Below are 57,374 nucleotides of genomic sequence, written 5' to 3'. Positions count from 1 at the left end.
CCCGGCCGGGGGGATTCCGGGCGTTTCGGGGGCACCTGGCGTGTCGCCGTCCACCCGAAGCACTACCTTTGAATCCCAGACCCGTCCCGTTTGTTCACCTTCGATTCAATCGGGATGTGGCTCAGGTAACAAGTCGGACAAAGCTCGCAATGACCGAACGTGATCATCGGATCGCATGCCTATGCGGTTCTACGCAACGGATTCCGAAGCAGTTCCGACGTTGACGCGATCAATACGCCCAAGGTTCCATTGCGGCCCGGGAGCGACTGGAACCGGACACCGAGCAACCAGCCAGCGGAGGCGATACCGCTCCCACTCCAGCACCGCACAGAGCCGATCGGAAGCCACATGACCGACACGCTTCGCCCGCCACAGACCGCGGCCGCCACGGCGGCCGAGGCGGCCGCGCCCCAACAGCTCAAGCGCTCGATCGGCGTGGTGGGCGGCACCCTGCTCACGCTGTCCTGCGTCACCCCCGCCTCGACGCTCTTCGTGATCGTGCCGGAACTGTTCTCCAGCATCGGCAGCGCCACCGCCCTGGCCATCGCGATCGGCACGGTGCTCTGCGTCGCGGTCGCGTTCTGCTACTCCGAGCTCGGCACCCTGATCCCCAGCGCCGGCGGCGAGTACGCGATGGTCGGCACCCTCGCCGGGCGGCTGATGGGCTGGCTGGTCTTCGTGCTCTCGCTGATCGTGGTGATGATCGTCCCCTCGGTCATCGCCCTCGGCACCGCCGACTACCTCGCCCCCGTCCTGCACCTGGACAAGGCCGTGACCGGCGCCGCCGTGATGCTGGCCGCCACCCTGGCCGGCCTGCTCGACCTGCGCGCCAACGCCTGGATCACCGGCGTCTTCCTGGTCCTGGAGGTCGTCGCGGCCGGCGTGGTCTCGGTGCTCGGCTTCGCCCACGCCAACAGCGACGCCCCCAGCCTGCTGCACGGCGTGGTCGCCGGGGACGGCGGCACCACCACCACGGTGAGCGTGGGCGCCATCGTCGGTGCGCTCGGCATCGCCCTGTTCATCACCCAGGGCTTCTCCACCGCGGTCTACCTGTCCGAGGAGCTGGAGAACCCCCGCCGCACCGTCTCGCGCACCGTGCTGTGGACGCTCGGCATCTCCTCCGCCGTCATCCTGGTCCCGGTCGTCGCCATCACCGTGGGCGCCCCCGACCTCCAGACCCTGGCCGCCGGCGACATCTCCGGCATGGTCACCGCCTGGAGCAACTCCGCGGTCGGAACCTTCATCAGCCTCTGCGTCGCGCTGGCCATCATCAACGCCGGCATCGTCATGGTCATCCAGAACTCCCGGGTGCTGTTCGCCTCCGCCCGTGACAAGGCCTGGCCGGAGCCGGTCAACAAGGCCTTCGGCACCCTCGGCCGGTTCGGCTCGCCGTGGGTCGCCACCCTGGCGGTCGGCCTGCCCGGCGCCGCGCTCTGCTTCGTCAAGGGCGAGCTGCTGAGCAGCATCACCGGCGTCGCCGTCACCGGGATGTACCTGCTGGTCGCGATCGCCGCGCTGCTCTCCCGCCGCGCCCACCACAAGCACGCCGCCGCCTGGCGGATGCCGCTGTGGCCGGCCGTCCCGGTCGTGCTGATCGCCGTCCTGGTCTACGTGATCACCCAGCTGGACACCGAGCCCCTGCTGTGGACCGGCGGCATCACCGCCGCCGGCGCCCTCTACTGGCTGTTCTACCTGCGCCCCCGACAGGACACCCACTGGGTGATCAGCCTCCCCGAGGACCAGCAGGACTGACCCCCCGTCCCCCACCCCCTCCCCCACACAGCGGTGCCCCGGGCCTCCCCCAGCCCGGGGCACCGCTGTGCGCGCGTCCTACTTCCCCGCCTTCCAGACCGGGTCTGCGGCGATCGCCCTCAACTGGTCGAGGGTGAGCAGTTGACGGTCACCCGGGCCCTGGGCGACCAGGACCGACATGCCGTCCGGATGCAGGACGTTCACCCCCGGCGGCTTGCCCTTGCCGTCCGGGGCGCCGCTGGTGAGCACCCGGCTGCCGTCCGGCAGGGTGACCGCGTCCTTGAACGCCCGCTCCCCCGGGTTGTCCACGTACTTCGCCCAGTTCTCCACCCGCAGCACCACCGAGCCGGTGTTCCCGCCCTGGGCCAGCTGGAAGGTGGCCGCCAGCGCACTGCCCGTGCGGCCGGTCACGGTCACCCCCGGGGGCAGCAGCCGGGCCAGGGCGGCCTCCCGCTCCTCCAGGGACAGGCCGGGGTCGACCGCTTCGACGTCGATGCCGTCGTACTGGACCGCCGCGACGACCCGGTCCCAGGACTTGTCGGTGACGATCGCCCTCAGCTGGTCGAGGGTGAGCGGCGGGTTGGGGCGGCTGTCCGGCGCGCCCTTCTCCTGGGGCGCGTTCCACTCGCTCAGGGAGATGCTCCGGCCGTCCGGGCCGGTCAGCGTGGCGCGCCACTCCTTGGTGTCGGCCCGGCTGTCCGGGTACTCGTACCCCTGCTGGAGCAGGAGCCGGGAGCCGTCCGGCAGGGTGGTGACGGTGCAGGAGTCGACCCGAGCGAGCTCGGGGTCCGACGGGCAGCCGGGCACCTGCGCCTGCCGGGGCCGGTGCTTCTGGATGCCGATCTGGATCAGCGACCTGCCCTGGCCGTCGTCGAAGACCAGGTCCGCCCCGGCGAAGGTGCCGTTCATCCGTTCGTCGTCGGTGCCGCGGCCCTTGGCCTCGGTGGTCTCGCCCTTGGGCAGCAGGGCGCGGAAGGCCGCCAGGACCTCGTCGCCGGTGACCACGGCGGTGGTCGGGGCCGGGGTCGGGGCCGAGGACACCGCCGCCGTCGGCGTGGCCGCGGGGCTGCCGCCGCCGGCCGCCGGGGCGGCGGCAGCGTTCACCGTGCCCGGGTCCTTCGCCCCCGGTGAGCTCAGGTACACCGCGCCGGAGCCCACCAGGGCCAGCGCGGCCGCGCCGCCCACCACCGCGGCGGCCGAGCGGCGGCGCCAGCGGCTCCGGCCGCGCCGGTAGCCGCCCGCGACCAGGTCCGCCTGCGCGGTCTGCTCGGCGCGGAAGCCCTCGCCCGTACGGGTGAGGGCATAGAGAAGATCGTCCTCGAACTTGTCCGGTTCGGACATGGGGTGTTCACCGTCTCCTTGCGTCGCGGGTTGCGAGAAGTGCCGTACGGGCGGGGCGGGCGCCGGCCTCAGCGGGTGGCGAGCTCGGCCAGCGAGTCGCCGAGCAGGGTGCGCAGCCGGGCCAGGGCCCGGGTGGTGCGGGTGCGGACGGCACCGGAGGAGACCCGCATGGCCTCGGCGGTCTCCTCGACGCTCCGGTCCTCCCAGTAGCGCAGCACCAGGACGGCGCGGTCCTTGGGCGGCATCCGGCCGAGCGCGTCGAGGAGGGTCAGCCGCAGGGTGCTGTCGGAGTCCCGCCCCTCCGGCTCCGGCAGGGCGTCGCTGGGGCGCTCGCCGCTGGAGCGGCGGCGCTGCTGGGCGAGGAAGGTGCGCACCATGACGGTGTGGGTGTAGGCCGCCGGGTTGTCGATCCGGCCGCGGCCGGTGAAGGCACTGCGCCGCCACAGCACGTACATCCGGCTGAGGGCCTCCTGGACGAGGTCCTCGGCGTAGTGGGTGTCGCCGCTGGTGAGCAGGCAGGCCGACCGGTACAGGTGGCCGGTCCGGCCGGAGACGAGTTCCAGGAACTCCGCGTCCTTGGCCTCCCGGCCCGCCCCGCTCCACCTCATGCGCCCTGCTCCCCCGCGGTCCGCCCGTCCTGACACTTCATCGATGCGGCGGGCGGGCGGCGGTGTTACAGGGTTTCAGCGGATCCTGGGGCGAGCCGGTCCCCGCCGTGCGGGCGCCCGGCGGCACCGGGCGCAGGTCGAGCGCGTGGGCCGGGTGTCGGCCGGGCGTCGGATCCGCGGGTCAGCCGGCGGACTTGCGCCGGTGGTCGCGCAGCACCACGCCGCCGCCGATCAGCAGGGCGACCAGCAGCGCGCCGATGCCGACGACGTACGTCGCGGTGCGGCCGTCGCGGTCGGCCTGGGTCTCGCCGAGGCCCACCGGGCGCGGCACGATCGGCGCGGCGGCGAGCTGCACCGGGGCGTCCGGGGTGGGCACGAGGGGCGCGTCGACGGGCGCCTTGGTGACGGCCTTGACCGGGTCCACCACGCCCCAGCCGATGAAGGTGTCCGGGTCGCGCTGGGTGCGCTGCGCGGTCTGCTCGATCCAGGCCCGCACCTGGGCCGCCTTCCAGCCCGGATGGGCGCCGATCAGCAGCGCGGCCAGCCCGGAGACGTACGGGGCGGCGAAGCTGGTGCCGTTGTCCACGCACTGGCCGCTCCCGGGCACGGTGGACAGCATGTCGACACCGGGCGCGGCGACCTTCACGAAGGCGCCGTACTGGGAGAACGGCGCGCGCTCGTTGTTGCGGTCGGAGGCGCCGACGGCCAGCACGGTCGGGAAGGCGCCCGGATAGGTGTCGCCCTCCTTGCCGTCGTTCCCGGTGGAGGCCACGACGACGGCCTTGTTCTCCTCGGCGTACTCGACGGCGGCCTTCAGCTCCGCGTAGCCGCCGAAGCGGGCGTCGCCCGCGCCGCGCACGTCCTGGGAGATGTTGATGACCCGGGCACCGCCCTTGACCGCCTCCCTGATCGCCACGGCGAGGGTGGAGACGTCGCCGTTGCCGTCGCTGTCGTTCTGCCGGATCGCCAGGATCCTGGCGTCGGGGGCCAGTCCGACGAAGCCGGTCTGCTTGCTGACGCGGGCGGCGATGATGCCGGCCACCTTGGTGCCGTGGCCGACCGGGTCCTCGACGGACCTGCCCTTGACCGGCTCCTTGGTCTCCCGGTTGACCAGCAGGTTGGGGCCCTCGATCACCTTGCCGTCGGCCAGCTGCGGGTTCCGGTCGTCCACCCCGGTGTCGATGACCGCGACCGTCACGCCCGCGCCGGTGGTCCTCCCGTCCTGCCACAACTCGTTCAGCAGCAGGCGCTGCAGCGACCACGGCACGGTCTTCACGTCGGGCGCGTTCTTGGGGCAGTCGCCGGCCGCGGCGAGCCCGGTCCCGTTGTCGGCGTACGCCGGGGCGGCGAGCGGACCGCCCAGCACCGCGAGCGCGGCCAGCGCCGCGGCCGCCTTCCGGTACCCGTGTCGGGACACCCTGCCACCCCTCATGTCGTCCACCCGTGCCGCGCGTCGGGGGCGGGTGCCCGGAATCCGGGTACCCGCCCCCTGCCGTTCCTCAGTCAAGGAACCCGAACGTCAGCCCCAGAGCTTGGCGTTGGCGTCCTCGGTCGTCTTGTAGCTCTGCGCGGCGTTGTCCAGCGAGGTCGCGATCTGCGAGCAGACCTGCTGGAGGTCGGCGGCGCGGGAGTCCCACTGCGCCTGGTGGGCCTGGTAGCCCTGCTGGGCGGCACCCTGCCAGCTGGCGGCGATGCGGGTGACCTGGGACTTGAGGTCGTTCAGCAGGTGGTCGATGCGGCCCGCCGAGGCGCGCACCTCCTCCGCCGCGTGGTGAACGGTCTGGAAATTGACGAGGATGTGGTCGGACACGTTGTCTCCCTAGGCGAGGGTGCGGAGCGCCACGCGGTCAGTGGCGGGCGCCCCGCAGAGCGGTGGATCGGACAGAACGGCGGTCGGCGCAGGTGCGGCGATCAGCGCGAGTGCGGTGATCAGCCCTGGGCCGAGGAGAACATCGCCTTCTGCTCCTCTTCGGTGCTCGCGTAGTGCTTGGTGGTCAGCTCGATCGCGTGCTTGATCGCGGTCAGCGACTCCTTGAGCTTCGCGATGTCCTCGTTGACCTTGTTCTGCAGGTTCGTGTAGGCCGTCGCGGCCTGGCCCTGCCAGCCGCTGGTGATGCCGGAGACCGTGCTGATCAGCTTGGTCCGCTCAGCCTCGATCTTGCCGATGGCCTCTTCGATCTGCTTGGCGAAAGCCAGCATCTCCTGCGCAGTCATCGTGAACTGACCCTGAGCCATGCTCCACCGTCCCCCATGAGACAAACATTTGCGTGCACGGACGGCCCTGCGGGCCGACCGCCACATCACCGGTGTGATGTCCAGCAGCACTGTAGTCGGCACACGCAGCTCGCCCAACACCGATCACCGAGTAGTTACCAGACCATGACACTGGTGCCAATTCGGTTACGGTGCTTGCCCCGTCAGGCGTTCTGCGGCTGGACGGCGCTCTTCGCCGTCAACGGCGGTCCGGCCGGAACCAGGTTCGACCACTCCTTCGGTACCGGCAGCGGCTGGACGCCCTGGTAGCCCAACCGCGCCTGGTTGGCGCCGGGTTCCTCCTGCTGCTGCCCGGGCTCCTGGGACGCCCCGGGGGTCGGCGTCGCACCGGGCTGCGGCGCCGGCGGCTTCGGGGCGCCGCTCTGGCCGGGCTGCGGCGAGGCGGCGGGCTGCCGGCCGCCGTCACCGTTGGACGGGACGGAGTAGCGCAACCCGGTCTCGGTGATCAGGAAGTCGGTTCCGGAGCCGGCCGTCGAGTTGTCCAACGAGCGGTAGAACAGCCCGTGACCGGGGGTCACGTACGCGGCCCCGGCGCCGTTGTTGTACGGCGCGGGGTACGAAGTCCCGGCCCACACGCTGCGCTTGGCCGTGGCACCGTCCTCGGCGACACCGTCGTAGGTGCTGCACACGACCATCCGGGCGTCCTGGCGGTCCTGCCAGTTGTTCACCGGCGCACCGGCCTTCAGCGGCCAGTCCGGCGGGGTGCCCTTCAGCCGGACGTCGCCGCCCCACTGGGCGTTGTCGGCCGGGTTCATCTCGTCGCTGCGCGGCTTCTTGTCCGGGTCGTACTTGTAGAGCATCTGGTACGCCGGGTTCTGCCGGATCAGCTCCGCCTGGAACGGGGTGACCAGGTAGAGCTGGTCCCTGCCGACCACGTAGTGGCGGTCCTGGTAGTGCACCAAGCGGCCGATCCGGCGGTCGGCCGGGTTGCTCAGCTCCACCTTGGAGTTGGCGCCCTGGCTGTCGGCGATCCCCTCGACCTGCGGGAAGGTGATCGGGGTGGCGTTCACCAGGGTCTCCAGCCAGTCCCGCTTGACCCGCTGCGGCACCGCGTTGGGCCCGAACACCGCGGTGATCAGCGCCTTGCGCTCCTTGTCGTCCGACTGCGGGGTGCCGATCTGGTGCTTGCGGCCCTGCGCGTCGACCAGGTACACCGCCGCGCCCGCGGTGGCCGGCTGGCCCGGCGCAGGCGCGGCCGAGACCTGCTGCTCGTCGGCCTGCTGCACCAGCATCAGCTGGTCCGGGCCGAGCATCCGGTCCTTCGCCGCCAGCGCCACCGCGTCCGCGCCGGCCGCCACGAACACCGCCTGGTTGACGGTCTCCTGCTTGTCGTCCGAACCCGGGCGGTCGCACACCGCCCACTTCATCGGCTTGCTCGCGTTGTCCGTGGTCGGCAGCTTGTCCGGCGCGTACGGGATGCCGATCGTCGGCCCGTGGTTGGGGTACCGGTCGAGCACCCCGTCGTCCACCACCACGACCTTGGCGCCCGCGGGCAGCACCAGCCGCGCCGAGGACATGTTGAGCACCTGGTGCAGCCGCTTGGTCTTGTTGTCCTGGTCGAGGAGCACCACGTAGCGGGTGGTCGACTGCTTGCCCTGGATGATGTTCTTGCCGTCGTCCCACTTCACCGGCGCGCTCGGCTTGAAGACCCCCCAGAGCCCGAACCCGGCCACGACCACCGCCCCGGCCAGCACACTCGGCAGCACCGCCTTCACCGGACGCGGCGCGTCCTCGTCGCTGCCGCCGCCGGCGGGCAGCAGGAAGGCGCCCACCGTGCGCTTGCGGGCGAAGGTGTACGCGTTCAGCTCGTCCCGGCGCGATGCCATACCTCGTCGTCCCCCTTGTCAGACGTCGTCGGGCGTTGTCAGACCGACCGCCCCCGTGGTCACCCGCCGGGCACGAACCGGCGCGAACCCTCTACGATGCGGCAGCAGACGGTGAGTACGGTACGGGTACGGTCCGCGACACAGCCAGCCGGGCCGCGACAACGGATCAGAGAGGGCCACCGGGGGATGCCAAGCCAGACCGCTCCAGGACGCCGCCGCAGCGCGGGCGGCGGGAGGTCGCGACGGGCCGGCCGGGCTCAGCGCGGCGCGCCGACGACCGAGACCGGAACCGGGACCGCCCGGCCGCAGCCGACCGGCGGCGGGGGCGGCGGAGCCGTCCAGGTCCGGGTCAACCCCCGACCGGGGCTGCTCGGCGGGCGGCTGAAGCTCCAGCAGCTCGTCCTGGTCGAGGTCGCGGCGGCGCTGGTCGCCGTGGGCTGGACGATCAGCCGCCCGGTCGCGGCCGGCTTCGGCGCGGTCGCGCTGGTGCTGCTCGTGCTCGCGCTCGTCCCGGTGCGCGGCCGCACCGTCCCGGAACTGCTGCGGGTCCGCGCCGCCCTCAAGTCCCGCCGCAAGCAGGCCAGGACGCTGCTGCCGCCGGCCGGCACCGACCCGGCGCTGGCGCCGGCGCTGGAGCTCGAACCGGGGCTGCGCACCTGCACCCACGCCACCGAGGCCGAGTTCGGCGGCCGCCCGGTCCGCCGGGAGACCGGCATGGTCGGCGACGGGACCTTCCTCAGCTCGGTGCTGCTCGTCCAGGCCAAGGACCAGCCGCTGCGCCCGGTGCGCACCGCGCTGCCGCTGCCGCTGGACGTGATCTGCTCGGCGCTCACGGTGGACGACATCACCCTGGAGTCGGTGCAGCTGGTCCAGCACACCCAGCCCGCCCCGGCCCCGCACCTGCCCGAGCAGTCGCTGGCCGCCCGCGCCTACCGCGAGCTGCCGGACGGCACCTCCACCCCCGGGCTGCGGCTGACCTGGATCGCCCTCAAGCTCGACCCGGAGCGCGCGGCGACCGCCGTCCGGGCCCGCGGCGGCGGCGAGGAGGGCGCCCGCAAGGCGCTGCAACGGGTCACCGACCAGCTGGCCGGCCGGCTGAACAGCGCCGGCTTCAACGCGACCGTGCTGGACGAGCGCGAGCTGATCGCCGCGCTGGCCATCTCCACCTGCGCCAACCCGATCGCGGTGGCCGGCCGGCAGGGCACCGGCAGCGGCGGCGGGACCACCCGCCGCACCCAGGAGGGCAACCGGTTCTGGCGGATCGACGACCGCTGGCACACCACGTACGGGATCTCCCGCTGGCCGCAGCTGAGCCGCCCCGGCGGCGCCCCCGGCCGGGTCGCCGCGCCGGACCTGGTCAACCTGATCACCGGGTCCCCGGCCCTCGCCAGCACCTTCAGCCTGACCGCCGGGCACGGCACCGGCGGCTCGGTGACGGTCAGCGGGCACCTGCGGGTGACCGGCCGCAGCGAGAGCGAGGTCGGCCAGGTCGGCCGCCAGGTGGAGACCCGGGCCCAGAGCACCGGGCTCGGTCTCGTCCGGCTCGACCTGGAGCAGGCCCCCGGCATGCTCGCCACCCTGCCGCTCGGAGGGGCTTCCTGATGGCCTACCAGACCTATCCCACCGTCGGCCCGCAGCCGGGCACCGAGCAGCGCCGGGCCCGGCCGCGGATCCTGCCCGGCTTCGGCCTGCGGGGCCCGCGCCGGGAGAAGCACGTGCTGGAGTCGGCCGACCTCGCGGCGCTGGCCTTCCCGGTCGGCGACGACGGCGTGGTGATCGGCGTCGACCCGCAGGGGCTGCCCGCGGTGCTCGGCCTGTTCCGCCCGACCTCGTACGACCTGGTGCTCGTCGGCGGCATGTGGACGGCACAGGTCATCGCGCTGCGGGCGGCCGCGATCGGCGCCCGGGTCGCGGTGGAGACCGCCCGCGGACAGCTGTGGGGCCCGATGGCCCAGGCGGCCGGCGGCGGGCAGCCGTGCGTGACGATCCACCAGGTCGGCCGGCTCGGCCCGCAGGGCGCCTCGGTGGCCTCGCCGGTGCTGGTGGTGCGCGACCTCGGCGCCCGCCCGCCGCGCAGCCGGCTCTCCGCCGCGCCCTGGCAGACCACCCTGACGCTGCTGCCCTACCTGGGCCCGAACGCCTCCCGGGTGCTGAACGCCGCCGACCTGGTCGGCGTGCAGCGGATCTCGCCGCAGGAGGCCGAGCTGACCGGCCGGGTGCTGTCGCTGCCGCCGGAGGACGTGGCCGCGCTGCCCACCCTCGGCGACGACCTCACCCTGTGGGCGACCCGGATGCGGCGCCAGTACGTACGGGCCGTGGCGGGGCAGGCCGAACAGCAGGTGCTCGGCGGGCCGCGCCGGATGGACTGAGCGGCGGCTCGCCGCACCGGGCGGGCCGACGGGGATCCGAAGCCGCCTTCAACGGGGGTTGCCGTAGCGCCTAGTCTTTGATGCGGCAACGGCACCGCTGAACAAGCGGCGGCGAACACGAGGGAGCCAGAGTGAGCAGCGATCGGGACGGCGTCTACGTCGGCGACAACGCGGCGGAGGACGACGACGACTGGTCGGACGCGCCTGACTACACTCCCCCGTCCTGGTACGTGCAGACCGAGCCGGCGGCTCCGGGCGCGGCCGGTGCGGCTCCGGGCGCGGCCGACGCCCAGGCGCCCGCCGCCGCTCCGGCGCAGGCCCAGCAGGCTCCGGCCCAGCAGTCCGCCCCCGGGGGCGCACCGGCGCAGCAGCACGGCCAGGCCCAGGCCCAGGCCCAGGCCCAGGCTTCGGTGCCCGGCCAGGGCGCGGCGCCGGCGGTTGAGGCCGTGCCGGCCGCCGCCCCTGCTCCGACGCCCGCACCTGCGCCCGTGCCCGCCGCGCCGGTCCCGACGGTGCAGGCCGAGGCGCAGCACGTCCCGTTCCCGGCGGCCGCCCCGACTCCGCCGGCCGCCGAGCAGCCGCAGGCCGGTGCCCCGGCCTGGGCGGTGCCGGAGGCCGCGGCGCAGCAGCCCGGACAGCCCCAGGCCGCCCAGCCGCAGCCGTACCCGGCGACCGCCGCGACCGCGCAGCCGGGGCAGCCCGGGCCGACCGCCCAACCGGTCCAGCAGGGGCAGCCGGTCCAGCCGGTCCAGCCGGTCCAGCCGCAGAACTTCGCGCAGCCGCCGGTGCAGCAGGCCCCGCCGCAGCACCCCCAGGACCCGCAGGGCCCGTCGGCGGCCTGGGACCCGCAGGCCGCGTGGGCCGCGCAGCAGGCACAGCTGGCACAGCAGGCCGCCGCCCCGCAGCAGACCGGCCCGGTGCCGCAGCCCGGCCCGGTGGACCCGCGCCAGGGCGGCTGGCCGCAGCCGGCCGCGTACCAGCAGCCGCCCCAGCCGCACCCCGGCCCGCAGGCCCAGCCGACGCAGCCCCAGCCCGGGCAGCCGCAGCCGGGGCCCGGACAGCCCTGGCAGCAGCCGCAGTCCCCGCAGCCCAGCGCGTTCCAGCAGGCCGCCGCCCCGCAGCAGACCGCGCACGGCGCGCCGCTCGGCTACACCGCCGCCGTCGAGCTGTCCTCGGACCGGCTGCTGCGCAGCCAGCCCAAGCAGCAGCGCCAGCAGCCGCGCTTCCAGTTCGGCGGCAAGGCCGCGGCGGCCGAGAAGGCCCGCAAGCTGGAGATCATCCGCACCCCGGTGCTGAGCTGCTACCGGATCGCCGTGATCAGCCTCAAGGGCGGCGTCGGCAAGACCACGACCACCACCGCGCTCGGCGCGACCCTGGCCAGCGAGCGCCAGGACAAGGTGATCGCGATCGACGCCAACCCGGACGCCGGCACCCTGGGCCGCCGGGTCAAGCGCCAGACCGGCGCGACCATCCGCGACCTGGTGACGGCCATCCCGCACCTGCGCAGCTACATGGACATCCGTCAGTTCACCTCGCAGGACCTGAACTCGGGTCTGGAGATCCTGGCGAACGACGTCGACCCGGCGGTCTCGACCACCTTCAACGACTCGGACTACCGCCAGGTGATCGACGTGCTGGGCCGCCAGTACCCGATCATCCTGACCGACTCCGGCACCGGCCTGCTGTACAGCGCGATGCGCGGGGTGCTGGACCTGGCCGACCAGCTGATCATCGTCTCCACCCCCAGCGTGGACGGTGCCTCCAGCGCCTCGACCACCCTCGACTGGCTCTCCGCGCACGGTTACGCGGACCTGGTGCAGCGCAGCATCACGGTGGTCTCCGGGGTGCGCGAGACCAGCAAGATGATCAAGGTCGAGGACATCGTCGCGCACTTCCAGACCCGCTGCCGCGGCGTGATCGTGGTGCCGTTCGACGAGAGCCTGGCGGCCGGCGCCGAGGTCAACCTCGACATGATGCGGCCCAAGGTCCGGGAGGCCTACTTCGAGCTGGCCACCCTGGTCGGCGAGGACATCGTCCGGGCCCAGCAGGCCGCCGCCCAGCAGGCCGGCTGGCAGCAGCAGGCCCAGGCGCAGCCGGGCTACCCCGGCGGCCAGCCGCAGCCGTACGCCGACCCGCAGCAGCAGCCCCAGGCCTACCCGCAGCAGGCCGGCCAGCCCGCCCCCGGGGCGCCGTGGGCCCCGCAGCCCGGCCAGGCCCCGCCGCCCCCGCCCGGCTACGGCTACCCCCAGCAGCCCGCTCCCGGGGCGCCCTGGCCGCAGCAGCCGGGGCCGGGCTACGGCTACCCGCCGCAGGCCCCCCAGCAGTGAGACGACGGAAGGGGCCCACCGACACCAGGTCGGTGGGCCCCTTCCGTCGTCCCGGCGCCCGGAGGCCGCCGGTCAGACGCCGTCGGTCAGCTCGCGGGCCCGCTTGACGTCGTCGGCCATCCGGTCCAGCAGCGCGTCGATGGAGTCGAACTTCTCCATCCCGCGCAGGTAGGCCAGGAAGTCCACGGCCACGTGCAGCCCGTACAGGTCCAGGCCGACCCGGTCGATGGCGTACGCCTCCACGGTGCGGGCGGTGCCGTCGAAGGTCGGGTTGGTGCCGACCGAGATCGCCGCCGGCATCCGCTCGCCGTCCGCGGTCAGCCAGCCCGCGTACACGCCGTCGGCCGGGACCGCGCTGTGCGGCACGGTCTCGACGTTGGCGGTCGGGTAGCCCAGCTCGCGGCCGCGCTGCGCGCCGCGCACCACCACGCCCTCGACCCGGTGCGGGCGGCCCAGCACCTCGTTGGCGCCGGCCATGTCCCCGGTCTCCACCAGCCGGCGGGTCAGGCTGGAGGAGAACGGCTGGCCGTCCCCGGCCGTGCCGCACACCTGGAGGTCGATGACCTCGACCTCGAAGTCGTCCGCCCGGCCCAGCTCGCCGAGCAGCGCGACGTCCCCCGCGGCCCGGTGCCCGAAGCGGAAGTTGGGGCCCTCGATGACGACCCGCGCGTGCAGCGCGTCCACCAGCACCTGCCGCACGAAGGTCTCCGGGGACTCCTTGGAGAACTCCGTGGTGAACGGCAGCACCAGCACCGCGTCCACGCCCAGCTCCGCGATCAGCTCGGCGCGGCGCGGGTGCGGCGCGAGCAGCGGCGGGTGGCTGCCCGGGCGGATGACCTCGCGCGGGTGCGGGTCGAAGGTCACCACCACCGACGGGATGCCGAGTTCGCGGGCCCGCTCGACCGCCCGCCCGATGATCAGCTGATGCCCGCGGTGCACCCCGTCGAACGAGCCGATGGTGACGACGCTGCGTCCCCAGTCACCGGGGATCTCCTCCAGGCCACGCCAGCGCTGCACCTGACCGCTCCTTGTTCCCTACGGCGCGTACCCTCTGTACGCTCAAACGCTCAAAACCCGAACCCCTATAGCGTGCCATGCGCCTGCCCCGGCTCAGGCACCGGAATACGGGTTGAGCCCATCGAGGGCTCCGCAGGCCGCCCGGACACCGTCCGTTCGGCCTCGGCGGCGGCGTACTGCGGGTCCCGTCCGGCCGCCGCCAGAGCCCGCATCCGGGCCAGCCGGGGGCCGTCCGGAGCGGTCGGCGCGGCCCCGGACGGCCACCGGGCGAGCAGCCGGGCGAAGGCCGCCGACCGCCCGGCGCAGCGCACCAGCAGCTCGTCCGCGCCCGGCAGCCCCGGGACGGCCCGGGCCAGCACCGCCCGGGCCCGGGCCGGGTTCTCGGCCGCGCAGTGCTCGGCGAGCCGCTCCACGACGGCGGTCAGCACCACCGGGTCGGCCTCGGCGGCGAGCAGGGCGTCCAGCAGCTCGCAGCGCAGCGCGTCCGCCGCCGGGTCGGCCACCGGGACGGACAGCACCTCGGCGAACGGGCGCCGGACGGCCGCGCTGCGGGCGGCCAGCGCGGCGTCGAGCAGCGCCCGCAGCTCCGTCCGGCCGGCCGGGTGGACGCCGGCGGCGCGTCCCAGCCGGCGGCCGAGGTAGTCGACGGCGACCGGACCGGCCGCCACCGGGTGGGTGCGCAGCAGCCGGGCGGCCAGCTCGGCGCCCCGCCGGACGGCCGCCGGGGCGGTGGCGTCGGCGAGCACCCGCAGCGTCTCGGCGGGGGCCGCGCCGGGGACGGCCGACCGGTCGGCGAGCGCGGCCAGGACGGCCTCCGGGTCGCTCTCCAGGGCCGGGGCGAGCGCCCGCGGGGTGAGGAAGGCGTCGCCGCCCGCCCGGAGCCGGGCGAGCGCGGCCGGCAGGTACTCGGCCCTGGTCGCCGGATCGCCGACCAGCAGCGCCAGCGCGGCCCCGTGCAGGCCGGGCTCGTCCTCGCGGGCGAGCAGGGTCAGCGCGGTGTACCGCAGCAGCTCGGCCCCGGCACCGGAGGCGTACGGGGCGGTCCGCAGCGCGTGCACGGCGGCCGCGACGTGCCGTTCGGGCCGCCGGTCGTGGCTCCAGCGGTCCACCGCCCGGCAGAGCGCGGACGGCTCCTCGGCGGCGAGCACGGTGAGCAGCGCGTCCGCCCCCGGGTGCGCGGCGGCGGCCAGCGCGTCGGCCAACTCGTCCAGGGCGAGCCGCCGGTGGGCGTACAGCAGGTCGTGGGCGAGGCCGGCCACGGTGCGGCCGGGGCGGCCCGGCAGGCCGCGCGGGTCCCCGAACCAGGCGCAGAGCGGCGGGAAGACCGCGACCGGGTCGGCGCGCAGCCGCTCGGCCACCACGGCGAGGAAGCGCTGCCCGGGGCCGTCGGCTGCCACCAGGCGGCGCAGCAGGGCGAGTTCGTCCTCGACGGGCAGGCCCAGGCCGGTCCAGAAGGCCGGGCCGAAGCGGCCGAGCCCGGCCGCCGGGAGCGCCACCGCGCCCGCCGCGCCGGCCCGTTCGGCGATCCGGTCGGCCAACTGGCCGAGCAGCGCCCGGTGTTCGGCCGGGTCCGGGCTGGCGGCGAGGCCCTCGGCGAGCAACCGGGCCGCCCACCAGGAGGGTTCGCTGCCCGGCGGGCGCAGGTCCAGGGCGCGCCAGATCCGGTGCAGCCACGGGTCCAGGGCGCCGGCGCCCCAGGTCTCGGCCACCCGGCGCAGCGCGGCGGCGACCGGGCCGATCCGGTGCCGGGCGACGGCGTGCGCTTCGGCGGCCGGCTCCCCCGTCCGGTGGTCGCCGGGGTCACCCGGCCGGTGGCCGTCCGGGTCCTCCGCCCGGTGGCGGCCGGGCTCCGCCGCCTCGTCGGCGGGCCGGGGCGGGGTGTCCTCGGCCTCCCCGAGCAGCTGCCGCAGCGCCGCGTCCAGGTCCAGGTGCCGGCCCTGCAGCCAGTCCGCGAACTCCCCGTGCGCGAAGCGGAATCCGGGCCCGGCCGGGACGAACAGGCCCTCGGCGAGCACCGCCGCGGCCCAGCCGCCCTCGGCCGGGAACAGCTCCTCGAAGACGGTCCGGTCCAGGCCGCCGCCCGCCGGGCCGCCGAGCATCCGCCGGGCCGCCTCGTGCACCCGCCCGGCGACCACCGCCGCGAGCCGGCGCACCCGCCGGTGCCGGGGCCCGTCCGGCCGCGGCGCACCCCGGCGGTGGGCACCGGGGCGGCGCGGCCGGGCGTCCTCCAGCCGCTGGGCCACCCGCAGGCAGCGCAGGTCCAGGAAGGCCTCGAACAGGTCGCCCCGGCGCACCGGCCCGTCGTGCAGCCCCTGGGCCCACAGCTCCCCGGCCAGCCGGACGGCCAGCGGGTGCCGGGCGTCCTCGGCGGCGGCCGGGCGGCCCGGCGGCAGCCCGTACCGGCGGCGCACCCGCTCGGCCGCCTCGGGGGGCAGCGGGCCGAGCCGGTGCCCGGCCAGGCTCGGCCCGCCCGGGCCGCGGCCGTCCATCCGCACGGTGGGCGCGCTGCTCAGGTCGCCGTCCGGGTGCGGCTCCGCCGTCCGGCGGGGGCCGGCGGCGCCGCTGCCCCAGGTCTCGGCCGCGAGCCGCTCCCACAGCTCCTCCCCGCAGGCGGTCACCAGCCGGGCGCCGCAGCCGGTCAGCCACTGGCCGGCGCCGCGCAGCCAGCGCGCGTCCACCGGCAGCGGGGCCTCCTCGGGGCCGTCCAGGACCACCAGCAGCGGACGGCCGGCCGCCGCGCACAGCGCCGCCACCGGTTCGGCCGCGGGCGCCGGGGTGCCGAGGCCGGCCGCCGCGGCGGCCAGTGCCCGCTCCACCGGCTCGGCGAGCGAGCGGTCCCCGGCGCGCAGGTCGGCGCCGCGCAGCCAGAGGGTGGGCAGCGGCCGGGCGCCGCCGTGCCGGTGGGCGGCCAGCGCGGCCAGTTCGGTGGTGCGCCCGCTGCCGGGGGCGCCGACCAGCACGGTGACGGTCGCGGCCGGCTCGTCCCCGGTCAGGCCGTCCGGTCGGTCCACCCGGTCGGCGGCCAGCCGGGCCACCCGGCCCGGTCCGGCGCCGGCGGCCGTCACCTGGGCGGCGGCCAGCCGCAGCACCCCGGCCAGGTTGAGCGCCGGGCCGTAGCAGGGCACCGCGGCCGCGTTGCGCGCCAGCAGCCCGGCCAGCGCCTCGGCGGCCTCCGTCCCGCCCACGGGGCCCGCCCCGGCCGCCACGGTCCCCACCGCCACGGCCGGCAGCGCCCCGCCGTGCCAGGGCCCGCGGACGGCGGGCGCGGCCAGCGCGACCACCGCCCCGCTGCGGGCGTCCAGCACCGGAGAGCCGGCCGGCACCGCGACCCCGCCGACCACCGGCACGTCCAGCAGCAGCACCCCGCCCAGCCGGTGCCCGCCGTACGCCGCGCCGGTGACCCCGAGCAGCCCGCAGCGCAGCACGACCACCCGCTCGTCCTCCGCGGCCAGCGCGGGCAGCAGCACCTCCTGCCCGGCCGCGACGGCGGCCAGCGGCAGCGGGGGCACCGGCAGCCCGCCCGCCGGCCCGGTGCGCAGCAGCGCGAGCCCGTGCCCCGGCAGCGGCAGCACGGCGTCCGGGCCGAGCACCCTGGTCCGCCCGCCGGGGGCGTGCAGGACGATCCGGTCCAGTCCGGCGACGCCCTCGTGCGCCGTCAGCACGCTCCCCTGCGGGTCGGCGACGAACCCCAGGCCGTGCAGCCGCCCGTCGAGGTCGCGGATCCGCAGCAGGCACCGCCCCGGATCGCCCTCCGGAAACCCCGGCATCTCGTGCCCCTTCGGCCGTCGCTCGCTCGCCGCCGGGAGCCTGCCCGCCGGGGCGGCGACCCGACCGCACCCGCGCCGCCCACCACCGGCGTTCACTCCGCGCGCTCCCCCGCGCGGGTGAAGCGGCCCCGGGAACGGCGGAGCCCCCGTCGGGATGACTCCCGACAGGGGCTCCGAACAGCGGCGGGGCCGTCAGCCGACGAAGACCGCGACCGGCTTCGCCTGCCCGCCCTTCTCCTCGACCAGCGCGAGGAAGCGCCCGTCCGGCCCGAACACCGCGATCGGCCCGTCCACGCCCATCCCGGGCGCCTTCAGCCGGGAGCCGTGCGACAGCTTCTCCGCCGAGGCCTCGTCCAGGTCCCAGCGCGGGAAGGCGGCCGCCGCGGCCTGCCCGATCGGCAGCACCTGCAACCCCTCCGGGGACTCTCCGGTGACCGCGGCCTCCAGCTGCTCCAGGGTGTGCGCCGACTCCACCCCGTACGGCCCGACCTTGGTGCGCCGCAGCGCGGTCAGGTGCCCGCCGACGCCCAGCCCGGCGCCCAGGTCCCGGGCGAGCGCCCGGATGTAGGTGCCGGAGGAGCACTCGACGGTGACGTCCAGGTCGATCACCGGCGTGCCGTCCTCGGCGACCGCCGCGCGCTGCCCGTGCACGGTGAAGGAGTGGATCGTGGTCGGCCGGGCGGCGAGCTCGAACTCCTCGCCCTCGCGCACCCGCGCGTACGAGCGCTTGCCGTCGATCTTGATCGCGCTGACCTTGGACGGCACCTGCATGATCTCGCCGGTGAGCGCCGCGATCCCGGCGTCGATCGCCTCCCGGGTGACGGCGTCGGCCGGGGCCGAGGAGGTGACCTCGCCCTCGCGGTCGTCGGTGACGGTGGTCTGGCCGAGCCGGATGGTCGCCTCGTAGGTCTTGGCGGTGAGCATCAGGTGGCCGAGCAGCCGGGTGGCCCGCTCGACGCCGATCACCAGGACGCCGGTGGCCATCGGGTCCAGGGTGCCGGCGTGCCCGACCTTCCGGGTCCCGGCCAGCCACCGCAGCTTGGCGACGACCCCGTGCGAGGTGATGCCCTCGGGCTTGTCGACGATCACCAGGCCGTCCGGGCCGGTGCCTTTGCGCTTCATCGGGTTCTTTCTCTCAACAACATCAGCAGAGACGATCAACGTACCGGTCGCAGGGCGCGCCGGAATCGCTCGACCACCGCGGCCACGTCCTCGCGGACGCTGAATCCGGCCGCGAAGACGTGGCCCCCGCCGCCCAGTTCGGCACAGGCCGCGGCGACGTCCACCGCGCCCTTGGACCGCGAGGAGCCGCGCAGCGTGCCGTCCGGGTCCTGCTTGAGCACCAGCGCCACCTCGGCCTCGGCCGGGCGGCGCAGGACGTCGATCAGCCCCTCGATCTCCTCGACCGTGACGCTGAACAGCGCGAGGTCCTGGTACGGCACCCAGGTCCACACCAGGCCCAGCCCGTCCGCCGCCTCCGGCTCGTAGACGGCCCGGTCGAGCGCGCCCGCGAGCACCTTGAGGTAGCCGAAGGAGGAGGTGTCCCACAGCTGCCGGGAGATCAGGTCGTGCCGGATGCCGGTGGCCAGCAGCCGGCCCGCCAGCTCGTGGGTGGCGGGCGTGGTGGCCCGGTACTTGAACGACCCGGTGTCGGTGGCGACACCGGTGTAGAGGCAGGTGGCCAGCTCCTGGTCGAGCTCGACGCCGAGCCGGCGCAGCAGTTCGTCGACCAGCACGGCGGTGGCCGGCGCGGTCGGATCGATCAACTGGTGGGTGCCGAAGCCCGGATTGGAGGCGTGGTGGTCGAACACCACCAGCACGGGCGCGGCGAAGGCCTTGTCGTGCAGCAGGCCGAGCCTGCTCTCCGCGGCCACGTCGAAGCAGAGCACCAGCTCGGGCTCGTCCGGCACCTCGGCGGCCGGGACGATCAGGTCCTGGCCGGGCAGGAAGGCCAGCGACTCCGGCACGATCTGCGGGTCGTCGCCGAAGGACACCCGCACCTGCTTGCCGAGCGCGCGCAGCGCCAGCGCGGCCGCCAGCGAGGAGCCCAGCGCGTCGCCGTCCGGGCAGATGTGGCAGATCAGGTCGATCGAACGGGCCCGTCCGATCTCCGCCACCACCTGCTGCCAGACCAGCTCGAACCCGCTCTCCTCGCTGCGCGGGGCCGGGAGCGCCGCGAGGGCACCCTCCACCGTGCTGGTGGAGGACGCCCCCGTGGTCGATCCGGCTCGCGAGGCGGCCCGGGCCGGCTCACCCGCCATGACTACTCGTCCTCGTCGTCACGCTCGGACGCCGGAACCCGGTACGGGTCCGCGTCGCCGGCGTAGCTCGCCCCCGCGGCCTGGGTACGCACGGCGGCGTCCGAGTTGCGGGCCCGGTCGAGCAGGTCGTCGATGTTCCGGGCGTTGTCCGGCAGCGCGTCCGCGACGAAGGTCAGCGTCGGGGTGAAGCGCACCCCGATCTTGCCGACCTCGGAGCGGATCACGCCCTTGGCGCTCTCCAACGCGGCCGCGGTGGCCTCGCGCTCGGTCTCGTCACCGAAGACGGTGTAGAAGACGGTGGCCTCGCGCAGGTCCCCGGTCACCCGGGTGTCGGTGATGGTCACGAACCCCAGCCGGGGGTCCTTGATCCGCCGTTCCAGGGTCTGGGCGACGACCACCTGGATGCGGTCGGCGAGCTTGCGCGCCCTTGCGGTGTCGGTCACGTTGCCTCCTCGTGCAGTGGGCCCGGTACCCGGGCGAGCTGCGCACCCGTCGGGGCCCATGCCCCAAAGTACCGGCCCGCGCCCGGCCTTGCGGGCGCTCTCGGTCCTGATCCGTGTGAGAACGGCGACTTCCGTCGGCCGGCTCCACGGTCCTCATTCGTCGTCGTCGTTGTGGTACCGCCTCCTCGCGGAGAGGAGCTGTACCTCGGGGCGGCCGGCGACCAACCGCTCACAGCTGTCCAGGACCTCGGTGACGTACCCGGCTTCGCCGGCCACCACCGCGAGGCCGATCTCGGCCCGGCGGTGCAGATCCTGGTTCCCGGTCTCGGCAGCGCACACGCTGTACTTGCGCTGCAGTTCGGCCACGATGGGCCGCACGATCGAACGCTTCTCCTTGAGCGAGTGGACGTCGCCCAGCAGCAGGTCGAAGGTGAGTGTTCCCACGAACATGTGTGACAGGTCTCGCCGACCTGGAAGGCCTCGGGGAGCAGCCCGCAACCGGGCTGACGCCGTTGTGTCTGACTACTCCCGGACCCTACACAGCGAGACCGGGGCCGGTCGACGGAAATACCACCCGTCGACCGGCCCCGGCTGACACCGACTAGGCGCGCGGCTTCTCGCGCATCTCGTAGGTCTCGATGATGTCCTCGACCTTGATGTCGTTGAACGACCCCAGGGTGACACCGGCCTCGAAGCCCTCGCGGACCTCGGTCGCGTCGTCCTTGAAGCGGCGCAGACCCTCGATGGTGAGGCTCTCCGCCACGACCTTGCCGTCGCGCAGCAGGCGGGCCTTGGCGTTGCGGCGGATGATGCCGTCGCGGACCAGGACACCGGCGATGTTGCCGAACTTGGAGGAGCGGAAGACCTCGCGGATCTCCGCGGCGCCGAGGCGCACCTCCTCGTACTCCGGCTTGAGCATGCCCTTGAGGGCGTTCTCGATCTCCTCGATCGCCTGGTAGATGACCGAGTAGTACCGGACGTCCACGCCTTCCTTGTCGGCCGCGGTACGCGCACGGCCTTCGGCGCGCACGTTGAAGCCGATGATGATGGCGTCCGAGCCCATCGCCAGGTCCACGTCGGACTCGGTGATGGCACCCACACCGCGGTGCAGGACCCGGAGCTCGACCTCCTCGCCCACGTCCAGCTTGACGAGGGCGTCCTCGAGGGCCTCGACCGAACCGGAGACGTCACCCTTGATGATGAGGTTGAGCTGCTCGATGGAGCCGGCGGCGATGGCCTTGTCCAGGTCCTCCAGGGACACCCGGACCCGACGCTGCGCGAAGGCGGCGTTGCGGTCGCGGGCCGAGCGCTTCTCGGCGATCTGACGGGCGGTGCGGTCCTCGTCGACGACGATGAAGCTGTCGCCGGCGCGGGGCACCGAGGTCAGGCCGAGCAGCAGCACCGGACGGGACGGGCCGGCCTCGGAGAGGTTGTTGCCGTTCTCGTCCAGCATCGCGCGGACACGGCCGTAGGCGTCGCCCACGACGATCGAGTCGCCGACGCGGAGGGTACCGCGCTGCACGAGCACGGTCGCCATGGCGCCGCGGCCCTTGTCCAGGTGCGCCTCGATGGCGATACCCTGCGCGTCCTGCTCGGGGTTCGCCCGCAGGTCCAGCGAGGCGTCCGCGGTCAGGACCACGGCCTCCAGCAGCTGGTCGATGTTGAGGCCCTGGCGGGCGGAGATGTCGACGAACATGGTGTCGCCGCCGTACTCCTCGGCCACCAGACCGAACTCGGTCAGCTGACCGCGGACCTTGGTCGGGTCGGCGCCCTCGACGTCGATCTTGTTGACGGCGACCACGATCGGCACACCCGCGGCCTTGGCGTGGTTCAGCGCCTCGACCGTCTGCGGCATGACACCGTCGTTGGCCGCGACCACCAGGATCGCGATGTCGGTGGACTTGGCACCACGGGCACGCATGGCGGAGAACGCCTCGTGACCCGGGGTGTCGAGGAAGGTGATCGGGCGCTCTTCGCCGTTCACGATGGTGGCCACCTGGTACGCACCGATGTGCTGGGTGATGCCACCGGCCTCGCCCGCGACCACGTTGGACTTGCGGATCGCGTCCAGCAGGCGGGTCTTACCGTGGTCGACGTGACCCATGACGGTGACGACCGGCGGGCGCGGGGCCAGCTGGTCCTCGTCGCCCTCGTTGGCACCGAAGTCGATGTCGAACGACTCCAGCAGCTCGCGGTCCTCGTCGTCCCGGCTGACGATCTCCAGCTGGAAGCCCATCTCGCCGGCCAGCAGCTCGAGGGTCGCGTCGGAGACCGACTGGGTCGCGGTGACCATCTCACCGAGGTTGAACATGACGGAGACGAGCGCGGCCGGGTTGGCGTTGATCTTCTCCGCGAAGTCCATCAGCGAGGCGCCGCTCGACAGGCGAACGGTCTGGCCGTTGCCGCGAGGCAGCATCACACCGCCGACGGACGGGGCCTGCATGGCCTCGTACTCCTGGCGCTTCGCCCGCTTCGACTTGCGGCCACGCGCCGGGCGACCGCCCGGGCCACGACCGAAGGCGCCCTGCGTGCCACCACGGGCACCCGGGCCGCCGGGACGACCGCCGAAGCCGCCGGGACGCGGGCCGAAGCCGCCGCCGCCACCGGGGGCACCGCCACCGGGACGCGGGCCGCCGAAGCCGCCGCCACCGGCCGGACGCGAGCCCGGACCGGCCGGACGACCCTGGAAGCCGGGACGGGCGCCACCGGCACCCGGACCACCCGGACGGCCACCGGGGCCACCCGGACCACGGCCACCCGGACCCGGACGCGGGCCGGCCGGACGCTGCGGCATCATGCCCGGGTTCGGGCGCGGCATGCCGGACGGGGTCGGGCCGCCGGGACGCGGCGCGGCCGGACGGGGCATGCCGTCGGGACGCGGAGCACCACCCGGACGGGGGGCACCGGCACCGGGGGCACCGGCGGGACGCGGACGGTCGCCACCCGGACGGGGGGCACCGGCACCGGGGGCACCGGCGGGACGCGGACGGTCGCCGCCCGGACGCGGCGCACCGGCACCCGGGGCACCGGCGGGACGCGGACGGTCGCCACCGGGACGCGGCGCACCGGCACCCGGGGCACCGGCGGGACGCGGACGGTCGCCGCCCTGACCGCCCTGACGGCGGTCGCCGGGACGGCCCATGCCGGTGGCGCTACCCGAGGTGAACGGGTTGTTGCCCGGACGCGGGCCGGCCGGACGCGGGCCCGGACGGGCGCCGCCGGAGGCCTGGCCACTCGGGCGCGGGGCCTGGGTGGACGGGCGCGGGGCGTCGCCGGCCGGAGCCGGCGAGGAGAACTCGGCCGCGGGCGCGGCCGGGGCCGCCTGAGCGGCGGGACGCGCGGCCGGGCGCGGGCCCGGAGTCGGCGCGCCCGGCTTCGGGGCGGCAGGGGCTGCGGCCGGCGCGGAAGGCGCGGCGGCAGCCGGGGTCGGACGGGGACCAGGCGCCGCGGCGGGGCGCGGACCCGGGGTGGGAGCCCCCGGCTTCGGGGCACCCGAGCCGGCGGCGGGGGAGGGCGCCGCGGTCTTCCGCGGGCCCGGCTTGGCAGCGGAGCCACCAGTGGGGGCCACACCAAGCGCGTCAGTCAACTTGCGCACGACCGGCGCCTCGATCGTCGAGGACGCCGAACGAACGAACTCGCCGAGCTCGGTGAGCTTGGCCATGACGGCCTTGCTCTCCAAGCCAAGCTCCTTGGCGAGTTCATAAACCCGGACCTTAGCCACTTCACTCCTGTCTATGAGTCCGGGGGTCTCGTCCGCCGGACTGTCGCTACTTCATGGGCGTACCCATCGCGTACTCATCGCGTACTCATCGAGTGCTCATCGCAATCTCGACCTACTTCCACATCGCGAGGTACCTGACTGGTGGCACGGCGCGCGGCTGCCCGAACGCTGTGCTTGTTGCGGTGGTTCTCCGCCGCGCGAGCGGCGGCCGTCGCGGGAGGCGGCCCTGCTAGGGGGCTTCGCCAGCCCGCTCCCCGATGAACCCGCGGAGCCGCTCCGTGTCGAGCGTGCCCTGGAGCCGGAAGGCCCGGGGGAACGCCCGACGGCGGACCGCGAGGTCGAGGCAGGCCGGATCGGGGTGCAGGTGAGCGCCCCGGCCCGGGAGTGTGCCACGGGGATCAGGGACGCACTCGCCCTCGACCGCCGTGACACGCAACAGCTGGTGCTTGGCCGCGCGCTTGCGGCAGCCCACGCAGGTGCGCTCCGGGCGTGCTCGGACGGGCGTCCGGCCAGACGAAGGCAAGTCTACCCCTCCGAGGCGACATGGCGCCGCCCGTCGGTCCCGGAGGACCGACGGCGACACCTACGACAACACTGATTACCGGGCCTGCGATTCCTCGGACTGCCCCTCGGTGTCCGGCCGGATGTCGATCCGCCAGCCGGTCAGACGGGCGGCCAGGCGGGCGTTCTGCCCCTCCTTGCCGATCGCCAGCGACAGCTGGTAGTCCGGCACGATCACCCGGGCGGAACGCTGGGCGGCGTCCACGATCTCCACACTGGTCACCCGTGCGGGCGACAGGGCGGCGGCCACCATCTCCCGGGGGTCCTCCGACCAGTCGACGATGTCGATCTTCTCGCCGTGCAGCTCGCCCATCACCGCGCGCACCCGGGAGCCCATCGGGCCGATGCAGGCGCCCTTGGCGTTCAGGCCCTGGCGGCGCGACCAGACCGCGATCTTGGTCCGGTGGCCGGCCTCACGGGCGATCGCCGCGATCTCCACGCTGCCGTCCGCGATCTCCGGGACCTCCAGCGCGAAAAGCTTCTTGACCAGGCTCGGGTGGGTGCGCGACAGCGTCACCGAAGCGCCGCGCACACCCCGGCGCACGGCCACCACGTAGCACTTCAGCCGGGTGCCGTGCCGGTAGTCCTCGCCCGGGACCTGCTCCTGCGGCGGCAGGATGGCCTCCAGCTTGCCGATGTCGACCAGCACGTTCTTCGGGTCGTTGCCCTGCTGGACGACACCGGTGACGATGTCGCCCTCCTTGCCCGCGTACTCGCCGAAGGTCTGGTCGTCGGCGGCGTCGCGCAGGCGCTGCATCATCACCTGGATGCCGATGCTGGACGCGATCCGGCCGAAGCCGTTCGGGGTGTCGTCGAACTCCTTCGGCTCGACGCCCTCGTCCAGCTCCGCCGGGTCCTCCATGGCCCACACGGTGACATGGCCGCTCTTGCGGTCCAGGTGCACCCGGGCCCGGCGGCGCGAGCCCTCGGTGCGGTGGTACGCGGTGAGGAGGGCGGACTCGATGGACTCGACCAGCAGGTCGAAGGGGATGTTCTTCTCGTTGACCAGCGTGCGCAGGGCACTCATGTCGATGTCCACGGCTACGCCTCCTCGTCTTTCGTCACGTTCGTCATGGTCGTACGGCACCCGGGGGTCACTCGGCGCCGTCCTCCCCCTCGTCGAAGTCCGCGGCCTCGTCCAGGAGCTCGTCGTCCTTGCGGTTGAACTCGACCTGGACGCGCGCCCGGTCGACCTCCGCGTACGCCAGACGGCGCTCCTTCGGGCGGCCGCGGCCCTTCACCGGCTGCACCTCGACCAGGGCGCCGTCCTCGTCCGCCTCCAGCACCCGGGCGACGATCTCCCCGCCGTCCACCAGGTGGATCCTGGCCAGCCGGCCCTCGGCCCGCTGCCAGTGCCGGGGCAGGACCAGCGGACGCTCCGCACCCGGCGAGCCGACCTCCAGCAGGTACGCGTCGTCCCCCATCAGGTCCGACTCGTCCAGGGCCGCACCGACCACCCGGCTGAACTCGGCGATGGCGTCCATGTCCACACCGCCGTCGGTGTCGACGTCGATCTGCACCTGCCGGCGGCTGCCCGCCCTGGTGACCCTGACGTCCTCGAGGTCCAGGCCGGCCTGCTCGGCCAGCGGCTCCAGCAACGCTCGCAGCCGGTCGGTGTGGGTGGTGCTCATCCGGGTGGACTCCTCGGCCGCGTCTGCTGTTGTCAGAAGGTCGCCCCGCACCCCCGGTGCCACACCGGATCACGGCAGCTCGGCCCAAAGCCTATCCGGTCAAGACCCCAACCACCGATTCCGGACCGCCGCCCACCGCCCGCACGCCACCCACTGCGAGCAAGCTCACACCCGGCACGGCATCCCCGGACCCGGCCCGGGAACGTGGGGATTCTGTAATGATTCACGCCAACGAGGGCAGCGGGGAGGCCGTCCTCCCGTACCCGTCCGGAGTGACCCCGATGCAGCCGCCCAGCCGACGGACCTTCCTGGCCCTCGGACTGCTCACCGCCCTCACCGCGTGCACCGCCGACCCCCACGGCGCCCGGCCGGCCGGCCCCACCCCGACCCGCGACCCGGACGCCCCCGCCCGGCTCCGCGCGATCGCCGACACCGACCTGCTGCTCGGCGCCTACGACGACCTGCTCGCCGTCCCGGGCGCCCAGACCGCCCTCCTCCAGCCCCTGCGCGACGACACCGCCCAGCACCGCGCCGCCCTCGCCCAGGGCCTGCCGACCGCGAGCCCCTCCCCCACCGGCACCCCGGTCCGCTCCCTGCCCACCCTCCCCGAGCTGGCCCTCATGGAGCGCCGGACCGCCGAGTCCCGCCTCAACGGCTTCGACGAGGTCAGCCCGGCCCTCGCCCGGCTGCTCGCCGCCGTCTCCGCCTCCAACGCCCTGCACGCCGCGGCCCTCGGCGACCAGACCCCCGTCCGGACCCCCGACGGCCGCACCGAGGCCGCACCGGCCACCAGGACCGCCGCCGTCCCCGCCCTGCAGACCGCCCTCGGCGCCGAACACGCCGCCGTCTACGGCTACGGCGTGGTCGGCGCCCACCTCCCCGACGACCCCCAGCGCGCCGACGCCCGCACCGCCCACGCCGCCCACCAGGCCCAACGCGACGCCTGGCAGCGCCTCCTCACCACCTTCACCGCCGCCCCCACCCCCGCCGCCGGCGGCTACCAGCTCCCCTTCCCGGTCGCCTCCCCCACCGACGCCGCGAAACTCGCCGTCCACCTGGAGACCCGCCTGACCACCGCCTACGCCGACCTGGTCACCGCCCTCCCCGCCCCCTACCGTCCCCTCGCCGCCACCGCCCTCCGCGAAGCCGCCCTCCGCGCCCGCCACTGGGGCGCCCCGGCCACCCCCTTCCCGGGCCTCCCCGCCTGACCCCATGCCCCCGGCGGGCGCGCGGGGCGAAGCCCGCACGCCCGCCCCGCCCCCGAACCCCGACAATGGACCCATGTCGGGAGCCGAACCCACCATCACCGTCCCCAGCTGGCTGACGGACACCGCCACCGCCACCCACGGCGACGCCGCCCGCCGGTGGCTGGCCACCCTGCCCGCCCGGGCCGCCACCCACCTCGCCGCCTGGAACCTCACCCTGGAACGGGTCCTCGACCCCGGCGGCAGCCTCAGCCTCGTCGCGTACGTCCACCGCGACGACCTCTCCCCCGCCGTCCTCAAGATCGGCCTGCCCACCCCCGAGACCGACCACGAGCACGCCGCCCTCACCCACTGGGCGGGCCGGGGCGCCGTGCTCCTCCTCGACGCCGTCCCCGCCGAGGGCGTCCTCCTGCTCGAACGCCTCCACGGCGAGATCCCGCTGCGCTCCCTCGCCGAGCCCAAGGCCATGCTGGAGGCCACCAGCCTGCTGCACCGCCTCTGGACGGAGCTTCCCGAGGGCCACCCCTTCCCCGCCCTCTCCCAGCGGATCGCCACCACCGCCGGCCTCGCGGAACACCCCCGTCCGGCGACCGCCGAAGCACGGCAGCTGGTCGCCGAGGCCCTGGACACCGCGCGCGACCTGGCCGGCTCCGCCACCGAGTCCTTCCTCCTGCACGGCGACTTCCACCACGGCAACGTCCTGGCCGCCGACCGCGCCCCCTGGCTGGCCATCGACCCGCGCCCGCTCGCCGGCGAACGCGCCTACGACCTAGCCCGCCTGGTCCTGGACCGCGCCGACACCCTGCTCGGCTCCCCCGGAGCCCCCGCCGCCGTCCGCCGCAGGCTGGGCCGGCTCTCCGAGGCCCTCGAGGTCGACCAGGACCGCCTCCGCGGCTGGACCCTCTTCCGTGCCGTCGACCTCGCCCTCCGCGCCCTCGGCGCGGACCGCCGCGAGGACGCCGAGCTGTACCTCGAGTTCGCCAACTCCCTCTAGCCCGAAGCCCCTTGCCCTTCGCTCCCGGACCCTTGCCCTTCGTTCGCAGGCGCTCGGGCCGCTACGCCCCGGCCCCCCGCAGCGGCAACCGGGCCCCCATCACCGCGTACAGCCGGTCCGTCGCCGGGAACCGCACCGCCCGCGCCAGGTCCCGGTACCCCAACCCCCGGTACAGCCGCCGCGCCGGTGTCTCCGCGTCGATCGCCGACAGGATGCTCCGGTCGAGTCCCGACCGCTCGCACAGGGTCCGGATGAGCCGTGACCCGACCCCGTGCCCCTGGAACTCCGGCAGCACGTGCAGCTCGGTGACGGCGAACACCCCGTCCAGCCAGTCCCCGTGCCCCTTCGCGGCCAGGTAGGGCTCGATCACCGTGCTCCACCAGTGCTCCCGCTGGTTGGGCATCCCGTAGCCGAACCCGACCAGCCGCCCGCCGCTCATCGCCCCGAGCGCGATCACCCCCGGCTGCTGGGCGTGCCGCCCCACGATGTGCAGCCGTACCGCGACCTCCTCGGGCGTCAGCCCGAACGCCACCGCCTGGACCTCCAGCGCCTGCGGCGCCCAGGCCGCAAGGTCGATGGCCTCGATCGTCACCCCGGTCAGCTGATCCATGCCCCGGACGTTACTACCAGCGGCCCCGCGGCGCGGCCGAAGATCCCGACAGCCCTTCGCGCAGCTTGCTCGACCCGCGCGGAACGGCGTCCTCGGCCCGCTGGGGACAGCGCGCTCAGAACAGCACGCTCATGAACGCCCCGACCTCCTGGAACCCCACCCGCCGGTACGCGGCCCGGGCCCGCAGGTTGAAGTCGTTGACGTACAGCGACACCACCGGCGCCACCTCCCGCAGCGCGACATCCAGGACCGCCGCCATCCCCGTCTCGGAGAGGCCCTGCCCCCGGTGCTCCGGAGCGACCCAGACCCCCTGGATCTGGCAGGCCCCCTCCGTCACCGCCCCGATCTCCGCCTTGAAGACGACCTGCCCGTCCTCCCCGAACCGCGCGAACGACCGGCCGGTGGAGACGAGTTCGGCCACCCGGGCCTGGTAGAGGAGCCCGCCGTCCCCCGCCAGCGGCGACACCCCCACCTCCTCGGTGAACATCGCCACGCACGCCGGCATCAGCGCCTCGACCTCGTCCCGCCGCACCCTGCGCACCAGCGGGTCCGGCGCGATCTCCGCCGACGGCACCGCGGTCGCCAACAGCGGCTGGTGCGCCCGCACTTCCCGGGCCGGCCCCCAACTGCGCTCCAGCAGCGCCCAGAAGGACGCCGTGGCCGCCGCCGGCCCGACGATCGAGGAGCAGCGGCGTCCCTGTCGGCGGGCCCGCTCCGCGAACGCCGCGACCGCCACCGGACCGGCGTTGACCAGGACCAGGTTCGCCCCGGCGTAGCAGAGCGCGTCCAGCACCCCGTCCGCGTCGTACCAGCCCCACAGCTCCCCGCCGAGCCGCCACGGGTCCAGCCCGACGGCCTCGACCCTGGTCGCGACGAACGCGTTGGCGACCGGGTCGCGGTGGAGGATCTCCAGGGCGCCCGGGAGGTCCGGCGGCTCCAGCACCCGGGTGGTGGCCAGGGCCCGGGCGGCCTGGAAGGAGCTCGGGAGCATCACACCTCGATCGAGCATCGAGACAGCACCTCACTGAGACGACTCTGGCCGCACCCTACTCCGTGGCCCCACCCGGCTACGGCCGCGGGGCCGTCCGCGAACGGACGGCCCCGCCTCCGGAAATCACCGCGCGGGCGTTCCCGCGCGGTCAGGACAACCTACGGCTGTCGGAACACGCCACGCGGGGTTCGCTCCCCGCGACCGGTCACTCCCCCGCGACCACGGTCGGCGCCCCCGCCTCGACACCCGCCTCCTGCATCTGCTCGGCGAGCTTGAGCGCCTCCTCGATCAGGGTCTCGACGATCTTCGACTCCGGAACGGTCTTGATGACCTCGCCCTTGACGAAGATCTGCCCCTTGCCGTTGCCGGAGGCGACCCCGAGGTCGGCCTCGCGGGCCTCGCCCGGCCCGTTCACGACGCAGCCCATGACGGCCACCCGCAGCGGCACCTCCATGCCCTCCAGCCCGGCGGTGACCTCCTCCGCGAGCTTGTAGACGTCCACCTGGGCGCGCCCGCAGGACGGGCAGGAGACGATCTCCAGGCCGCGCTCGCGCAGCCCGAGCGACTCCAGGATCTGGTTGCCGACCTTGATCTCCTCGGCCGGCGGGGCGGAGAGCGAGACCCGGATGGTGTCGCCGATGCCCTCGGCCAGCAGCGCGCCGAAGGCGACCGCCGACTTGATGGTGCCCTGGAAGGCCGGCCCGGCCTCGGTCACGCCGAGGTGCAGCGGGTAGTCGCACGCGGCGGCGAGCTGGCGGTAGGCGTTGATCATCACGACCGGGTCGTTGTGCTTGACCGAGATCTTGATGTCGCGGAAGTCGTGCTCCTCGAACAGCGAGCACTCCCACAGCGCCGACTCGACCAGCGCCTCCGGGGTGGCCCGGCCGTACTTCTCCATCAGGCGCTTGTCCAGCGAGCCGGCGTTGACGCCGATCCGGATCGGCACGCCCGCGTCCTTGGCGGCCTTGGCGATCTCGCCGACCTTGTCGTCGAAGGCCTTGATGTTGCCCGGGTTCACGCGCACCGCCGCGCAGCCGGCGTCGATCGCCGCGAAGACGTACTTCGGCTGGAAGTGGATGTCCGCGATGACCGGGATCTGCGACTTCTTGGCGATGATCGGCAGCGCGTCGGCGTCGTCCTGCGAGGGCACGGCGACCCGGACGATCTGGCAGCCGGACGCGGTGAGCTGGGCGATCTGCTGGAGCGTGGCGTTGATGTCCGAGGTCACGGTGGTGGTCATCGACTGCACCGAGACCGGGGCGTCGCCGCCGACCGGGACGTTGCCGACCATGATCTGCCGGGAGTAACGGCGCTTGGCCAGCGGCTTGAGCGGCAGGGACGGAATACCGAGCGAGATCGCGGTCATGTGCGCAGGGTTCCCCGGGGTTGAGGTGTGGTCGACCGCCCGGCCGTGACACGGCCGAGGCCGGGCGCGCTGTGATCGCGCACCCGGCCTCCACGGTACGGCACCGCAACGGCGCCCAGCACACCCGCCGTACCCGAACGTCCTAGCCGATCTTCACCGGGTTCACCAGGTCGGCGACCATCACCAGCAGGGTGAAGCCGATGAAGACGCTGGCCACCACGTACGCCACCGGCATCAGCCTGGCGACGTCGAACGGGCCCGGGTCGGGCCGCCGGAACAGTCGTGCGAAGCGGCGGCGGACCGCCTCCCAGGCCGCGCCGGCGATGTGCCCGCCGTCCAGCGGGAGCAGCGGCAGCATGTTGAAGAGGAAGAGCGACAGGTTGATCCCGGCCAGCAGGTTCACGAAGACCGCGATCCGCTGGGTGGCCGGGATGTCGAGCGAGATGACCTCGCCGCTGACCCGGGCGGCGCCGACCATGCCGATCGGCGAGTCCGGATCGCGCGGGGCGTCGCCGACGACCGCGTTCCACAGCCCGGGGATCTTGCCGGGCAGGGCGATCAGCGACTTCACCCCGTTCTCGGTCATGTCGTACATCCGGTCGAGCGACTGCCCGAAGCCCAGCTGGACCACACCACTCGCGGGAGTGAATCCGAGGAACCCGGCCTGGACGGTCTGGCCCCTGACCGGGACGTTGTCGTCGTCGTACTTCTGGACGTCGTTGACCGCGATGGTCGGGGTGAGGGTGTGCTGCTGCCCGTCCCGCTCGACCACCACCGGCACGGTCCGGCCGGCCGACCTGCGGATGTCCTCCTGGAGCTGGTCGTAGGTGCGGATCCGGTCGCCGTCGAAGGAGAGGATCCGGTCGCCCGCCTTCAGCCCGGCCTGGGCGGCCGGGGTCTGCGGGGCGCCCTCCGGGCAGCTGTCGGTGGGCTGGCCCGCCTTGACCACGCACTGGGCGACGGTCTTGACCGTCGGCACGCTCATCTGGACGCCGAAGCCCATCATGACGGTCAGGAAGAGCCCGAACGCCAGGATCAGGTTCATGAACGGCCCGGCGAACATGACGATCATGCGCTTCCACGGCTTGCGGGTGTAGAAGAGCCGGCTCTCGTCGCCCTCCTGGAGCTCCTCGTAGGAGGCCTCGCGGGCGTCCTCGATCATGGTGCGCCAGGGCGAACTGCTGCGCTTGGTGATCCGGCCGTCATCGCCCGGCGGAAACATCCCGATCATCCGGATGTACCCGCCGAACGGGATCGCCTTGATGCCGTACTCGGTCTCGCCCTTCCGGCGCGACCAGAGGGTCGGGCCGAATCCGACCATGTACTGCGGCACCCGGATGCCGAACAGCTTGGCCGTGGAGAGGTGGCCGAGTTCGTGCCAGGCGATCGAGATCAGCAGCCCGATGACGAAGACCAGGATGCCGACCACCGTCAAAACCGTTGCCACCGCTGGTCCTCCGTCATGCCGCTCCGCTCATCGTCTCGTCCTACCGCAATCATGGCCGCCGACCGGCGTCGGCCGGTCGTCAACCGGCCGCCAGCTCGCGGGCCCGGGCGCGCGCCCAGTCCTCCGCGTGCAGGACGTCCTCCACCGTCAGGGAAGTTCCCGACGACGGACCGCCGTCCCGCTGGCCGTGCTCGGCCACGACCTTGGCAACAGTGTCCACGATTCCGGTGAAGGCGAGGCGGCCCTTCAGGAACGCCTCCACACACTCCTCGTTGGCCGCGTTGAAGACCGCCGGGCTGGTACCGCCCAGGGTGCCCACCTCGCGGGCCAGTTCGACCGCCGGGAAGGCCTCGTCGTCCAGCGGGAAGAACTCCCAGGTGGCGGCCTTGGTCCAGTCGCAGGCGGGGGCGGCGTCCGGCACCCGGTCCGGCCAGCCCAGGCCCAGCGCGATCGGCATCCGCATGTCCGGCGGGCTGGCCTGGGCCAGGGTCGAACCGTCGGTGAACTCGACCATCGAATGCACCACCGACTGCGGATGGACCACGACCTCGATCCGGTCGAACGGCACGTCGTACAGCAGGTGCGCCTCGATCACCTCCAGGCCCTTGTTCACCAGGGTGGCCGAGTTGATCGTGACGACCGGGCCCATCGCCCAGGTCGGGTGCGCCAGCGCGTCCTGCGGGGTCACCCCGGCCAGCTGCTCACGGGTGCGGTCGCGGAACGGGCCGCCGCTGGCGGTCACCACCAGCTTGCGCACCTCCGCCCGGGTGCCGCCGGCCAGCGCCTGGAACAGCGCGGCGTGCTCGGAGTCCACCGGCACGATCTGGCCAGGCTTCGCCACCGCCTTCACCAGCGGACCGCCGACGATCAGCGACTCCTTGTTCGCCAGCACCAGCACCCGGCCCGCCGTCAGCGCGGCCAGCGTCGGCCGCAGGCCGATCGAACCGGTGATGCCGTTCAGCACCGAGTGGCACTCCAGCGCGGCCAGCTCGGTCGCCGCGTCCGGGCCCACCAGCACGGTCGGCAGCGGACGGCCCGCCGACTTCGCGGCCAGTGCCTCGCGCAGCGCCGGCTCGGCCGCCGGATCCGCCACCGCCACGGTGTGCACGCCCAGCCGCACCGCCTGCTCGGCGAGCAGCTCCACCCGGCCGCCGGCCGCCGACAGGGCGACCACCCGGAAACGGTCCGGGTTGCGGAGCACCACGTCGATGGCCTGGGTGCCGATCGAACCGGTGGACCCCAGGATCACCAGCTCCCGGGGGCCGGAGGGGTCCGCCACGGTGGGCGTGAAGCGCAGCTGCGGGTGGGCGAGCGAAGTCATGCGCCCATTGTGTCCTGTTCGCGTGTGTCCTGTTCGCGGCACTCCCCAGGACGACCTCCGGCCCTTCGGACTACCGTCGGAACATGCGTACCGTCATCGCCGGGGGCCACGGACAGATCGCGCTCCAGCTGGAACGGCTGCTCGCCGCCCGCGGCGAGCGGCCCGCCGGGATCATCCGCCGCCCCGAACAGGCCCAGGACCTCGTCGACGCCGGCGCCGAGCCGCTGCTGCTCGACCTGGAGGCCGCCACCGCCCCGCAGCTCGCCGAACTGCTGACCGGTGCCGACGCGGTGGTCTTCGCCGCCGGCGCCGGACCGGGCAGCGGCGCCGCCCGCAAGAACACCGTCGACCGGGACGCCGCCGTCCTGCTCGCCGACGCCGCCGAACTCGCCGGGGTCCGCCGGTACCTGATGGTCTCGGCGATGGCCGCCGACGCCGAGGCGCGCCACCCCGCCGACGAGGTCTTCGAGACCTACCTGCGGGCCAAGGGCGCCGCCGACGACGCCGTCCGCGCCCGGACCGCCCTGGACTGGACGGTGCTGCGCCCCGGGCGGCTCACCGACGGCCCCGGCACCGGCCTGGTCCGGCTGGCCCCCTCGGTCGACCGCGGCGCGGTGGACCGGGCCGACGTGGCCGCCGTCCTGGCCGCCCTGCTGCACGAACCCGGCACCGCCGGACTAACGCTGGAGCTGGTCGCCGGGAACGCCACCGTCGAGGAGGCGGTCGCCGCGGCCGCCGGGCACGACGGCTGAACCGGCGCGGGGCGCGGACGTGAACGCGTACGCGAACGCCGTACGCGGGGAGGGGCGCGGACGCGAGGAGGGCCCGGTTCGGCGAACCGGGCCCTCCCACTGCTGCCGCCGCGCTGCTACGGCACCGCTACGGCCTCGCTACGGCATCGCTCAGAGGTCGAGGCCGGTCAGGACCATGACCTTCTCGACCGTGTAGTCGGCCATCGCGTACTTGACGCCCTCACGGCCGACACCGGAGTCCTTGACGCCGCCGTACGGCATCTGGTCGGCGCGGTAGGACGGCGCGTCGCCGATGATCACACCGCCGACCTCCAGCTCCCGGTGGGCGCGGAAGGCGGTCTGGAGGTCGTGGGTGAACACGCCCGCCTGGAGGCCGAACGCCGAGTCGTTGACGGCCGCGAAGGCCTCGTCCACGCCGTTCACCCTGTGCAGCGACAGCACCGGGCCGAACACCTCGGCCTTGGCCAGGATGGCGTCCCCGGGCAGGTCGGCCAGCACGGTCGGGGCGTAGGTCGCGCCCTCGCGGGTACCGCCGGCGAGCACCTTGGCACCCTTGGCGACCGCGTCATCGACCCAGGACTCGACGCGCTTCGCGGCGTTCTCGTCGATCAGCGGGCCGACGTCGGTCGCGTCGTCGCTCGGGTCACCGGTGACCTGCGCCTTGACCTTGGCGACGACCTTCTCCGCCAGCGCGTCGTACACCGAGGCGTCGGCGATGACCCGCTGCACCGAGATGCAGGACTGGCCGCCCTGGTAGTTGGCGAACATCGCGATCCGGGTGGCCGCCCAGTCCAGGTCGGCCTCCGAGGACCAGTCGGCCAGCACCACGGCCGCGGCGTTGCCGCCGAGCTCCAGGGTGCAGTGCTTGCGCGGCACCGAGTCCATGATCTGGTAGCCGACCTTGTCCGAACCGGTGAAGGAGATCACCGGCAGGCGCTCGTCCTGCACCAGGGCCGGCATCCGGTCGTTCGGCACGGTCAGGATCGACCAGGAACCGGCCGGCAGGTCGGTCTCGGCCAGGATCTCGCCCAGCACCATCGCCGACAGCGGCGTCGCCGGAGCCGGCTTCAGGATGATCGGGGCGCCGACCGCGATCGCCGGGGCGACCTTGTGGGCGACCAGGTTCAGCGGGAAGTTGAACGGGGCGATCCCCAGCACCACACCGCGCGGGAAGCGGCGCACCACCGCGAAACGGCCCACGCCGCCCGGGTCGGTGTCCAGCCGCATGGTCTCGCCGTTGGTGCGGCGCGCCTCCTCGGCGGCCCAGCGGAAGACCGACACCGCGCGGCCGATCTCACCGCGGGCCCACTTGATCGGCTTGCCGTTCTCGGCGCTGACCAGCTGGGCGAGCTCCTCGGTGCGCTCGGTCAGCCGCTTGGCCACGTGGTCCAGGGCGGCGGCACGCTGGTGCGCCGGGGTGGCGGCGAACACCGGCAGCGCGGCGACGGCGGCGTCCAGCGCCTCGTCGACCTGGGCCTCGGTCGGGATGCTCACCTTGCCGACCAGACGGCCGTCCCAGCTGTTGTGCACCTCGAAGTCGGCGTCGCCGCTCGCCCGGCGGCCGGCGAGCCAGAAATCGTACGTGGTGGTCACCGTGGTACCGGCCCTCTCCTCGTCTGTCCTACGGCCCACGGACGTGGGACCCGGATCTGAGGGTAGGCGGGGCGGCGCGCGGACCGGATTGGCCGACTAGGAGCGTTCGCCCCCGAGGCCACTCCACCGCGTCCTACGGGAGCCGCTGTTCCTCCCCGGGGGCGGCCGTTCCCCGCCGGGGCCTCACTCCTCGCCGGAACGGAGTGCCAGCCACAGCTCCATCCGGACGTCCGTGTCGTCCAGCGAGCGGCCCAGCAACTCCTCGACCCGGCGCATCCGGTAGCGCAGCGTGTGCCGGTGCACGCCCAGGTCGGCCGCCGCCGCGTCCCACTGGCCGTGCCGGGACAACCACGCCCGCAGCGAGGCCACCAGGTCCCCGCGGGCCGTCCGGTCGTGCTCCCGCAACGGCCGCAGCAGCCCCTCCGCGAAGGCCGTCACCGCGTCCTCGCCGAGCAGCGGCAGCAGCGACCCCGCGCCGACCTCCTCGTGGTCCACCGACCGGCGGCCACCGCGCAGCGCCACCGCCAGCGCCCGCTCGGCCTGCGCGTGCGCCGTCCCGGCGTCCTCCAGCGCGGCCGGCGCCGAGACGCCCAACGACAGGCCCTCGTGCTCCTCCACCACGCCCAGACAGGCCCGGTGCACCGCTCCATTGTCCAGCGCCAGCACCATCAGCCGCGGCCCGTGCGCACCGTCCTCCCGCGCCACCAGCAGCTTCTCGCCCACCCGCGCACCCGCCTGCTCGGCCCGGTCGCCCAGCTCCCCGAGCGCCTCCGCGGCATCCGCGCCGGCCGGCCCGGCCCCGGCCACCAGAACCCGTATCGTCCCCTCCGGCAGGCCGCCGAACAGCCCCACCGCCACCTGCCGGGCCGTCGCCACCTCACCCGCCAGCACCATCCGCAGCAGCGCCGCGCCCATCCGCTCCTCGGCCTGCCGCAACTCCCGCGAACGCTCCAGGGTGAGGGTCAGCAGCGCCACCGCCGCGTTCAGCACGTACCGCTCGGTCGGCGTGATCCGGTCCTCGGTCCCGACCGCCAGGAAGCCCCGGGCTCGCCGGTCCGCCCCCAGCGACTGGACCACCACGTAGTCCTCGTCCGCCGTGTCTATCCCCGGCGCGCGCCCCTGCAACGCCGCACTCGACGGCGCCGGCCGCCGACGCAGCCGGTCCACCTCCGCCGCCAGCCGCCCCGCCCGGCGCGCCGCCCAGTCCGGAGCCACCACCGACAGCGCGCCCGACCCGTCGTACAGCGCCGCCCAGCCCCCCAGCCGGGCCGCCAGCCGACGCACCACCGCCGTCGTGCCGTCCTTGCCGAGCGCCGCCCGGGTCAGCTCCTCCTGCGCCTCGAAGCTGGTCGTCACCGCCTCGTACTGCTCCGCGGCCAGCGCCGCCGACACCACCTTGCTGATCGCGATGAACGGCGTCGGCTCCGGCACCCGCAGCAGCGGCAACCCGCGCTGCGCCGCCGCGTCCACCAGCGGCTGCGGCACCTCGGTGTGCGACAACCCCACCCCGAGCCCCAGCCCGACCACCCCCGCGTCGGCCAACCGGTGCACGTACGCCTGCAACTGCGCCGCCGTACGGCCCAGCTTGATACCGGTGGTGAGCAGCAGCTCGCCACCCTCCAGGAACGGCGTCGGGTCGTCCAGCTCACTGGTGTGCACCCAGCGGACCGGCCGCTCCAGGTGATCCGCACCGGCGAGGACCGTCAGGTGGAGCGACGTGTTGCGGACGACGGAGGCGAGTGTGGGGGGCATGGCACCTTCGGGGGATCGACCTGACCGCGCCGTTGCGGCCGGGCGAGGAGAGGGACGTGGGACTGGTGAGGGTCTCTCCCCTTCATTATGGACGCTCCGGACAACCCGCACTGCCGAATCCACCTCGAAGGCGACTTCCCGGCGGCCCCGCCGTCAGCCCACCGTCAGTCCGCCGTCAGTCCCTGAGATCCACCAGCAACGGCGGCACCTGCTCCCCCGACACCGCCGTCAACGACACCACCGCGTGCCCCGCCGGCAACGCGTGCGCCAGATCCGACGGCGACCACCGCAACCGCTCCACCTCCCGCGTCGTCACCGACTCCGTCCGCGCCGTCGTCCCCGACAACGCCTTCCGCCCGACCCGCCCGGCCCGCCGGATCATGCCACCGGAGGTGTCGGGGGTGTGGGTGACCTCCGTCTCGTGGACAACGTGCGTGCCCCACGCTTCGGAGAAGAACTTCCCGTCCCATGGGGCGATCCCGGGGAAGACCATCCGGCAGCCCACGGCCCCGAACAAGGGGGTCCTCAGCGATTCCGGCAGATCCATCAAGGTACGAAGCAGCAGTACCGCGCCCGCATTGGCACCCCGCATCCGTTGGAGACCGCGAACGGTGTTCGCATCCAGCGCGGCGGACGCGTCGTCCACCACCAGTCCGGCGAACAGCGAGCGGTCCCTACGGGCGGCCGCCGCTACGACGAACTGTCCCACGACGAGACGGGAGAGGATCCGGGCGGCCTCAGGGTGGCTTCGTTCGGGCAGCTTCACCCGAACCCGGAGCGGGTGATCGAGTGCGCGCATGGCAAAGGGCAGACGACCCGTGCCGTCCGTGGCGAATGCCCCCTCGAAGGCCGGACGGTCGAGCAGTGCCAAGCGATCCGCCAGGAGAATCCCCGGGTCATCGGCACGTTCCTGCTGCCGCTGCCGGTACTCGAGGTCCCGCTCGTAGACCGACAGCTGGCCCGCTGCCCGAAGGGCCTTGACGAGCGGTTCCATCACCTCCGGCTCCCCGGAAAGCAGCGCCCGCAGTTCACGAACTCCCGGATAGCGTCCATAGGCGGTGCTGAACGGTCCGACTACCTGCTGAAGCGTCGTCCGGGTACTCTCCGCGCGCGCGATCAGCTCGTCCGGCAGCAGCGCGTCCGCGAGTCTGGCGGCTGCCTCATCGGGATCCTGCGTCGCTCCGTACAGGTCCAGCCCGTAGACCGACCCGGGCTCGCCCGGTGCGATCACCACGTCGTACCAGTCGTCCGGGCCGAGGTCCGAGTCCGCTGCCCCGACCACAACGACGCATGCCGTCCCGGCCAACGTCTGAAGGCAGAGAGCTTCCGTGACGGGGCGGGCGAGTCGAGCCGTCTTGCCGGTTCCCGCAGGACCGACGGCCAGTAGCGATGTCCCCAGAACGGCGGGGTCCAAGGCGAATCCGGTCGCCCGGTGGCCGTGCGGGTTCTTCACCACGTCCTGCGTCGTACCGAGCCGCACCTGTTGCAGCAACAGGTCATGCCTGGCCTGCCTGGTCACCAGGTCCCGGGTCTCCGAAGGATGCGAGAAGGCGGCGGCACCCCGGGCGAGCACCTGGTCGACGAATGCGGGAAGGAAGGCAGCATCGGCCTGGGCGGACTCCCAGGCCCGTTGGATTCGGACGTAGTCGACATCCCCGGCCTTCGCGTGGTCCAGTTTCTCGGCCGCCGCCGACGCTCCGCCCGATCGCTGGGCAAACCAAGGGTCGGCAACGGACGAGGCATCGGCGCCGACCACGGGCCTGGCCGTAGCTGGGCCTTCATGGGTGATTGCCCGGGCTAGGACTGGAGCGACGTTCTTCCGCCACCCGGAGCGCGTGAGGAACCGGCGGCCGACCTCGCGCCACCGTCCGGTGCGCCAGAACACCGCGGCCGCGCAACTGATGGTGATCAGGTTGATGAGGACCTGGACGGTGTTGAACTGTTCCGGCGACGTCCCGGCGAACCATCCGAGGAGCCCCACCACCCATACGAGCACGAATGTACCGATGTAGTAGGTCGCGACGGTGGCGACGAGGTTCAGGGCTGCACGCCACAGCAGCTGCCCGGTGGGTACCTTCGCTTCCTCCGCCTCGGTGGGATCGGTCCATTTGTAGCCCTGGCGGAAGATCCCGGGAGCCGCCTCCGGTCGAGGAAGCGCCACCCACGCCGGAAGGTCGAAGGCCCCGTCCGCACCCGCGGCGGGCCGTTGGTGGGGCACCGCCGTCGGGGGTCTGGTGGTGGTGCGCTCGCCGTGGTGGTGTGCCCCGTCCTGTGCCATGTACGGCCCCGCTCCCTCGCCCGCCCGGCCCGACCGCCGTCGGTGCCGCCATACCCATGCCGCCGTACCGGCGACACGCCCGCGCTCAGGGTAGTGGAGCGTGGCCTGCGGGTAGTCGTGCCGCCCGCGCTGGCCGTGCCGGACAAGTCGGGCGGCGCACTGCTACCGAGTGGCGCGTGCCGGGGTGGGGAGGGCGGCCGTAGCCTGCGAAGCACCGAGCCGAGAAGTCTGGAGAAACCCCATGAGCGCCGCAACGCCGCTCCCGCAGGAGCGCCGCCTGGTCACCGCGATCCCCGGTCCGAAGTCGCAGGAGCTGCACGCCCGCAAGCTGGGTGCGGTGGCGGCCGGTGTCGGCACCACCCTGCCGGTGTACGTGTCCCGTGCCAACGGGGGCGTACTGGAGGACGTGGACGGCAACTCGCTGATCGACTTCGGCTCCGGCATCGCCGTGACCAACGTCGGCAACAGCGCCGAGGCCGTGGTGGCCCGGACGACCGAGCAGTTGGCCAACTTCACCCACACGTGTTTCATGGTGACCCCGTACGAGGGTTACGTGGCCGTCGCCGAGCAGCTGAACGAGCTGACCCCGGGTGACCACGAGAAGCGCACCGCGCTGTTCAACTCGGGCTCCGAGGCCGTCGAGAACGCGGTGAAGATCGCCCGCGCCTACACCAAGCGCCAGGCCATCGTGGTGTTCGACCACGGCTACCACGGCCGCACCAACCTGACCCTGGCGCTGACGGCGAAGAACCTGCCGTACAAGCAGGGTTTCGGTCCGTTCGCCCCCGAGGTCTACCGGGTGCCGGTCGCCTACCCGTACCGCTGGCTGACCGGTGCGGAGAACGCCGCCACCGAGGCCGCCGCCCAGGCGATCGACACCATCAACAAGCAGATCGGCGCGGAGAACGTCGCCGCGATCATCATCGAGCCGATCCAGGGCGAGGGCGGCTTCATCGAGCCGGCCAAGGGCTTCCTGCCGGCGATCGTGGAGTTCGCGAAGGCGAACGGCATCGTGTTCGTCGCGGACGAGATCCAGACCGGCTTCTGCCGTACCGGCCAGTGGTTCGCGTGCGAGGACGAGGGCATCGTCCCGGACCTGATCACCACCGCCAAGGGCATCGCGGGCGGTCTGCCGCTGTCGGCGCTGACCGGCCGCGCCGAGATCATGGACGCCGCGCAGACCGGCGGCCTGGGCGGCACCTACGGCGGCAACCCGGTGGCCTGCGCCGCCGCGCTGGGCGCCATCGAGACCATGAAGGAGCAGGACCTCAACGGCAAGGCGCGGCGGATCGGCGAGATCATGCTGGGCCGCCTGCGGGCGATGCAGGAGAAGTACGAGATCATCGGTGAGGTCCGCGGCCGCGGCGCGATGATCGCCATCGAGCTGGTGCTGCCGGGCGGCAAGGAGCCGAACGCGGAGGCCACCGCGGCCATCGCCAAGGCGTGCCACGCGGAGGGCCTGGTCGTGCTGACCGCCGGCACCTACGGCAACGTGCTGCGCTTCCTGCCGCCGCTGGTCATGCCGGAGCACCTGCTGAACGAGGGCCTGGACATCCTGGAGGGCGCGTTCGCCGCCCTCTGAGCGGTGTCGCCCGTCAGGTGGTGAACCCCCTCCGGAGGGTTGTCCGGACAGCGCTGAACGGCCCGTGGGGACCTCTGGTCCGCACGGGCCGTTCGGTTTGCGGGCGCGCCGCGCGGGCGGTCCGGGCATGATCGTCGGGGCGTCCGGGAGGTCGCCCGGCGCAGGGTGAAGATGATGTGCGGAATCGCTGAAGGCGCTCGGCGCGGAAGGGGTGTTGACGTAGTGTCATCACAGATGGACAGCGAGCCTCAGCCATTGGCGCGGCCGTCCGCGGGGCCCCTTCCGGGGCCTCTTCCGCGGGTGCCGCACGAGGACGACCAGGCCGGCCCGGGAGGGTCGGCGCACACCGAAGGCCGATCGACCGACCGTCCGCCCCACACCCCCCGGGACGCGCGGAACGGCGATCATCAGAGCCGCCCCGGAGCTCTCCCCCCTGCTCCGGGGCGGCTGTTCGCCGTCCTGGGCCGGGCGGCGCGGTCGGTGGCCGTGCCGGTGGTGGCGGCGGTGCTGTTGCTGGTGGTGTCCTGGCAGGTCGCGGCGGACGGGCCGCTGCTGGGCGTGGACCGCTGGGTCCGCCGGGCGGTCCGCACGGCCCACCGGGAGTTCCCGAACGCGCTGCTCGACCGGCTCGGCCACCTCCTGTCGGACCTGGGCAGCGGTGTCCCGGCGGTTCCGGTGCTGCTGCTGGCGGGCGCGGTGGCCGCCTGGCGGGGGCGCCGGGCCGGGGCGGGGCGCTGGTGGCCGCCGTTGCCGGTGGCGGCGCTGACGGCGGGGCTGATCCCGCTGCTGGTGGTCCCGGCGAAGTCGGCGTTCGCCCGGCCGGGGCCGCTCGGGGAGCCGCTGACGGCGGGCCAGTGGGGCTGGTACCCCTCCGGTCACACCGCGACCGCGACGGTCTCGTACGGGGTGGCGGCGCTGCTGCTGGCCCGGGTGGCGGGGCCGCTCGCCGCCCGGGGGCTGGCGGCGGGTGCGGTGCTGCTGTCGCTCGGGGTGGGCGCGGGGCTGGTGTGGAGCGACTTCCACTGGCTGTTGGACGTGGTGACGAGCTGGTGCCTGGCCGTCCTGGTGCTGTGGTCGCTCGCCCGGTGGCTGCCGCGGCCGGGTGCCGGGGGGCGTCAGGCCTCGGGGTCCTCCTCGTTGCGGTGAACCAGGCCGGGCTCGCCGTTGTCGCGGTGCCACTCGATGACGAGTTCGTCGCGGGCGCCGAAGCGGACCAGGTGGCGCCCGACGACGTCCTCCAGGCCGGGCAGGTTCTCGCGCTCGCCCTCGACGGCGAGCAGCAGCGCGTCCGGCCGCGCCTCCAGGGTGGCGGTACCGGCGCTGAAGATCATCGTGCCGCGGCCGGTCTCCTCGGAGTAGACGGCCTCGATCTTGCGCCCCATGTGGGCGGCGAGCTGCTTGGCGTAACGGCCCGGGCGGTCGGTGGCGACGCGGGCTTCGGAGCGGGGCATGGGCCCTCCAGGGTCAGGGAAGGGAACTTAGGGTTCCCTCACTAGGCGCAACGCTAACCCAGATGCTGAGCTAAGCTCAACATATTTCCGCGACCGACCTCCGCCGCCGGCCGCGGGCCCCGGACCGGCGGCTACCCTTGGGCGGACGCCAGCCGAGGAGACCGCCGATGACCACCACGCCGACCGACGAACCGGCGGACTCCTCCCCCGGCCCCCGACCCGGCACCGCGGGCACCCCCGAGACCTCCGGCGCCTCCGGCACCGCCGCCGAACTGGCCGACGCGATGACCAGGGCGATCAAGCGGATCCGCCGTCAGACCGGCTGGCGGCTGGAGCCGTACGGCATCACCCCGGGCCAGGCCCGGGCACTGCGCACGCTCGCCCACGTGCCCGGCTGCGAGACTCCCGACCACGCGATGCGGCTGAGCGACCTCGCAGACAAGCTGCACATCGCCCCGCGCTCGGCGACCACCGTGGTCGACGCGCTGGAGGAGGCCGGCCTGGTCGAGCGCAGCCCCGACCCGGCCGACCGGCGGGCGGTGCGGATCCTGCTGACCGAGGCCGGGCGGGCGGCGGTGGAGCGGATCGGGCAGGTCCGGGACGAGGTGGCGCAGGAGTACTTCGGCGAGGTCAGCCCCGCCGACGAGGAGGTGCTGCTACGGGTGCTGCGTTCCGCCGAGGCCCGCTTCCTCGCAGCCGGGCCACCGCGCCGCTAGCGGCCCCCGGACGCAGCGCGGTGATCCCGATCCCGGCGATCACCAGCAGCGCGGCCGCGGCGGCCGTCGGGCTGATCCGCTCGCCGAGCAGCAGCCAGGCCGAGGACATCCCGAACACCGGGACCAGCAGCGAGTAGGGCGCGACGGCGGTCGCGTCGTAGCTGCGCAGCAGGAAGCTCCAGGCGACGAAGCCGAGCAGGGTGGAGACCAGCCCGACGTAGCCGATCGCCCCCAGTCCGGCCGGGGTGATGTCGCGCAGGGCGCGCAGGTCCGCCTCCGGCCCCTCGACCAGCAGGGACAGGGCCAGCAGCGGCAGCGGCGGGACGGCGCTGACCCAGACCATCCAGCGCAGCGCGTCGGGCGGCGCGGCCCTGCGGGTCAGCACGTTGGCCAGGCCCCAGGCGACGGCGGCCAGGACGACGAGGGCGAAGGCCCCGAGCGGTCCGCCGGCGCCCTGGTCCCAGGCGCTCAGCGCGATGCCGGCGAAGGCGACCGCCAGGCCCGCCAGCCGCCGCCCGCCGGGCCGTTCGCGCAGCAGCACGGCGGCGAACAGCACGGTGAAGCCGGCCTGCCCCTGGAGCACGAGGGAGGAGAGCCCGGCCGGCATGCCGGCGTGCATGCCGAGGAAGAGCAGCCCGAACTTGACCACCCCGAGGACCACGCCGACCGCCACCACCCAGCGCCAGGCCACCCTGGGCGGGCCCACGAAGAACACCGCCGGCACCGCGACGACCGCGAACCGCAGGGCGCAGAAGAGCAGCGGCGGGAAGCTGTCCAGGCCGACGTGGATCAGGACGAAGTTGAGGCCCCAGACGGCGGCCACCAGGACGGCCAGGGCGATGTGGCGCGGGCTCATGCCGCCCGGGCTGCCGGTGTTTCCCATGCTGCTCGTGGTGCCCGTGCTGCCCGTGCCGGGCTGGCCGCTCGGGGCGGCGGCGGTTGTCGCGGTCATGGGTCGAGCATGGTGGCGCCGGACCGTGTAGCACCAGCGATGAATGCTGAAGGGGACACTTTAGGATCACTTCATGATGGATCTGGGGCGCCTGCGCGCGCTGCACGCGGTGGCGGTGCACGGTTCGGTCGGCGGAGCGGCGGCCGCACTCGGCTTCACGCCCTCGGCGGTCTCGCAGCAGATCGCCAAGCTGGAGCGGGAGACCCGGACGGTGCTCCTGGAGCGGCAGGGCCGGGGCGTGGTGCTGACCGACGCGGCGCGCGAGCTGGCCGTCACCGCGCAGACCGTGCTGGGGCTGATGGAACGGGCCGAGGTGCGGCTGGAGGAGCAGCGCGGCCAGGCCGTCGGGCGGCTGCTGGTGGCCGCGTTCCCGTCCGGTGCCCGCGGACTGATGCCCGCGACACTGGCCGATCTGCGGCGGCGCTGCCCGGAGCTGGACGTCCGGCTGCTGGAGCGCGACCCCTACCCGGCGGCCGAGCTGGTGGCCCGGGGCGAGGTGGACCTGGCGCTGGTGCAGGACTGGCCGACCGTGCCGCTGCCGGTGCAGGAGGGGGTCTCCCGGATGGACCTCGGCACGGACCCGGTGGACCTGCTGTTGCCCGCCGACGACGGGCTGGCCGCGCTCGACCCGGTGCCGGTGGAGCGGCTGTGCGGGCAGCGCTGGATCAGCGTGCCGCCCGGCAACATCTGCCACGACTGGCTGGTCCGCACCCTGCGCGAGGCCGGCGAGGAGCCGGACGTGCGCTACCAGGTCGGGGAGTTCGAGACGCAGATCGCGCTGGTCGCGGCCGGGCTGGGGATGGGCCTGGTGCCGAGGCTCGGCCGGGGCCCGCTGCCGCCCGGGGTGGCGGCCCGCCGGGTGACGCCGGAGCCGAGCCGCCGGGTGTTCGCGCTCTGGCGCTCCCAGGCCTCCCGGCGGCCGGCCATCACCGAGGCGCTGGCCTCCATGCGGGAGTGCTGGGGGCGGCTTCCGGTCTGAGCGGGCGCCTCCTGCCGGCCTCGTACGGGCTCGTTCGGGCTCGTAAGTGCTTCAGCCGGCGAAGCCGATCACCAGCCACATGAAGCCGACCCCGGCGACGGTGCAGAGCAGGGTGCTGCGCGAGGGGTGCGGGCTGTGGGCCTCCGGGAGGATGTCGGAGGTCGCCAGGTACAGCAGGAAGCCGGAGAAGAAGCCCAGGTAGAGGCCGAGCAGGTGCTCGGAGATGGTGAACGCCAGGGTGATCGCCGCGCCGGACACCGGGGCCAGCGCGTCCGCGGCGAGCAGGGTCAGCGCCCGCCGCCGGTTGTTCCCGTACAACCGGGTGATCGTGTACGTGTTGAAGCCGTCGGCGAAGTCGTGCGCGACCACCGCGATGGCCACCACCGTGCCGACCGTGGTGCCGGCCTGGAAGGCGGCGCCGATCGCGAAGCCGTCCATCACGCTGTGCCCGACCAGGGCCAGCGCGGCGGTCAGCCCGATGCCCTGGCGCCCGGCGGAGTGGTCGTGCCCGTGGTGGCCGTGGGAGTGGGCGGCGTACTCGCCCTCGTGGCCGCGGTGGATGGCGACCGCGCGCTCGACCACGTGGATGGTGAGGAAGCCGGCCGCGAACATCAGCAGTGCCTGCGGTACGCCGTGCACCTCGCCCGGCGCCTGGTGGATCGCCTCGGGCAGCAGGTCGAAGGCGACCACGCCGAGCATCAACCCGGCGGCGAAGCCGAGCACCAGGTGGCGGCGGTCGCGGGTGCGCTGGGCGACGAAACCGCCGACCAGGGTCATCAGGAACGCCGCGGCGGCGACCAGTACCGCGGTCATCGGATCGGCTCCGCCCCAGGTCCGGCCGGATGGCCGGGGCCTTGGTCGGGTGGTCCGCCGAACGCTCTGCCCATTCCTCTCCCCCTGGGATCCGCCCGTGGCCGGGCCGATCGCCGACCGTACCGGACGCCCGTTCGACGGTGATCACCCGGGGTGCCGGGACCGGGCCGGGAGCCGTTCCCCCAGCCTCGGCCCGGGCCCACCGGGGCGCCCGCCGGACGGGCCGCCGACTGGGCCGCCGGAGTGAGGCCGCCCGTCGGCGCGGCCTGTCGGCGGGCGGGTCAGCCGCCGGTGGCGAGCGGCAGGCCGAGGTGGGTGCGGGCGAGTTCGCGCACTCCGTCGCCGTCGATCAGGTGGATGTGCCGGTGGCGCTCCCCGGCGGTGAGGTCCAGCACCTCCTCGGTGAACCGGCCGGTGGTCAGCCGCAGGCCGCGCTCGGCGGACTCCTCCCCGACCGCCTCGGCCAGGGTCTCGATCTGCTCGGCACCGATCGACGCGGCGTCCCGGGAGGCCCAGACCACCCAGCGGCCGGGCAGCGCCGTCCCCGGTGCGCCCTCGCCGGTGGCGACCAGCCCGGCCGGGCCGCGCAGCCGGACGCTCCACTGCGCGATCCCGCCACGGGTCAGCAGGTCCCGCACCAGCTGGGCGAACTCGTTGGCGGACAGGTCGGAGGCGGCCGGCACCGTGACCCCGGCCCGGGCGGCCGGCTGGACCCCGGCCCGGGCGTACGGGTCCGGGGTGACGGCGGCACCGAGCCCGCGCAGCCGCACCAGCGCCTCGTCCTGCTCGGCGTCGGCGTAGACCCCCTCGTCGTCGCGCTCCTCGTACGGGGTGCCCGGCGGCAGCAGCCGGGTGCGGGCCAGGGCGTCGCGGTCGGCGTCCACACTGACCAGGCAGAGCGGCTCGGCCGCGGCGGGATCGCGCAGCCAGCCGTTGAGCACGACACCGGCGAGTATCTCGTCGGTGTCGACGGCGTCGGCGGCCTGCAGGGCGCGCAGGGCGAGCCGGGCGACCAGCCGCAGGTAGTCGGTGGCCCGGTCCGCGGGCGGGCGGGGTACCGGGAGGATGTCGCCGTCCGGGGCGAGCCGGTAGCCGACGAGCGAGGGCACCAGGTCGAGCGGGGGCAGGTCGAGGTCCAGCACGGCGGTGCGGGTGAGCGGGCGGAAGACCGCCCGGCATGGCGCGGGCAGGTCCTGGGTGGCGGTCTCGGCGGCGGCCAGCGCCCGTTCCAGCAGCGACTCCACGGCGGCCGGCTCGGCCAGCCGGTAGGCGCGCCGGCACTCCTCCAGGCTCTCGTTGTACTCGCGCACGGCGCGGGCCCGGGCCTCCTCGGCGGCCTCGTGGGCGCGCCGGGACTCGTCGGCGGCCGGGCTGCCGGCCTCGGCCCGCCGGGTGCGCCACTCGCGCAGGGCGCGCTGGTGGGTGAGCCGGGCCTGGGCCAGCTCGCGCTGGTAGCCGGAGTCGAGCAGCCGGCGGGACGGGCCGCTCTCCGGGTCGGCCGCGGCCGGCTCGGCGGGCGCGAAGTCCTCCCAGCGGGGCTCGGACTCCTCGACCGTGTCGGGGCCGTCGGCCGGGTAGGGGCGGGGCTGGTAGTGGCGCAGCTGGCTCTCGAAGTCCATGGCCGAGACGGGCAGCGCGGCCCGCCGCAGCAGGTCGGCCAAGCGGTCGTGCTCGGCCTGGACGGCGAGCGTGCGGTGGTGGGTCAGGGCGGCGGCCCGGGCGTGCGCCGCCACGGCCTCGTCCGGATCGGCCTCGCCGGGGCCTGCGGGGCCCGGGGCGGCGGGCCCCTCACCGATCGGACCGCCACCGATCGGACCGCCACCGATCGGACCGTCACCGGACGGGCCGTCACCGGCCGTGCCGCCGCTGGGGCGGCCGGTGGCGGCACCGTCCGGCGCGCGCTCCTCCTCGGCCCCGAGGTCTCGGAAGACCGAGGCGAGGAAGCCCGGCCGGGGGAACTGGACGGTGGCGGTTCCCTCGGACTGGCCGTCTGCTGAGTACTGCATCGGTCGTCGTTCCCCCATGCTCGTCCGGCGCCTGCCCGGGGCGATCGGCGAGCCTGAGGACCCGCCCCTGCCGGACATTGTCCCCCGAACGGGCGCAGCGGTCAGCCAAGCCGCTCAGTTGGTCCGGGTGTTGGTCAGGTGCAGACCGATGTAGCCGACGTAGATCCGGCCGCTGCCGGAGCAGTCGTCCAGGTAGTGCAGCCGGGGCGCGGTGCGGCCACCGCCGATCCGCAGGTGCGCGCCCATGAACGCGCGCCGGGAGGAGTCGACGCATTCCGGCACCGGCAGCATCCGCTCGCGCTTCCACTTGGTGTGGCTGAACACCGTCCGGGACTCCCCGCGGACCGCCTTGCGGGGCGGGAAGCGGCGGCAGCCCTCAGGGGTGCGCTCGCACCACTGCTTGAAGTCCCCGCCGGCCGCACCGCGCACGGCCGCCTCGGCGTACTCCTGAAGGGCGGTCAGCCCGTCCCAGGCGAGCCTGGCCCAGCCGGCGCCGGTGCACTGGAGCTCGTCCAGGGCGAGCGCGTTCTTCTGGTCACCGGTGAAGGTCACCAGGGGGAACTCGCCCAGTCTGGCCATGAGTTCGGTGAAGGTCTCGGGCGTGCCGCAGCGGTCGGGGGGCTGGGCGGCCGGGTGCGTCCCGGCGCCCGGCCCGTTGCCCGGTGCGACGCAGTGCCGCCCGGTCAGGGCGCGGGTTCCGGAGTGGAGGCGGCCGTCACGGATGTCCCGGCCGTCACGGCCCTGCCCCCGCTCGCGGTGTTCGCGGCGCTCCAGGCGCAGGGTGTGCCGGACCCGCTCCAGCTCGTCGGCCCTGGCCTGCTGCTCGACGCGGTCCTGCTGCTCCTCGCGGGCGAGCGCGGCCAGTTCGTCGCCGTGGTGCGCGGCGGCCCGGCCGGTGGTCCGTTCCGCGGCCTGCTCGGCGTCGTGCTCGGCCGTCCGACCGACGGCCTGCTCCGCGACCTGTTCCCCGGACCGTTCCGTGGCCCGCTCGACGGACTGAGCCGTGGCCTGTTCCGCGGCCTGTTCCGCGGTCTGTTCCGCGGTCTGGCGGAGCTGCGGCGGCGGGACGCGCAGCACCGGGACGGCCGCCAGCGGCGGCGGCAGCGGCTGTTCGGCGGCCAGGCGGCGCGGCTCGCGGGCGAGCAGGCCGGCGGCGCGGCGCAGGTCCTCTTCTATTCGGCCCCGGGCGAGCACCGGATGTCGGGCGCTGTCCTGGCGGGAGGCCGGGTCGACCTCGGGGAGGTAGGTGCGCACCGCCCCGCCGTAGACGGTGTGGTACTCCAGTGCGACGTTGAACCCGATGCGGGCGCCGGGGTCCAGCACGTAGGCGGTGGCGAGGCCGGGCAGTTGCTGGCAGAGCGGGGCCACCACGTCCTGCACCCAGCGGTCGAGCGGGAGGTTCACCGGGACGCTGGCCACCACGGTGGGCAGCCTGCGCTCGGGGTCGCACAGCTCGTCGATCAGGGCGTCGACCTCGTCGGCCGTGATCACCCGGGGTGCGGAGTGGACGGCGGCCGGGCCGTCGGTGGCGTCGAGCAACGGGAGGAGCGAGCGGGCGAGTTCGGGCACCGGTACCCGGCACGGGGTGCGCACGCCGCTGCCGGTGCTGTGGGTCTCGGCCTCCAGCCGGACCCAGGTGGGGCCGTCCGTGGCGGTGGCCAGGGTGAGGGTGAGCTGCTGGGTGCCGTGCGGGGCCGGGGTGCGCAGGCGGCGGCGGTCGTAGCGGCCGGCGTCCGGGTCGCCGCGCAGCGGACCCTGGTCGCGGTCGAGCAGGACGCGCTCGCCCAGGCGTAGGCGCTCGGTGGTGGGAGCCGGTTCGGCGCTCCGCCCGGCGGGGGCGGGACCGGCCGGCGGGGGCTCCTCGAAGCCCTCCTGTTTCAGCCAGGAGGCCAGCTGTTCGTCGGCCAGGGCGACGGCCTCGGCGTGTGCCAGGGCCGTGGTGACCGTCATCCGGTAGGGCGTCGCGGGACCGCGGGCACCGGGCAGGTCGCCGGCGGCGTGCGAGCGGACGCGGTTCGGGGCGGGGCGGTTGGCGAGCGGATGGTTCGGAGCCGGGCGGTTCGCGGTCGAGTGGGTCGAGGTCGGACGGTTCGCGGTCGGGTTCGTCCCGGTCGGGTTCGTCGCGGACTGGGGATTCGAGGTCGAACGGTCTGAGGTCATGCGCATGCCTCCGCGGTGCGGGGTCGGGTCCTGTGTCCTCCATCGATGGTTTCGTCCGGTTCTGCCGGAACCTTGCCCAGGAAACGCCACGGCCCGGAGCGGAAGTTCCAACTCCGGGCCACGACACTACGTTCGGGTGAATCTACTCAAGCGGACTTCCGCGTGGCGCGGGCCCTGGTCTACGGGAAACGGCCGGTCACGGGCCTTCCGACGGACCGTCCGACCCTCCGGGCCCACGGGTGCCACCCGCCCCCGTGGTCAGACCGGCACCTCGACGTAGGTGCGGCCGGCCGGGACCGCCACCGCGGTACCGCCGGTCGCCTCGGCCAGCCAGGTGTGGAACTCCGCCACGTCCGGCTCCGGCACGCCCACCTCGATCCGTACCCCCGTGGCCTCGTAGGCCAGGTCGCTCACCGCGTACCCGGCGGCCCGCAGGTCGTTCTCCACCCGCCCGGCCCGGACGTGGTCCACCGTCACCGCCAGCAGCGCGACCGGCCGGCGCTCCAGCAGACCGATCTCGTCCACCGCCTCCGACACCGCGTTCCCGTACGCCCGCACCAGGCCGCCCGCACCGAGCTTGATCCCGCCGAAGTACCGGGTGACCACGGCGACGGTGTCGGTCAGCCCCCGTCGGCGCAGCACCTCCAGCATCGGCACCCCGGCCGTGCCGCCGGGCTCGCCGTCGTCGCTGGAGCGCTCCCGGTGCTGCTCGTCGCCGACCACGAAGGCGGTGCAGTTGTGCCGGGCGTCCCAGTACTGCTTGCGGATGCCGGCGATGAAGGCCTGCGCCTCCTCCTCGTCGGCGACCCGGGCGAGGTGGCAGATGAACCGGGACTTCTTGATCTCGATCTCGTGGCTGCCGGCCCGCCGGATGGTGAGGTAGGGCCTGGCGGTCGGCTCCGGCGTGGCGGCCATGGCGCGGGGGTCCTCCCGAGGACGGCGAAGGCTGACGGCGCACGCCCCGGGACACCGGAGCGGCACCGCCAGCCTAGTTGGCGCGCGGCGGGAGGGATCAGCGGCCGGGACCGACGGCCCGCCGCAGGAGGGATCAGCGGCCGGCCAGGGCGTTCAGCCGCTCGCGGTCCAGGCCCGTCAGCGCGGTGACCTCGGCGAGGTCGACGGCGCCGCAGTCCAGGCCGCGCAGCAGGTAGCCGCTCAGCGCCCGGGCGGTGGCCGGTTCGTCCATCACGTCGCCGCCCGCCTTCGCGACGTACGCGGCCAGCCGGGCGGCGGCGGCCGCCAGGCCCTCGCGGTAGAAGGAGTAGACCGCGGTGTAGCGGGTCGGCAGGTGCGCCGGGTGCATGTCCCAGCCCTGGTAGTAGGCGCGGGCCAGCGAGCGGCGGACCAGGCCGTGGTGGAGCTTCCAGGCGGCGTGCACCTGCTCGGTGGAGCCGGCCGGGACGACGTTGGTCGAGCCGTCGGAGAGCCGGACCCCGGTGCCGGCCGCGGCCACCTGCATGACCGCCTTGGCGTGGTCGGCGACCGGGTGGTCCATGCTCTGGTGGGCGGCGCTGACGCCGCAGGCGGCGCTGTAGTCGAAGGTTCCGTAGTGCAGGCCGGTGGCGCGGCCCTCCGCGGCCTCGATCATCCGGGCGACGGTGGCCCGGCCGTCCGGGCCGAGGATCGCCTGGGTGGTCTCGATCTGGATCTCGAAGCCGATCCGGCCGGCGGGCAGCCCGGCCCGGGCCTCGAAGTCCTCCAGCAGCCGGACCAGCGCGGTGACCTGCTCGGCGTAGGTCACCTTGGGCAGGGTCAGGACCAAGCCCTCCGGCAGGCCGCCACCGGCCAGCAGGGTGGCCAGGAACAGTTCCAGGGTGCGGATGCCACGGGCCCGGACGGGCGCCTCCAGGCACTTGATCCGGATGCCCAGGTACGGCGGGGCGCCGCCCTCGGCCACCGCCGCGGCGACCAGCTCGGCGGCGCGGACGGCGGCCGCGTCCTCCTCGGTGTCGGGGCGCGGGCCGTAGCCGTCCTCGAAGTCGATCCGCAGGTCCTCGATCGGCTCGCGCTCCAGCTTGGCGCGGACCCGGGCGTGCACGTCGGCGAGCAGTCCGTCGTCCGCGACCCCGAGGGCGCGGGCCAGCTCGGCGGGGGTGGCGGCGTGGCGGTCGAAGGCCTCCAGGGCCCGGCGGCCCCACTCCCGCACGGTGTCGGCGCCGAAGGCGTCCGCCGGGACGTAGACGGTGTGCACCGGCTGCCTGGTGCCGGGCTCGCCCGGGTAACGGCGCGCCAGGTCGGCGTCGACCGGGGCGAGCAGCACCTCCACGGCGGCACGGGCCGCGGAGGAGAAGGTGGCCCCGTCCGTCGGCCCGTGCCCGTCGACCCCGACCCGTGTCATCCGCACTCCTCCATGACGAACCAGCGCTTCAACATTTTGTTGAGGCGAAGGTAGCTCCGGCGGAATCGGGCGTCAATGGCCACCCGGGCCCCGGACGGTGGCGGCTGGGGGCGGTCCCTGCGGTCAGTCCCTCCCGGCGGCGGCGTAGCGCTCGTTCAGAGCCGGGTAGAGGTCGGCGACCTCCTTGGGATGGACCGAGCCGTTCGGGCCCTTGCCGGTGACACCGAACTCCCTGGTCAGCCAGTCGGCGAGACGCTGGGCGTCGGGCTGGTGGGTGTGGGCGTCCATGTACGACAGCAGCGCCTCGTAGGCGAGGTCGAGATCGAGGTGCGCCGGTACCGGACGGGCTTCGGACACCTCACCGGGAACGAGCTCATCGACCGGCTCCGGGGACGGCTCCTCGGCCACCGGTACGGCGTTGAACCACGGCGAGGTCGCGCGGGGCGCCGGGCCGACGGGGGCGGTCGGGGCGGCAGGGACAGCGGGGGCGGCAGGAGCCTGGGGTCCTGCGGGAGGAGCCGGGGTGGTTGCGGCATCGGGTCGGTGGGCGCCGGTGCGGGCCTGTCCGGCCGCCCAGACATCGACCTCGTCTCCGCGCTGCGTCGGGACCTCGACGGGCTCGCCTTCCGGCTCGGCCTCGACGCGCCGACGCACGGCGGCCAGCTTCACCAGCACCGGTGCGGCCACCTCGACGGGTACCGGCGGGACGGTGGCCTGGGCCGGGGCCTGGAGCTCGGGCTCCGGCTGGAGTCGCTGCGGCTGCGCCGGGGCCTGGGCCGGCACGGGCTCGGTCCGGGGGGTCGACTCGGGCCGGGGTCGCGGGTGCTGGACCGGATCCGCCTCGACCGGGGCGATCGCCGCGGCGGCCCGGCCCTCCTGGAGTTCCGGCTCCGGGGAGCCCTGCTCGGCGGCCTCCACGGCCCCGGCCCCGGCCACCTCGACTTTCGCGGCTTCGACCTTCGCGGCCTCGACCTCACGGCCGTCGTCGTCCAGCCGGTCGAGCAGCGCCGGGTCCAGCGGCACGCCGAACTTGGCGAGCTTGAGCGGCAGCAGCGCCTGGATCGGCGCCGAGCGACGCCAGCCACGGCCGTACCGGAAGCGCAGCTGCGCCCGGTAGACCAGACGGTTCTGCTCGAGTCGGATGACCTCGTCGTAGGAGCGGAGCTCCCAGAGCTTCATCCGCCGCCAGAGCCGGAAGGTCGGTATCGGGGAGAGGATCCAGCGCATCACCCGGACCGACTCCATGTGCCGGTCCGCCGTGATCGCCGCGATCCGGCCGACCGCGTGCCGCGAGGCCTCGACCACGACGACGAAGAGCACCGGGATGACGGCGTGCATCCCCATGCCGAGCGGATCGCCCCAGGAGGCGGCCGCGTTGAAGGCGATGGTGGAGACGGTCAGCAGCCACGCGGTCTGCCGCAGCATCGGGAAGGGGATCCGCAGCCAGGTCAGCACCAGGTCGAGTGCGAGGAGCACCACGATGCCGGCGTCCACGCCTATCGGGAAGGCGTAGGAGAAGGCGCCGAAACCCTTCTGCTCGGCCAGCTCGCGCACCGCGTTGTACGAACCCGCGAAGCCGATGCCCGAGATGATGCAGGCACCGGCCGCGACCAGGCCGAGCAGGCCCCGATGGGCCTTGGTGAGCGTTGGGCGTGCCATTACGTCTATCAACCCCTGGATGTCGGCTGCTGCCGTACGCTGCCACGGCTGCCGGGTCCCGCTGGTCGGGCCGCCGGACGGCTGAGCAACCTCCGGGCTCGGCCCCCCGGAGTTTACTCGTACACGTGTTTAAGCGTTTCCACAGCCTGGGGTGTCACAGTGCGGTGGCCCGGCGCCGGCCTCCGGCACCGCGTGGAGCTGCGCCGGAGGCCGAGCGGACCGTCAGCGGGTCTGCTCCGCCGTGCCGTTGAGGTAGGTCAGTACGGCCAGCACCCGGCGGTTGGCGTCCTCGTCGGGGGCGAGTTCGAGCTTGCCGAAGATGTTGGCGATGTGCTTGGCCACCGCGCCGTCGCTCACCGAGAGCCGGGCGGCGATCGCCGAGTTGGAACAGCCCTCGGCCATCAGTTCCAGCACCTCGCGCTCGCGCGGGGACAGTCGAAGCAGCGGGCCGGGTCGGCGCGAGGTCGTCTGCATCAGCTTGGCGATCACGTCCGGATCCATCGCCGTGCCGCCCGCCGCGACCCGGCGGACCGCGTCGATGAACTGTCCGGCGTTGAACACCCGGTCCTTCAGCAGGTAGCCGATCCCCCCGGTGCCGTCGGCCAGCAACTCCCGCGCGTAGAGCTGCTGGACGTGCTGCGACAGCACCAGGACCGGCAGGCCCTGGATCTCCCGCCGAGCCTTGAGCGCGGCCTGTAGGCCCTCGTCGGTGAGTGTCGGGGGCAGCCGGACGTCGACCACGGCCACGTCCGGGCGGTGGGTCAGCAGCGCCTCCAACAGTTCGGGACCGGTCTCCACCGCCGCGGCGATGGTGAAGCCGTGCGCTTCCAGCAGCCGGATCAGGCCTTCGCGAAGGAGGTAGAGGTCCTCGGCGAGGACAACTCGCACGGCAACTCCAAGGTGATGGTGGTGGGTCCGCCCGACGTGCTGTCGATGGAGAGGACACCGTCGAAGGTACCCAATCGCTTCTCGATCCCGCGCAGCCCCGTCCCCCGCGAAGGGTCCGCCACCCCCATGCCGTCGTCCGTCACCGTGACCCGCAGGCGGCCGGCCCGGTGCAGGATGTCCACCCACACCTGGTCCGCCCCCGAGTGCTTGGCCGCGTTGGCCAGCAGCTCGCTGATGCTGAAGTACACGGCGGCCTCCACCGGGGCCGGCGGCCGGTCCGGCAGGCTCACGCACACCTCGGTCGGCAGCGCGCTGTCCAGTGCCAGGGCCCGGACGGCGTCGCCCAGTCCGCGCTCGGCGAGCACCGGCGGGTGGATGCCGCGGACCAGGTCGCGCAGCTCCTGGAGGGCCCGGGCCGAGGACTGGCGAGCCTCGGCGAGGAGCTCCCGCGCGGCCTCCTGGTCGGTGTCCATCAGGTGCTCGATGGTGCCCAGTGTCATCCCGATCGCGACCAGTCGCGCCTGGGCCCCGTCGTGCAGGTCCCGCTCGATCCGCCGCAGCTCGGCCGCCTGGTTGCCCGCCGCGTCCGCCCGCGTCTCGGTCAACTCGGCCACCCGCCTGGTCAGCTGGGCGTGCGTCGCCCGGCCGTCCTGGTCCAGCACCCGGCGGGCCGCCTCCGCGTACATCCGCACCGCGAACGGTGCCACGAGTGCGCCGACGGCGACCATGGCGGCCCCGAGCACGACGCTCAGCAGGACGGACACCATCCGGCCGTTCAGCGGCCCCACCCCGTCCGCCGGCACCGGCCCCGAGAGGATGTAGCCGACGCCCAGCCCGAGCAGCACGGCCACCGGCCCGACCAGGGCGACCACGAGGACCGGGTTCACCACCATCCAGAGCAGCTCGGCGCGAGTGGTCCGGTCCCGCAGGCCCCAGTGGACGATCTGCGCGTACTTCGCCACCGTCCGCGAGCGGTGGTAGGTGTAGCCCGTCCACCAGTGGCCGCGGCCGTCCAACTCCAGCTCCGGACGGGGCTCGTACGTGGCCGGCAGCCGTATGCCGAACCAGCGCTCCAGCTGACCTCGGGTCCGGGCGGCCACGCCGCGGACGAGGAACGCCGCCACCACCGAACCGCCGAACGCCGCCACCAACAGCGCGGCGATGATCACCGGGGAGTAGTTCTGGAGCATCTGGGCCGCGATCACCCCCGAGAGAACGGCAGCCGCCACCGGCAGCGCGACCCCCGGCACCGCGCTCAGCAACACCACGACCAGTCGGATCAGCCCCTCACCGCCGGCCGCGAGGGCGGCCCGGGCCTGCGCACGTACGGACGTGCCGCTCGTACGACTCACTGTTGTCACGGGAAGCTCCTGATGCCGGTACCGATCGTCCACCATCAGTGTTCACGAACCGCCCGACACCCGCACTGGCCATGGCACCCCAATTCCGGGGTGGAGCTAGGACCACCTGCTGGTGGACGAAGTGACACCAGCGAGTGAGATGATCCGGAAACGCGAAGAACCCCCACCCGGAAACCGGATGGGGGTTCTTCAGCAATGATTGTTCGGCGGCGTCCTACTCTCCCACAGGGTCCCCCCTGCAGTACCATCGGCGCTGAAAGGC

Annotated in this window: 45 protein-coding genes; 11 read left to right on the top strand and 34 right to left on the bottom strand. The window is 74.2% G+C overall.

Annotation, left to right across the window (positions count from 1 at the left end; translation table 11 throughout):
* The first annotated feature begins 348 nt into the window (after positions 1-348).
* Positions 349-1,752 (top strand): APC family permease, encoded by a 1,404-nt coding sequence (locus ACZ7RU_RS35795; RefSeq protein ID WP_470345181.1) that lies wholly within the window; start codon positions 349-351, stop codon positions 1,750-1,752.
* 78 nt (positions 1,753-1,830) lie between these two features.
* On the opposite strand, the gene ACZ7RU_RS35790 is transcribed toward ACZ7RU_RS35795, so the two are convergent.
* The 6 genes from ACZ7RU_RS35790 to ACZ7RU_RS35765 form a co-directional block, all read right to left on the bottom strand.
* Positions 1,831-3,093 carry a hypothetical protein gene (locus tag ACZ7RU_RS35790; protein WP_470345180.1) on the bottom strand — a complete coding sequence of 421 codons (1,263 nt, stop codon included), beginning with the start codon at positions 3,091-3,093 and terminating at the stop codon, positions 1,831-1,833.
* A 68-nt stretch (positions 3,094-3,161) separates the two neighbouring features.
* A complete protein-coding gene (locus ACZ7RU_RS35785) occupies positions 3,162-3,701 on the bottom strand; it encodes a SigE family RNA polymerase sigma factor (RefSeq protein WP_470345179.1) in 540 nt (179 codons plus the stop codon).
* Positions 3,702-3,882: 181 nt separating this feature from the next.
* A complete protein-coding gene (gene mycP / locus ACZ7RU_RS35780) occupies positions 3,883-5,133 on the bottom strand; it encodes a type VII secretion-associated serine protease mycosin (protein WP_470345178.1) in 1,251 nt (416 codons plus the stop codon).
* Positions 5,134-5,220: 87 nt separating this feature from the next.
* Positions 5,221-5,511 carry a WXG100 family type VII secretion target gene (locus ACZ7RU_RS35775; protein ID WP_401118613.1) on the bottom strand — a complete coding sequence of 97 codons (291 nt, stop codon included), beginning with the start codon at positions 5,509-5,511 and terminating at the stop codon, positions 5,221-5,223.
* A 119-nt stretch (positions 5,512-5,630) separates the two neighbouring features.
* Positions 5,631-5,936: a WXG100 family type VII secretion target gene (locus ACZ7RU_RS35770; protein ID WP_387760285.1), complete on the bottom strand. Its 306-nt coding sequence runs from the start codon at positions 5,934-5,936 to the stop codon at positions 5,631-5,633.
* A 182-nt stretch (positions 5,937-6,118) separates the two neighbouring features.
* Positions 6,119-7,801 carry a type VII secretion protein EccB gene (locus ACZ7RU_RS35765; RefSeq protein ID WP_470345177.1) on the bottom strand — a complete coding sequence of 561 codons (1,683 nt, stop codon included), beginning with the start codon at positions 7,799-7,801 and terminating at the stop codon, positions 6,119-6,121.
* A 186-nt stretch (positions 7,802-7,987) separates the two neighbouring features.
* Here ACZ7RU_RS35765 and eccE point away from each other — a divergent pair, with 186 nt between their 5' ends.
* The 3 genes from eccE (at position 7,988) to ACZ7RU_RS35750 (ending at position 12,497) form a co-directional block, all read left to right on the top strand.
* Positions 7,988-9,403 carry a type VII secretion protein EccE gene (eccE, locus tag ACZ7RU_RS35760; RefSeq protein WP_470345176.1) on the top strand — a complete coding sequence of 472 codons (1,416 nt, stop codon included), beginning with the start codon at positions 7,988-7,990 and terminating at the stop codon, positions 9,401-9,403.
* A complete protein-coding gene (locus tag ACZ7RU_RS35755; protein WP_470345175.1) occupies positions 9,403-10,170 on the top strand; it encodes a hypothetical protein in 768 nt (255 codons plus the stop codon). Before eccE ends, ACZ7RU_RS35755 begins: the two co-directional genes overlap by 1 nt.
* Before the next feature lie 131 nt (positions 10,171-10,301).
* Entirely contained in the window at positions 10,302-12,497 is a 2,196-nt protein-coding gene (locus tag ACZ7RU_RS35750; protein WP_470345174.1) for a MinD/ParA family ATP-binding protein, read from the top strand.
* 72 nt (positions 12,498-12,569) lie between these two features.
* Here ACZ7RU_RS35750 and ACZ7RU_RS35745 read toward each other — a convergent pair whose 3' ends face one another.
* From ACZ7RU_RS35745 to rimP, 10 genes are all read right to left on the bottom strand, one after another.
* Entirely contained in the window at positions 12,570-13,514 is a 945-nt protein-coding gene (locus ACZ7RU_RS35745) for a bifunctional riboflavin kinase/FAD synthetase (protein ID WP_470345173.1), read from the bottom strand.
* Between the two features lie 65 nt (positions 13,515-13,579).
* Positions 13,580-17,281 carry a serine protease gene (locus tag ACZ7RU_RS35740; RefSeq protein WP_470345172.1) on the bottom strand — a complete coding sequence of 1,234 codons (3,702 nt, stop codon included), beginning with the start codon at positions 17,279-17,281 and terminating at the stop codon, positions 13,580-13,582.
* A gap of 192 nt (positions 17,282-17,473) precedes the next feature.
* Complete coding sequence (gene truB, locus ACZ7RU_RS35735) at positions 17,474-18,403, bottom strand: tRNA pseudouridine(55) synthase TruB (protein ID WP_470345171.1); 930 nt, start codon at positions 18,401-18,403, stop codon at positions 17,474-17,476.
* Positions 18,404-18,438: 35 nt separating this feature from the next.
* The gene (locus ACZ7RU_RS35730; RefSeq protein ID WP_470345170.1) at positions 18,439-19,542 is read right to left on the bottom strand and encodes a DHH family phosphoesterase; all 1,104 of its coding nucleotides are present in this window, start codon (positions 19,540-19,542) and stop codon (positions 18,439-18,441) included.
* A gap of 2 nt (positions 19,543-19,544) precedes the next feature.
* Complete coding sequence (gene rbfA / locus ACZ7RU_RS35725) at positions 19,545-19,985, bottom strand: 30S ribosome-binding factor RbfA (protein WP_470345169.1); 441 nt, start codon at positions 19,983-19,985, stop codon at positions 19,545-19,547.
* 153 nt (positions 19,986-20,138) lie between these two features.
* Positions 20,139-20,435: a DUF503 domain-containing protein gene (locus tag ACZ7RU_RS35720; RefSeq protein ID WP_030311386.1), complete on the bottom strand. Its 297-nt coding sequence runs from the start codon at positions 20,433-20,435 to the stop codon at positions 20,139-20,141.
* 151 nt (positions 20,436-20,586) lie between these two features.
* Positions 20,587-23,706 carry a translation initiation factor IF-2 gene (gene infB, locus ACZ7RU_RS35715; RefSeq protein WP_470345168.1) on the bottom strand — a complete coding sequence of 1,040 codons (3,120 nt, stop codon included), beginning with the start codon at positions 23,704-23,706 and terminating at the stop codon, positions 20,587-20,589.
* A gap of 229 nt (positions 23,707-23,935) precedes the next feature.
* Positions 23,936-24,229, bottom strand: a complete 294-nt coding sequence (locus ACZ7RU_RS35710; protein ID WP_470345167.1) for a YlxR family protein — start codon at positions 24,227-24,229, stop codon at positions 23,936-23,938.
* Positions 24,230-24,304: 75 nt separating this feature from the next.
* Complete coding sequence (gene nusA, locus ACZ7RU_RS35705) at positions 24,305-25,306, bottom strand: transcription termination factor NusA (protein WP_470345166.1); 1,002 nt, start codon at positions 25,304-25,306, stop codon at positions 24,305-24,307.
* Positions 25,307-25,361: 55 nt separating this feature from the next.
* Entirely contained in the window at positions 25,362-25,898 is a 537-nt protein-coding gene (gene rimP, locus ACZ7RU_RS35700) for a ribosome maturation factor RimP (RefSeq protein WP_401118581.1), read from the bottom strand.
* Positions 25,899-26,116: 218 nt separating this feature from the next.
* On the opposite strand from rimP, the gene ACZ7RU_RS35695 reads away from it, so the two are divergent.
* Positions 26,117-27,106, top strand: a complete 990-nt coding sequence (locus tag ACZ7RU_RS35695; RefSeq protein WP_470345165.1) for a ferritin-like domain-containing protein — start codon at positions 26,117-26,119, stop codon at positions 27,104-27,106.
* A gap of 73 nt (positions 27,107-27,179) precedes the next feature.
* Entirely contained in the window at positions 27,180-28,097 is a 918-nt protein-coding gene (locus tag ACZ7RU_RS35690) for an aminoglycoside phosphotransferase family protein (RefSeq protein ID WP_470345164.1), read from the top strand.
* 61 nt (positions 28,098-28,158) lie between these two features.
* Here ACZ7RU_RS35690 and ACZ7RU_RS35685 read toward each other — a convergent pair whose 3' ends face one another.
* From ACZ7RU_RS35685 to dxr, 5 genes are all read right to left on the bottom strand, one after another.
* The gene (locus ACZ7RU_RS35685; RefSeq protein WP_470345163.1) at positions 28,159-28,707 is read right to left on the bottom strand and encodes a GNAT family N-acetyltransferase; all 549 of its coding nucleotides are present in this window, start codon (positions 28,705-28,707) and stop codon (positions 28,159-28,161) included.
* Positions 28,708-28,822: 115 nt separating this feature from the next.
* Positions 28,823-29,698, bottom strand: coding sequence for a GNAT family N-acetyltransferase (locus ACZ7RU_RS35680; RefSeq protein WP_470345192.1), 876 nt, complete (start codon positions 29,696-29,698; stop codon positions 28,823-28,825).
* A gap of 205 nt (positions 29,699-29,903) precedes the next feature.
* Positions 29,904-31,064, bottom strand: a complete 1,161-nt coding sequence (gene ispG, locus ACZ7RU_RS35675) for a flavodoxin-dependent (E)-4-hydroxy-3-methylbut-2-enyl-diphosphate synthase (RefSeq protein WP_470345162.1) — start codon at positions 31,062-31,064, stop codon at positions 29,904-29,906.
* Between the two features lie 142 nt (positions 31,065-31,206).
* The gene (locus ACZ7RU_RS35670) at positions 31,207-32,511 is read right to left on the bottom strand and encodes a M50 family metallopeptidase (protein WP_470345161.1); all 1,305 of its coding nucleotides are present in this window, start codon (positions 32,509-32,511) and stop codon (positions 31,207-31,209) included.
* A gap of 79 nt (positions 32,512-32,590) precedes the next feature.
* Positions 32,591-33,832: a 1-deoxy-D-xylulose-5-phosphate reductoisomerase gene (gene dxr / locus ACZ7RU_RS35665; RefSeq protein WP_470345160.1), complete on the bottom strand. Its 1,242-nt coding sequence runs from the start codon at positions 33,830-33,832 to the stop codon at positions 32,591-32,593.
* An 83-nt stretch (positions 33,833-33,915) separates the two neighbouring features.
* Here dxr and ACZ7RU_RS35660 point away from each other — a divergent pair, with 83 nt between their 5' ends.
* On the top strand, positions 33,916-34,584 hold the full coding sequence (locus ACZ7RU_RS35660) for an NAD(P)-binding oxidoreductase (RefSeq protein ID WP_470345159.1): 669 nt from the start codon (positions 33,916-33,918) through the stop codon (positions 34,582-34,584).
* 150 nt (positions 34,585-34,734) lie between these two features.
* On the opposite strand, the gene ACZ7RU_RS35655 is transcribed toward ACZ7RU_RS35660, so the two are convergent.
* The 3 genes from ACZ7RU_RS35655 to ACZ7RU_RS35645 all read right to left on the bottom strand — a co-directional run bounded on the left by ACZ7RU_RS35655 (position 34,735) and on the right by ACZ7RU_RS35645 (position 40,207).
* Positions 34,735-36,177 carry an aldehyde dehydrogenase family protein gene (locus ACZ7RU_RS35655; RefSeq protein ID WP_470345158.1) on the bottom strand — a complete coding sequence of 481 codons (1,443 nt, stop codon included), beginning with the start codon at positions 36,175-36,177 and terminating at the stop codon, positions 34,735-34,737.
* A 183-nt stretch (positions 36,178-36,360) separates the two neighbouring features.
* Complete coding sequence (locus ACZ7RU_RS35650) at positions 36,361-37,929, bottom strand: PucR family transcriptional regulator (protein ID WP_470345157.1); 1,569 nt, start codon at positions 37,927-37,929, stop codon at positions 36,361-36,363.
* A 175-nt stretch (positions 37,930-38,104) separates the two neighbouring features.
* A complete protein-coding gene (locus ACZ7RU_RS35645) occupies positions 38,105-40,207 on the bottom strand; it encodes an ATP-binding protein (RefSeq protein ID WP_470345156.1) in 2,103 nt (700 codons plus the stop codon).
* Positions 40,208-40,448: 241 nt separating this feature from the next.
* On the opposite strand from ACZ7RU_RS35645, the gene gabT reads away from it, so the two are divergent.
* Together gabT and ACZ7RU_RS35635 are read left to right on the top strand one after the other, a co-directional pair.
* Entirely contained in the window at positions 40,449-41,789 is a 1,341-nt protein-coding gene (gene gabT, locus ACZ7RU_RS35640; protein ID WP_470345155.1) for a 4-aminobutyrate--2-oxoglutarate transaminase, read from the top strand.
* Positions 41,790-42,269: 480 nt separating this feature from the next.
* Positions 42,270-42,935 carry a phosphatase PAP2 family protein gene (locus ACZ7RU_RS35635; protein WP_470345154.1) on the top strand — a complete coding sequence of 222 codons (666 nt, stop codon included), beginning with the start codon at positions 42,270-42,272 and terminating at the stop codon, positions 42,933-42,935.
* On the opposite strand, the gene ACZ7RU_RS35630 is transcribed toward ACZ7RU_RS35635, so the two are convergent.
* Positions 42,905-43,240 (bottom strand): DUF2218 domain-containing protein, encoded by a 336-nt coding sequence (locus ACZ7RU_RS35630; RefSeq protein ID WP_470345153.1) that lies wholly within the window; start codon positions 43,238-43,240, stop codon positions 42,905-42,907. The two genes, ACZ7RU_RS35635 and ACZ7RU_RS35630, sit on opposite strands and share 31 nt — an antisense overlap.
* Positions 43,241-43,407: 167 nt before the next feature.
* Here ACZ7RU_RS35630 and ACZ7RU_RS35625 point away from each other — a divergent pair, with 167 nt between their 5' ends.
* Positions 43,408-43,956: a MarR family winged helix-turn-helix transcriptional regulator gene (locus ACZ7RU_RS35625; RefSeq protein WP_470345152.1), complete on the top strand. Its 549-nt coding sequence runs from the start codon at positions 43,408-43,410 to the stop codon at positions 43,954-43,956.
* Here the strand turns inward: ACZ7RU_RS35625 and ACZ7RU_RS35620 are convergent.
* A complete protein-coding gene (locus ACZ7RU_RS35620) occupies positions 43,871-44,812 on the bottom strand; it encodes an EamA family transporter (protein WP_470345191.1) in 942 nt (313 codons plus the stop codon). The two genes, ACZ7RU_RS35625 and ACZ7RU_RS35620, sit on opposite strands and share 86 nt — an antisense overlap.
* 169 nt (positions 44,813-44,981) lie before the next feature.
* Here ACZ7RU_RS35620 and ACZ7RU_RS35615 point away from each other — a divergent pair, with 169 nt between their 5' ends.
* Positions 44,982-45,887: a LysR family transcriptional regulator gene (locus tag ACZ7RU_RS35615; RefSeq protein ID WP_470345151.1), complete on the top strand. Its 906-nt coding sequence runs from the start codon at positions 44,982-44,984 to the stop codon at positions 45,885-45,887.
* Positions 45,888-45,938: 51 nt separating this feature from the next.
* On the opposite strand, the gene ACZ7RU_RS35610 is transcribed toward ACZ7RU_RS35615, so the two are convergent.
* The 8 genes from ACZ7RU_RS35610 to ACZ7RU_RS35575 all read right to left on the bottom strand — a co-directional run bounded on the left by ACZ7RU_RS35610 (position 45,939) and on the right by ACZ7RU_RS35575 (position 57,112).
* A complete protein-coding gene (locus ACZ7RU_RS35610; protein ID WP_470345150.1) occupies positions 45,939-46,700 on the bottom strand; it encodes a ZIP family metal transporter in 762 nt (253 codons plus the stop codon).
* 281 nt (positions 46,701-46,981) lie between these two features.
* Positions 46,982-48,706 carry a restriction endonuclease gene (locus tag ACZ7RU_RS35605; protein ID WP_470345149.1) on the bottom strand — a complete coding sequence of 575 codons (1,725 nt, stop codon included), beginning with the start codon at positions 48,704-48,706 and terminating at the stop codon, positions 46,982-46,984.
* Positions 48,707-48,820: 114 nt separating this feature from the next.
* Positions 48,821-50,656, bottom strand: coding sequence for a hypothetical protein (locus ACZ7RU_RS35600; RefSeq protein ID WP_470345148.1), 1,836 nt, complete (start codon positions 50,654-50,656; stop codon positions 48,821-48,823).
* Positions 50,657-51,124: 468 nt separating this feature from the next.
* On the bottom strand, positions 51,125-51,781 hold the full coding sequence (locus ACZ7RU_RS35595; protein ID WP_470345147.1) for a YigZ family protein: 657 nt from the start codon (positions 51,779-51,781) through the stop codon (positions 51,125-51,127).
* 133 nt (positions 51,782-51,914) lie between these two features.
* A complete protein-coding gene (locus ACZ7RU_RS35590; RefSeq protein WP_470345146.1) occupies positions 51,915-53,204 on the bottom strand; it encodes a DUF6986 family protein in 1,290 nt (429 codons plus the stop codon).
* A gap of 123 nt (positions 53,205-53,327) precedes the next feature.
* Complete coding sequence (locus ACZ7RU_RS35585; protein WP_470345145.1) at positions 53,328-54,863, bottom strand: DUF2637 domain-containing protein; 1,536 nt, start codon at positions 54,861-54,863, stop codon at positions 53,328-53,330.
* 222 nt (positions 54,864-55,085) lie between these two features.
* Positions 55,086-55,751 carry a response regulator transcription factor gene (locus ACZ7RU_RS35580; protein WP_470345144.1) on the bottom strand — a complete coding sequence of 222 codons (666 nt, stop codon included), beginning with the start codon at positions 55,749-55,751 and terminating at the stop codon, positions 55,086-55,088.
* Positions 55,703-57,112, bottom strand: a complete 1,410-nt coding sequence (locus ACZ7RU_RS35575) for a sensor histidine kinase (RefSeq protein ID WP_470345143.1) — start codon at positions 57,110-57,112, stop codon at positions 55,703-55,705. The genes ACZ7RU_RS35580 and ACZ7RU_RS35575 overlap by 49 nt, the downstream gene beginning before the upstream one ends.
* Positions 57,113-57,374: the final 262 nt, after the last annotated feature.

The organism is Kitasatospora sp. NPDC114501 (genome assembly GCF_055633695.1).
Note: the sequence above shows the minus strand (reverse complement) of the source record. Positions and strands in the feature narration are given on the sequence as shown.

What these genes read in the sequence shown, in the direction of transcription:
- dxr (WP_470345160.1), bottom strand. Translation starts at nt 33,832, where the DNA reads ATGACTTCGCTCGCCCACCCGCAGCTGCGCTTCACGCCCACCGTGGCG.
- ACZ7RU_RS35770 (WP_387760285.1), bottom strand. Translation starts at nt 5,936, where the DNA reads ATGGCTCAGGGTCAGTTCACGATGACTGCGCAGGAGATGCTGGCTTTC.
- truB (WP_470345171.1), bottom strand. Translation starts at nt 18,403, where the DNA reads ATGAAGCGCAAAGGCACCGGCCCGGACGGCCTGGTGATCGTCGACAAG.
- ispG (WP_470345162.1), bottom strand. Translation starts at nt 31,064, where the DNA reads ATGACCGCGATCTCGCTCGGTATTCCGTCCCTGCCGCTCAAGCCGCTG.
- ACZ7RU_RS35610 (WP_470345150.1), bottom strand. Translation starts at nt 46,700, where the DNA reads ATGACCGCGGTACTGGTCGCCGCCGCGGCGTTCCTGATGACCCTGGTC.
- ACZ7RU_RS35595 (WP_470345147.1), bottom strand. Translation starts at nt 51,781, where the DNA reads ATGGCCGCCACGCCGGAGCCGACCGCCAGGCCCTACCTCACCATCCGG.
- ACZ7RU_RS35605 (WP_470345149.1), bottom strand. Translation starts at nt 48,706, where the DNA reads ATGCAGTACTCAGCAGACGGCCAGTCCGAGGGAACCGCCACCGTCCAG.
- ACZ7RU_RS35615 (WP_470345151.1), top strand. Translation starts at nt 44,982, where the DNA reads ATGATGGATCTGGGGCGCCTGCGCGCGCTGCACGCGGTGGCGGTGCAC.
- ACZ7RU_RS35755 (WP_470345175.1), top strand. Translation starts at nt 9,403, where the DNA reads ATGGCCTACCAGACCTATCCCACCGTCGGCCCGCAGCCGGGCACCGAG.
- ACZ7RU_RS35620 (WP_470345191.1), bottom strand. Translation starts at nt 44,812, where the DNA reads ATGAGCCCGCGCCACATCGCCCTGGCCGTCCTGGTGGCCGCCGTCTGG.
- ACZ7RU_RS35680 (WP_470345192.1), bottom strand. Translation starts at nt 29,698, where the DNA reads ATGCTCCCGAGCTCCTTCCAGGCCGCCCGGGCCCTGGCCACCACCCGG.
- ACZ7RU_RS35695 (WP_470345165.1), top strand. Translation starts at nt 26,117, where the DNA reads ATGATTCACGCCAACGAGGGCAGCGGGGAGGCCGTCCTCCCGTACCCG.
- ACZ7RU_RS35730 (WP_470345170.1), bottom strand. Translation starts at nt 19,542, where the DNA reads ATGGCGGGTGAGCCGGCCCGGGCCGCCTCGCGAGCCGGATCGACCACG.
- ACZ7RU_RS35630 (WP_470345153.1), bottom strand. Translation starts at nt 43,240, where the DNA reads ATGCCCCGCTCCGAAGCCCGCGTCGCCACCGACCGCCCGGGCCGTTAC.
- ACZ7RU_RS35795 (WP_470345181.1), top strand. Translation starts at nt 349, where the DNA reads ATGACCGACACGCTTCGCCCGCCACAGACCGCGGCCGCCACGGCGGCC.
- ACZ7RU_RS35685 (WP_470345163.1), bottom strand. Translation starts at nt 28,707, where the DNA reads ATGGATCAGCTGACCGGGGTGACGATCGAGGCCATCGACCTTGCGGCC.
- ACZ7RU_RS35720 (WP_030311386.1), bottom strand. Translation starts at nt 20,435, where the DNA reads ATGTTCGTGGGAACACTCACCTTCGACCTGCTGCTGGGCGACGTCCAC.
- ACZ7RU_RS35590 (WP_470345146.1), bottom strand. Translation starts at nt 53,204, where the DNA reads ATGACACGGGTCGGGGTCGACGGGCACGGGCCGACGGACGGGGCCACC.
- ACZ7RU_RS35790 (WP_470345180.1), bottom strand. Translation starts at nt 3,093, where the DNA reads ATGTCCGAACCGGACAAGTTCGAGGACGATCTTCTCTATGCCCTCACC.
- gabT (WP_470345155.1), top strand. Translation starts at nt 40,449, where the DNA reads ATGAGCGCCGCAACGCCGCTCCCGCAGGAGCGCCGCCTGGTCACCGCG.
- ACZ7RU_RS35690 (WP_470345164.1), top strand. Translation starts at nt 27,180, where the DNA reads ATGTCGGGAGCCGAACCCACCATCACCGTCCCCAGCTGGCTGACGGAC.
- ACZ7RU_RS35765 (WP_470345177.1), bottom strand. Translation starts at nt 7,801, where the DNA reads ATGGCATCGCGCCGGGACGAGCTGAACGCGTACACCTTCGCCCGCAAG.
- ACZ7RU_RS35740 (WP_470345172.1), bottom strand. Translation starts at nt 17,281, where the DNA reads ATGCCGGGGTTTCCGGAGGGCGATCCGGGGCGGTGCCTGCTGCGGATC.
- rimP (WP_401118581.1), bottom strand. Translation starts at nt 25,898, where the DNA reads ATGAGCACCACCCACACCGACCGGCTGCGAGCGTTGCTGGAGCCGCTG.
- ACZ7RU_RS35600 (WP_470345148.1), bottom strand. Translation starts at nt 50,656, where the DNA reads ATGACGGTCACCACGGCCCTGGCACACGCCGAGGCCGTCGCCCTGGCC.
- ACZ7RU_RS35785 (WP_470345179.1), bottom strand. Translation starts at nt 3,701, where the DNA reads ATGAGGTGGAGCGGGGCGGGCCGGGAGGCCAAGGACGCGGAGTTCCTG.
- ACZ7RU_RS35650 (WP_470345157.1), bottom strand. Translation starts at nt 37,929, where the DNA reads ATGCCCCCCACACTCGCCTCCGTCGTCCGCAACACGTCGCTCCACCTG.
- mycP (WP_470345178.1), bottom strand. Translation starts at nt 5,133, where the DNA reads ATGAGGGGTGGCAGGGTGTCCCGACACGGGTACCGGAAGGCGGCCGCG.
- eccE (WP_470345176.1), top strand. Translation starts at nt 7,988, where the DNA reads ATGCCAAGCCAGACCGCTCCAGGACGCCGCCGCAGCGCGGGCGGCGGG.
- ACZ7RU_RS35625 (WP_470345152.1), top strand. Translation starts at nt 43,408, where the DNA reads ATGACCACCACGCCGACCGACGAACCGGCGGACTCCTCCCCCGGCCCC.
- ACZ7RU_RS35645 (WP_470345156.1), bottom strand. Translation starts at nt 40,207, where the DNA reads ATGGCACAGGACGGGGCACACCACCACGGCGAGCGCACCACCACCAGA.
- ACZ7RU_RS35585 (WP_470345145.1), bottom strand. Translation starts at nt 54,863, where the DNA reads ATGGCACGCCCAACGCTCACCAAGGCCCATCGGGGCCTGCTCGGCCTG.
- ACZ7RU_RS35660 (WP_470345159.1), top strand. Translation starts at nt 33,916, where the DNA reads ATGCGTACCGTCATCGCCGGGGGCCACGGACAGATCGCGCTCCAGCTG.